General features: G+C 44.4%; 55 protein-coding genes (2 of these 55 running past the window's edge). 14 read left to right on the forward strand and 41 right to left on the reverse strand.

Features of this window, described 5'->3' with window-relative positions:
* The 10 genes from metH to EHO57_RS09055 all read right to left on the reverse strand — a co-directional run.
* Positions 1-411: the 5' portion of a methionine synthase gene (metH, locus tag EHO57_RS09010; RefSeq protein WP_135646474.1), read on the reverse strand. The gene continues 3,327 nt to the left of window position 1, outside the view; 411 of the gene's 3,738 nt are visible here — the first part of the coding sequence; it begins with the start codon at positions 409-411; its stop codon lies off the left edge, out of view.
* Complete coding sequence (locus tag EHO57_RS09015) at positions 408-707, reverse strand: indolepyruvate ferredoxin oxidoreductase subunit alpha (protein WP_135646475.1); 300 nt, start codon at positions 705-707, stop codon at positions 408-410. Before EHO57_RS09015 ends, metH begins: the two co-directional genes overlap by 4 nt.
* Positions 708-734: 27 nt before the next feature.
* Positions 735-2,048, reverse strand: coding sequence for an adenosylhomocysteinase (gene ahcY, locus EHO57_RS09020; RefSeq protein WP_135646476.1), 1,314 nt, complete (start codon positions 2,046-2,048; stop codon positions 735-737).
* Entirely contained in the window at positions 2,048-3,100 is a 1,053-nt protein-coding gene (locus EHO57_RS09025; RefSeq protein WP_135646477.1) for an ArsR/SmtB family transcription factor, read from the reverse strand. The genes ahcY and EHO57_RS09025 overlap by 1 nt, the downstream gene beginning before the upstream one ends.
* Before the next feature lie 94 nt (positions 3,101-3,194).
* Positions 3,195-3,728, reverse strand: a complete 534-nt coding sequence (locus EHO57_RS09030; protein ID WP_135646478.1) for a DUF1564 family protein — start codon at positions 3,726-3,728, stop codon at positions 3,195-3,197.
* A 90-nt stretch (positions 3,729-3,818) separates the two neighbouring features.
* Positions 3,819-4,553: a FecR family protein gene (locus EHO57_RS09035; protein ID WP_135646479.1), complete on the reverse strand. Its 735-nt coding sequence runs from the start codon at positions 4,551-4,553 to the stop codon at positions 3,819-3,821.
* Positions 4,554-4,636: 83 nt separating this feature from the next.
* Entirely contained in the window at positions 4,637-5,716 is a 1,080-nt protein-coding gene (locus EHO57_RS09040) for a DNA-methyltransferase (RefSeq protein WP_135646480.1), read from the reverse strand.
* Positions 5,717-5,843: 127 nt separating this feature from the next.
* Positions 5,844-6,404, reverse strand: a complete 561-nt coding sequence (locus EHO57_RS09045) for a HAMP domain-containing protein (protein ID WP_135646481.1) — start codon at positions 6,402-6,404, stop codon at positions 5,844-5,846.
* Between the two features lie 65 nt (positions 6,405-6,469).
* Positions 6,470-7,498: a FecR domain-containing protein gene (locus EHO57_RS09050; protein WP_135646482.1), complete on the reverse strand. Its 1,029-nt coding sequence runs from the start codon at positions 7,496-7,498 to the stop codon at positions 6,470-6,472.
* A gap of 28 nt (positions 7,499-7,526) precedes the next feature.
* Complete coding sequence (locus tag EHO57_RS09055; RefSeq protein ID WP_135646483.1) at positions 7,527-8,048, reverse strand: RNA polymerase sigma factor; 522 nt, start codon at positions 8,046-8,048, stop codon at positions 7,527-7,529.
* Positions 8,049-8,435: 387 nt separating this feature from the next.
* Between EHO57_RS09055 and EHO57_RS18930 the strand changes: the two genes are divergently transcribed.
* Positions 8,436-8,756, forward strand: a complete 321-nt coding sequence (locus EHO57_RS18930; protein WP_246050620.1) for a hypothetical protein — start codon at positions 8,436-8,438, stop codon at positions 8,754-8,756.
* A 38-nt stretch (positions 8,757-8,794) separates the two neighbouring features.
* Here the strand turns inward: EHO57_RS18930 and EHO57_RS09065 are convergent, their stop codons facing one another.
* The 4 genes from EHO57_RS09065 to EHO57_RS09080 form a co-directional block, all read right to left on the reverse strand.
* Positions 8,795-9,073, reverse strand: a complete 279-nt coding sequence (locus EHO57_RS09065; RefSeq protein ID WP_135646484.1) for a TIGR04454 family lipoprotein — start codon at positions 9,071-9,073, stop codon at positions 8,795-8,797.
* A gap of 83 nt (positions 9,074-9,156) precedes the next feature.
* Positions 9,157-11,058: a glycoside hydrolase family 5 protein gene (locus EHO57_RS09070; protein ID WP_135646485.1), complete on the reverse strand. Its 1,902-nt coding sequence runs from the start codon at positions 11,056-11,058 to the stop codon at positions 9,157-9,159.
* 4 nt (positions 11,059-11,062) lie between these two features.
* Positions 11,063-11,950, reverse strand: coding sequence for a patatin-like phospholipase family protein (locus EHO57_RS09075; protein WP_135646486.1), 888 nt, complete (start codon positions 11,948-11,950; stop codon positions 11,063-11,065).
* A gap of 488 nt (positions 11,951-12,438) precedes the next feature.
* Entirely contained in the window at positions 12,439-13,659 is a 1,221-nt protein-coding gene (locus tag EHO57_RS09080) for an MFS transporter (protein ID WP_135646487.1), read from the reverse strand.
* Between the two features lie 307 nt (positions 13,660-13,966).
* Here EHO57_RS09080 and EHO57_RS09085 point away from each other — a divergent pair, with 307 nt between their 5' ends.
* Positions 13,967-15,082 carry a GGDEF domain-containing protein gene (locus tag EHO57_RS09085; RefSeq protein ID WP_135646488.1) on the forward strand — a complete coding sequence of 372 codons (1,116 nt, stop codon included), beginning with the start codon at positions 13,967-13,969 and terminating at the stop codon, positions 15,080-15,082.
* On the opposite strand, the gene EHO57_RS09090 is transcribed toward EHO57_RS09085, so the two are convergent.
* The gene (locus tag EHO57_RS09090; RefSeq protein ID WP_135646716.1) at positions 15,047-16,465 is read right to left on the reverse strand and encodes a high affinity choline transporter 1; all 1,419 of its coding nucleotides are present in this window, start codon (positions 16,463-16,465) and stop codon (positions 15,047-15,049) included. The two genes, EHO57_RS09085 and EHO57_RS09090, sit on opposite strands and share 36 nt — an antisense overlap.
* A gap of 84 nt (positions 16,466-16,549) precedes the next feature.
* On the opposite strand from EHO57_RS09090, the gene EHO57_RS09095 reads away from it, so the two are divergent.
* Positions 16,550-17,305: an enoyl-CoA hydratase/isomerase family protein gene (locus tag EHO57_RS09095; RefSeq protein ID WP_135646489.1), complete on the forward strand. Its 756-nt coding sequence runs from the start codon at positions 16,550-16,552 to the stop codon at positions 17,303-17,305.
* Positions 17,306-17,331: 26 nt separating this feature from the next.
* Here EHO57_RS09095 and EHO57_RS09100 read toward each other — a convergent pair whose 3' ends face one another.
* The 3 genes from EHO57_RS09100 to EHO57_RS09110 form a co-directional block, all read right to left on the reverse strand.
* The gene (locus EHO57_RS09100) at positions 17,332-18,234 is read right to left on the reverse strand and encodes a haloalkane dehalogenase (protein ID WP_135646490.1); all 903 of its coding nucleotides are present in this window, start codon (positions 18,232-18,234) and stop codon (positions 17,332-17,334) included.
* Positions 18,235-18,355: 121 nt separating this feature from the next.
* Complete coding sequence (locus EHO57_RS09105; RefSeq protein WP_135646491.1) at positions 18,356-19,036, reverse strand: class I SAM-dependent methyltransferase; 681 nt, start codon at positions 19,034-19,036, stop codon at positions 18,356-18,358.
* Positions 19,033-20,364, reverse strand: a complete 1,332-nt coding sequence (locus EHO57_RS09110; protein ID WP_135646492.1) for a hypothetical protein — start codon at positions 20,362-20,364, stop codon at positions 19,033-19,035. The genes EHO57_RS09105 and EHO57_RS09110 overlap by 4 nt, the downstream gene beginning before the upstream one ends.
* 111 nt (positions 20,365-20,475) lie before the next feature.
* Between EHO57_RS09110 and EHO57_RS09115 the strand changes: the two genes are divergently transcribed.
* The 5 genes from EHO57_RS09115 to EHO57_RS09135 all read left to right on the forward strand — a co-directional run bounded on the left by EHO57_RS09115 (position 20,476) and on the right by EHO57_RS09135 (position 28,147).
* Positions 20,476-22,488 (forward strand): protein meaA, encoded by a 2,013-nt coding sequence (locus EHO57_RS09115; protein ID WP_135646493.1) that lies wholly within the window; start codon positions 20,476-20,478, stop codon positions 22,486-22,488.
* Between the two features lie 3 nt (positions 22,489-22,491).
* On the forward strand, positions 22,492-23,445 hold the full coding sequence (locus EHO57_RS09120; protein WP_135646494.1) for a P-loop NTPase family protein: 954 nt from the start codon (positions 22,492-22,494) through the stop codon (positions 23,443-23,445).
* Between the two features lie 387 nt (positions 23,446-23,832).
* Complete coding sequence (locus tag EHO57_RS09125; protein WP_167882307.1) at positions 23,833-25,728, forward strand: dolichyl-phosphate-mannose--protein mannosyltransferase; 1,896 nt, start codon at positions 23,833-23,835, stop codon at positions 25,726-25,728.
* Between the two features lie 136 nt (positions 25,729-25,864).
* Positions 25,865-27,109 (forward strand): ankyrin repeat domain-containing protein, encoded by a 1,245-nt coding sequence (locus tag EHO57_RS09130; protein ID WP_246050621.1) that lies wholly within the window; start codon positions 25,865-25,867, stop codon positions 27,107-27,109.
* A gap of 231 nt (positions 27,110-27,340) precedes the next feature.
* Entirely contained in the window at positions 27,341-28,147 is an 807-nt protein-coding gene (locus EHO57_RS09135; protein WP_135646496.1) for an acyl-CoA desaturase, read from the forward strand.
* 55 nt (positions 28,148-28,202) lie between these two features.
* Here EHO57_RS09135 and EHO57_RS09140 read toward each other — a convergent pair whose 3' ends face one another.
* Positions 28,203-28,682 (reverse strand): hypothetical protein, encoded by a 480-nt coding sequence (locus EHO57_RS09140; RefSeq protein ID WP_135646497.1) that lies wholly within the window; start codon positions 28,680-28,682, stop codon positions 28,203-28,205.
* 405 nt (positions 28,683-29,087) lie between these two features.
* Here EHO57_RS09140 and EHO57_RS09145 point away from each other — a divergent pair, with 405 nt between their 5' ends.
* Genes EHO57_RS09145 through EHO57_RS09155 form a run of 3 tightly spaced genes read left to right on the forward strand, consistent with a single transcriptional unit; the run spans position 29,088 to position 32,759 of the window.
* The gene (locus EHO57_RS09145) at positions 29,088-31,469 is read left to right on the forward strand and encodes a SpoIIE family protein phosphatase (protein WP_135646498.1); all 2,382 of its coding nucleotides are present in this window, start codon (positions 29,088-29,090) and stop codon (positions 31,467-31,469) included.
* Between the two features lie 47 nt (positions 31,470-31,516).
* Complete coding sequence (locus EHO57_RS09150; RefSeq protein ID WP_135646499.1) at positions 31,517-32,419, forward strand: diacylglycerol kinase catalytic domain-containing protein; 903 nt, start codon at positions 31,517-31,519, stop codon at positions 32,417-32,419.
* Positions 32,412-32,759: an STAS domain-containing protein gene (locus EHO57_RS09155; protein ID WP_135646500.1), complete on the forward strand. Its 348-nt coding sequence runs from the start codon at positions 32,412-32,414 to the stop codon at positions 32,757-32,759. Before EHO57_RS09150 ends, EHO57_RS09155 begins: the two co-directional genes overlap by 8 nt.
* On the opposite strand, the gene EHO57_RS09160 is transcribed toward EHO57_RS09155, so the two are convergent.
* Positions 32,756-34,417, reverse strand: a complete 1,662-nt coding sequence (locus tag EHO57_RS09160; protein ID WP_135646501.1) for a PhoX family protein — start codon at positions 34,415-34,417, stop codon at positions 32,756-32,758. The genes EHO57_RS09155 and EHO57_RS09160 overlap by 4 nt on opposite strands.
* A gap of 112 nt (positions 34,418-34,529) precedes the next feature.
* Here EHO57_RS09160 and EHO57_RS09165 point away from each other — a divergent pair, with 112 nt between their 5' ends.
* A complete protein-coding gene (locus EHO57_RS09165) occupies positions 34,530-35,024 on the forward strand; it encodes a hypothetical protein (RefSeq protein ID WP_135646502.1) in 495 nt (164 codons plus the stop codon).
* Here the strand turns inward: EHO57_RS09165 and EHO57_RS09170 are convergent.
* The 17 genes from EHO57_RS09170 to EHO57_RS09250 all read right to left on the reverse strand — a co-directional run bounded on the left by EHO57_RS09170 (position 35,005) and on the right by EHO57_RS09250 (position 52,122).
* Positions 35,005-35,529, reverse strand: a complete 525-nt coding sequence (locus tag EHO57_RS09170; RefSeq protein WP_135646503.1) for a hypothetical protein — start codon at positions 35,527-35,529, stop codon at positions 35,005-35,007. The genes EHO57_RS09165 and EHO57_RS09170 overlap by 20 nt on opposite strands.
* A 56-nt stretch (positions 35,530-35,585) precedes the next feature.
* Positions 35,586-37,415, reverse strand: a complete 1,830-nt coding sequence (htpG, locus tag EHO57_RS09175) for a molecular chaperone HtpG (protein WP_135646504.1) — start codon at positions 37,413-37,415, stop codon at positions 35,586-35,588.
* On the reverse strand, positions 37,412-39,016 hold the full coding sequence (locus EHO57_RS09180) for a BatD family protein (RefSeq protein WP_135646505.1): 1,605 nt from the start codon (positions 39,014-39,016) through the stop codon (positions 37,412-37,414). Before EHO57_RS09180 ends, htpG begins: the two co-directional genes overlap by 4 nt.
* Positions 39,013-40,725: a VWA domain-containing protein BatB gene (gene batB / locus EHO57_RS09185; protein ID WP_135646506.1), complete on the reverse strand. Its 1,713-nt coding sequence runs from the start codon at positions 40,723-40,725 to the stop codon at positions 39,013-39,015. Before batB ends, EHO57_RS09180 begins: the two co-directional genes overlap by 4 nt.
* The gene (gene batA, locus EHO57_RS09190; protein WP_135646507.1) at positions 40,722-41,666 is read right to left on the reverse strand and encodes a VWA domain-containing protein BatA; all 945 of its coding nucleotides are present in this window, start codon (positions 41,664-41,666) and stop codon (positions 40,722-40,724) included. The genes batB and batA overlap by 4 nt, the downstream gene beginning before the upstream one ends.
* Positions 41,663-42,571: an LB_053 family protein gene (locus EHO57_RS09195; RefSeq protein WP_246050622.1), complete on the reverse strand. Its 909-nt coding sequence runs from the start codon at positions 42,569-42,571 to the stop codon at positions 41,663-41,665. The genes batA and EHO57_RS09195 overlap by 4 nt, the downstream gene beginning before the upstream one ends.
* A gap of 53 nt (positions 42,572-42,624) precedes the next feature.
* Entirely contained in the window at positions 42,625-43,449 is an 825-nt protein-coding gene (locus EHO57_RS09200; protein ID WP_135646508.1) for a DUF58 domain-containing protein, read from the reverse strand.
* A 17-nt stretch (positions 43,450-43,466) separates the two neighbouring features.
* A complete protein-coding gene (locus EHO57_RS09205; protein ID WP_135646509.1) occupies positions 43,467-44,477 on the reverse strand; it encodes an AAA family ATPase in 1,011 nt (336 codons plus the stop codon).
* An 18-nt stretch (positions 44,478-44,495) separates the two neighbouring features.
* Positions 44,496-45,110 (reverse strand): LIC20036 family protein, encoded by a 615-nt coding sequence (locus EHO57_RS09210; protein ID WP_167882308.1) that lies wholly within the window; start codon positions 45,108-45,110, stop codon positions 44,496-44,498.
* Positions 45,111-45,177: 67 nt separating this feature from the next.
* Positions 45,178-46,470, reverse strand: coding sequence for an LIC20035 family adhesin (locus EHO57_RS09215; RefSeq protein ID WP_135646511.1), 1,293 nt, complete (start codon positions 46,468-46,470; stop codon positions 45,178-45,180).
* A 99-nt stretch (positions 46,471-46,569) separates the two neighbouring features.
* Positions 46,570-47,658, reverse strand: a complete 1,089-nt coding sequence (locus EHO57_RS09220; RefSeq protein WP_135646512.1) for a DUF1574 domain-containing protein — start codon at positions 47,656-47,658, stop codon at positions 46,570-46,572.
* Between the two features lie 47 nt (positions 47,659-47,705).
* Entirely contained in the window at positions 47,706-48,071 is a 366-nt protein-coding gene (locus EHO57_RS09225) for a PLU-1-like domain protein (RefSeq protein ID WP_135646719.1), read from the reverse strand.
* Between the two features lie 179 nt (positions 48,072-48,250).
* Positions 48,251-48,673 (reverse strand): SRPBCC family protein, encoded by a 423-nt coding sequence (locus EHO57_RS09230; protein ID WP_135646513.1) that lies wholly within the window; start codon positions 48,671-48,673, stop codon positions 48,251-48,253.
* A 15-nt stretch (positions 48,674-48,688) separates the two neighbouring features.
* Complete coding sequence (locus EHO57_RS09235) at positions 48,689-49,501, reverse strand: SDR family NAD(P)-dependent oxidoreductase (RefSeq protein ID WP_135646514.1); 813 nt, start codon at positions 49,499-49,501, stop codon at positions 48,689-48,691.
* 48 nt (positions 49,502-49,549) lie between these two features.
* Entirely contained in the window at positions 49,550-50,836 is a 1,287-nt protein-coding gene (locus EHO57_RS09240; RefSeq protein WP_135646515.1) for an NAD(P)/FAD-dependent oxidoreductase, read from the reverse strand.
* A complete protein-coding gene (locus tag EHO57_RS09245) occupies positions 50,829-51,344 on the reverse strand; it encodes a low molecular weight protein-tyrosine-phosphatase (protein WP_135646516.1) in 516 nt (171 codons plus the stop codon). The genes EHO57_RS09240 and EHO57_RS09245 overlap by 8 nt, the downstream gene beginning before the upstream one ends.
* 13 nt (positions 51,345-51,357) lie before the next feature.
* Positions 51,358-52,122 carry an SDR family NAD(P)-dependent oxidoreductase gene (locus EHO57_RS09250; protein WP_135646517.1) on the reverse strand — a complete coding sequence of 255 codons (765 nt, stop codon included), beginning with the start codon at positions 52,120-52,122 and terminating at the stop codon, positions 51,358-51,360.
* Positions 52,123-52,261: 139 nt separating this feature from the next.
* Between EHO57_RS09250 and EHO57_RS09255 the strand changes: the two genes are divergently transcribed.
* Positions 52,262-53,284, forward strand: coding sequence for a GGDEF domain-containing protein (locus EHO57_RS09255; RefSeq protein ID WP_135646518.1), 1,023 nt, complete (start codon positions 52,262-52,264; stop codon positions 53,282-53,284).
* 17 nt (positions 53,285-53,301) lie between these two features.
* On the opposite strand, the gene EHO57_RS09260 is transcribed toward EHO57_RS09255, so the two are convergent.
* From EHO57_RS09260 to EHO57_RS09275, 4 genes are all read right to left on the reverse strand, one after another.
* Complete coding sequence (locus EHO57_RS09260; protein WP_135646519.1) at positions 53,302-53,694, reverse strand: Crp/Fnr family transcriptional regulator; 393 nt, start codon at positions 53,692-53,694, stop codon at positions 53,302-53,304.
* A 430-nt stretch (positions 53,695-54,124) separates the two neighbouring features.
* Positions 54,125-54,730 (reverse strand): NADPH-dependent FMN reductase, encoded by a 606-nt coding sequence (locus EHO57_RS09265; RefSeq protein WP_135646520.1) that lies wholly within the window; start codon positions 54,728-54,730, stop codon positions 54,125-54,127.
* Between the two features lie 120 nt (positions 54,731-54,850).
* Positions 54,851-55,552 carry a ParB/RepB/Spo0J family partition protein gene (locus EHO57_RS09270; protein WP_135646521.1) on the reverse strand — a complete coding sequence of 234 codons (702 nt, stop codon included), beginning with the start codon at positions 55,550-55,552 and terminating at the stop codon, positions 54,851-54,853.
* A complete protein-coding gene (locus tag EHO57_RS09275) occupies positions 55,536-56,462 on the reverse strand; it encodes a ParA family protein (protein ID WP_135646522.1) in 927 nt (308 codons plus the stop codon). The genes EHO57_RS09270 and EHO57_RS09275 overlap by 17 nt, the downstream gene beginning before the upstream one ends.
* A gap of 194 nt (positions 56,463-56,656) precedes the next feature.
* Here EHO57_RS09275 and EHO57_RS09280 point away from each other — a divergent pair, with 194 nt between their 5' ends.
* Positions 56,657-57,671, forward strand: the 5' portion of a protein-coding gene (locus tag EHO57_RS09280) for a putative porin (protein WP_135646523.1). Its footprint extends 104 nt past the window's final position; only the first 1,015 of its 1,119 coding nucleotides appear in the window; it begins with the start codon at positions 56,657-56,659; the stop codon falls past the right edge of the window.

Consider the following 57,671-nt stretch of genomic DNA (forward strand, 5'->3'; position numbering starts at 1 on the left):
GAGAAACAGAGGTTGATCCGGGTTCTTCTTCGCAAACTTCTCCATTGCAGAGCGAGCCACTCGAACTGCTTTGCGATTCAGCTCGTCCACGTAAGCCTGGGCATGATAATCCGCTTGAGAAATACTATTTGAACTAAATGTATTTGTTTCTAGGATATTTGCCCCGGCTTCTAAAAATTTAAGATGGATCTCTTCGATCACTTCCGGTTTAGTAATTACTAATAGATCATTATTCCCCTTTAACGCAGAAGGATGATCTTTCAGTCTTTCATCCCTGAAATCGGCTTCGGTCAAACCGTACTGTTGGATCATGGTACCCATCGCTCCATCCAGTACTAATATTCTCTCTTCTAATAACTTAAGAAGCTCTTGAGACTTGGGATTCGTATATGCGGGAAATCTATTTTTCATAATTCTCTAATATTACATTGTCTATCTAGTAGAGGAGTCTTCAAATCGCGAATGATCGGCAACTTCTTAGATTCTGTTGCGTTGATACCGATCCATTCTTTCCATATTACTGGAACTTCATCCTCGGGAAAAATCGCGTTCACGGGACATTCTCTCAAACAATCGTTGCAATGAATGCATATATCCGGATCGATCAAGAGGTAATCCTCCCCTTCCCGAAACGCTTCGACCGGACAAGCCGCGGCACAATAAGTAATCTTACATCCTATACAAGGAGGAGTTACTACATATGCCACGGCCAAATACCTTACTTCAAACGCAGATCAGTAGCGATAGTGCTCTGGTTTGAATGGACCATCAATTGGAACTCCGATATACTCGGCTTGCTTCGCGTTCAACGTTGTTAAACGAACCCCCAGTTGCTCCAAATGCAAGGCCGCAACCTTCTCATCCAGTTTCTTAGGCAGTCTGTAAACGCCGATCTCGTACTTGTTGTTCCAAAGTTCTATCTGAGCCAGAACTTGGTTCGTGAAGGAGCAAGACATTACGAAAGAAGGGTGACCAGTTGCACAACCGAGGTTTACAAGACGACCTTCTGCAAGAACGATAATAGATCTTCCGTTCGCAAAAGTATATTTGTCGACCTGAGGCTTGATCTCTTTCTTAACCACACCGGATTCTGAATTCAATCTAGACATCTGGATCTCAGTGTCAAAATGTCCGATATTACAAAGTATGGATCCGTCTTTCATCGCTTTCATGTGTTCAAGAGTAATGATGTCGTCGTTTCCAGTCGAAGTTACTACAAGATCAACGAACTCGATCACATCTTCTACTCTTAGAACTTGGTATCCTTCCATAACGGCCTGGAGAGCGCAGATCGGATCGATTTCAGTAACGATCACGCGAGCGCCAAAATTTCTTAGGGAAGCTGCTGAACCCTTACCCACATCTCCATAACCACAAACTAAAGCAACTTTCCCCGCCAACATAACGTCAGTTGCACGTTTAATACCATCAGCCAAAGACTCACGGCATCCATAAAGGTTGTCGAATTTGGATTTAGTAACGGAGTCGTTTACATTGATTGCCGGAATTTTCAATCCGCCCTTCTTCAAAAGCTTTTCGAGCCCCTTTACACCTGTAGTAGTTTCTTCAGAAACACCTTTAATTTCGGTCAGAAGTTGCGGGAACTTCTCATGAACATACATAGTAAGGTCCCCGCCGTCGTCCAGGATCATGTTCGGGCCCTTTCCATCTTCAAAGAAAAGAGTTTGCTCTACACACCACCAGTATTCTTCTTCAGTTTCGCCTTTCCAAGCAAATACAGGCACGCCGGTTTTTGCAATAGCCGCCGCTGCGTGGTCTTGTGTGGAGAAGATATTACAAGAAGACCAGCGAACCTCAGCTCCTAACTCGGTAAGTGTCTCAATCAACACAGCAGTTTGGATCGTCATGTGCAAGGAACCAGCAATACGAGCTCCTTTAAGAGGCTGTTTGCCCTTATATTCTTTGCGCAAAGCCATCAAACCCGGCATTTCTTTCTCAGCAAGAATGATCTCTTCGCGGCCCCAATCTGCGAGAGAGATATCCTTAACTTTATATTTTAAACCTTTTTCTTGTACTGTAGCGGACATTAAAGTCCTCCTCTTTTCTTAGCTTTAATAATTAATACTTTGAAGTATTTCTGTGACTCAACTTCCTCGATGGATTGAACTTGAAAGCCAGTATGCTCTAACCAATCTGTCAAAAGCTCAGGTTCGAAGCCTAACCATAAATCCGCGAAATTGTCCCGCATGATCTCTTGATTATGTTTTTTTAAATCAACGATAATGAATGTTCCATTCTCTTTTAAAACGGAATGAACTTCTCTCATGGCCTTCGCAGGATTAGAAAGGTGGTGAAGGACCATCGAAGATACGACAGAGTCTGCTTGATTTGCTAATTCGACAGGGAGAGATTCAATTTCAGATTCTAAGAAATGAACCTGCGAATTGTTCAAAAATAAGTTCTTAGCTTCCTTGATCATCTTCGCTGAAGAATCAATTCCAAGAACCTCTTGGCTTTTCGTTAATAAATAAGGAATCAGTCCACCCGGTCCACAACCAAGGTCGAAGATCCTACGAGAATGTTCCGGCAAAAGCCCTAGGATCTTATTCCTATATAAAACCGGATCCAAAACATCGCTTTGAATCGTTTCCCAGTTTTGTGCAACGTCATCAAAGTACTTAGCTGTCTTAAGGTCTCGCTGCTTTAAAATTCCCTTTGTCTTTGCTAAGTCTTGTTCAGAATAAGGAAGGCTACTTTCAAATTTCAGTAATAGTGCATGCAAATGAGCAGAAAAGTCGTCAGTCTTTCCAAGTTCCTTTGGTCGGTAATAGACCCAAGACCCTTCTCTTTGTGAAACGAGAAAGCCCGCATCAGTAAGGATCTTTAAGTGCCTAGAAATACGAGACTGCCCCATGTAGAGAACTTCAGTCACTTCCTGAACATTTAGAGGTGCAATAGACAAGATACGAAGAATTCGAACTCTAGTTTCATCCGATAAAGCCTTTATTGCGAGAAGTATCTCCTTATCGTTGCCCGAATACTTTAAAGGGGCGAGCCCATCAGGAGTCCCAGCCTTCCCAGTAAATGGTTCGTAAGCTGCAACTGACTCCCGGCCCATAGAGACATCTCGAATACTCATATCGATTCTTTCAGCATATCAAGATATCTTGATTTCTTCAAGCAAAATATTTAAGAATCTGCGTTTCATTATGTCTTCTGCTGACAAAATTCAGCTAAATCCAATGGGTAGACCCTCTGGGCAGGTAAAACCGGGTCGGACACTGAAATGAAAATAGCCTTATTTCTTGCGCCTCCAAATCTAAAACCCTGGAAACGTGCAAAACTTCAATTGCTGGAGGCTTTCGCCCATTCCAGAAATCGCTCAAAAACTTTTTCATGAATTTACAAGAATCCCAAAAGATCATCAAGGCAATGAGCAGATTTATTGAGACACCATGACCAATCGCGATACTCTTTAATTCCTGATAGTGTGCTTCAATCGGGCGATAGCTATGCCGAATTAGGTTCAGACCCTTTTCTTGAAACGTAGTTCGCAATGAACTTTTTCCTAAGTAGTCTTGTGCTCGAAGAAGATGGGAATATCTTCCTCGGAGAATTCCTAAATAATATTGAAAGTTATTCTTATAAACCGAAGGAATTTGTTCCCATAATTCTAACGGGATCAATGCGGTGGATGGATAGGAATGTTTAAGGATTTTATCCTTCTTTTCAACTTTATCTTTTTGAAAAACAACTGATAGGCTCATACCAAGTATCAGCTCCAGTTACTTCAAAGTGATCGCAAAAAAATGAGATAGTGTGGTTTTGTCGTAGATACTACAAAACTTTCGAAGAAATCAATCTGTCGTTTTAGTATGATGCAATAGTTCTTGATTTTGCAATTTTTGATCTCTTAATAACTTATAATTATCTTCGCTGATTCTTTTAAATCCATCGAGAATTTTCATTTTCTCTCGCATGAATTCCTCTAAAGGTTGCTTCAAAAGCCCTTGAGGAGATAGCACGGCTTCTTCATTCGCTTTTACTGGAAAACTTTGCCCGTTGTCTGTAGTAACTCCGACCTCCCCTTCTTTCACAAAAATGCCATTTGGAATATCAGAGTCTTCATGTTCAGGATTATCTTTTTTCTGATCGTCCGTTTCCTCACTTAAAGCGAATTGTGTACCACGAACACCTGCATTATAGGAAGGAGAAGAAACAGCAAAATCTTCCTTCTTCCCGCTTTTATCTACTCTAGCGAAAATCTTTCCCGAAACGAGGGCGACTTTCGATTTATTCTCCTTTCCATCCGAACTCAGTTCTGCCAAGCGAACTTTCGTGTAGGGAGATATGCGAACGACTACGGAAGGCCCAATCTGTAGATCAACCTTTCCTTCTTTTGTTTCTATTTCATCCTGCTTTTTTAGAACAACGTTCTTTTTAAGGCTTACTTTTTTGCCATCTTGAAGCCCGGAAGCTTCTCCAACCACAAATAGAACGATAGCAACCTCATCTGCCGCGAATAAGGAATGAAGATTCACACCGAAGGATAACAGAAATATTGATATTGCGAGAATTTTTCGGAGGTTCATCAATAAGCGCCTATTGTATTTCTTTTCTTACTTTGCTTAAAATTGTTTCAGGAAATATAATATTGACAACAACTAAAATTTCACTATTTTACCGGAATTTCTGCATCGAACGGAAAATAAGTCGTTTGAACAGAAGAGTCTTCGTTTTCGTATACTTCTTTCACTAACTCGAAACTCAATTGCTTCTCCTGCGACGTGACCACTGGGAAATTGAAATACTTATTTGTATGAGTTAATTTCTTTCCGTTTGCTTCTCGTTCAGCGGCGAACTCTAAGTGACTTTGGACTCGATTTTGTAGTAACTTCGACGAAACTCCGCCCGCACTCAACAGCTTCTTCCTAGCAATCGATAAAATCCCAGGATCTAAATCAAACCCCACGCTATTCCGAGAACTCAATAGAGCGGCTAAAGAAGTAGTCCCAGTGCCCAAAAACGGATCTAAAACGGTATCCCCTTTGATAGAAAACATATTCACAAGGCGATAGGCGAACTCTAATGGGAAAGCGGCAGTTCTCTCGCGCGAAGCTCCTACATCCTTAAAAATCTGCCTTTCTCCTTTCAATTCCCAGATATCGGAAAACCACTTATTTCTTTCTTCCCAGAAGAAGGCGCTATTTCGTCGTATCTCCACTTCTTCTTTCGAGTATTTTCTTAAAGAACCTCTTCGAAAAACGAGAATGTACTCATGCTCGTAAGTAACATAAGCACCAACTGGAAACATCCCCGAGCCCATGAACTTAGTGGGGGAATTAGTTTGTTTTCTCCAAAGGATATCCGGTAAAGAAGTGAAGCCCAGATTCCGGCATACTTGTAGAATTCGAGAGTGATTTGAGAAAAGGGAGAATTCTCCTCCGATACTTCTTGTCGCATCCCCTATATTGACTAAAAGGATCCCCCCGGGTCTTAAGACACGATAGCATTCCTTCCAGACCAGATCCAATTGGACGTGCATACTCTCAAAAGCATCGTTGCCTAAATTTTTAGTTAGGAATTTCTTAGTGTTCTTATCCCAACTTTTAAAGAGATCGTCCCACATCTCTACCATTGGATAAGGGGGAGATGTTAAAACAAGATCCACACTCTCGCTGGATAGCGCTTTCATTCTCCTGGAATCGGAATGGTGTAGATAATGTTTCGTATTCGGAACCAATACAGTTTTCATATTGGTTCCGATTTCAGGAGAAGGTGATCCAAAAGAGAAAGATCAGAGTATAATTGGATATTTTTCAAATTTAGAATATTATAATAAATCTTGTATCAAATAAGCAAAGAAGAGAGATCCTTCTGGCCTATTTGTGGTGATGGATCTTCTTATCTATTAGTTCGTTTAATAAGTCGGCGAGATCCTGAAATTCGTCCCCACTTCGGATCCGTATCTTATCCACTTCCTTGCCGTCCAATAGCAAGCGTAGGTTTTTCTTTATATTATAGATCGGCCCTGCCATTTTATGAGAATACACTAAGACAAAGGCAGCCGATAAGAACAGATATAGAGTGGAGAAAAGAATGATCCCACGAAACTGGATCGTAAAAAGATCCAAGCCATGGTCGTAATCCGGAAGAGCATATTCCTTCTCAACGTACTTTTCCTTCTCTTCTCCGTTAACGACCTCGAAGCCCTTTTGATAGAACTTTACGGTATCCTCGCGAAGTCGAAACACAACGCCTTTATCGTATTTCGTAGAATGGATCCAGAATAGGAAACCAAGGGTAAGCAGAAGTCCGAAGATAAACAATAAAGAAAAGTTTAAGAAGAATCTTAGCTGAAAATCCTTATCGATCAGATAGTTTGCGAGATGCCTTTTGTATCTGGGAATTTTTGTAGGTGGGTTTACGGTTTCTTCAGACATATAGAGATGAACCTTCTTAGGTAGAATTTCTCGAAAATTCCCCACATGTCAAAAATATTTCTTTTTTATCGAAGTTGAATCACCTCATTCACGGAATCCCTCGGTATCTTTATTTCGTTTTTGAGGGTTTGCAAATACATAAAACTTTCGTCCATATCGACAATCACCCCTTCAAGCGATTCCCCATTCGAAAGCACGACTCTTTCCAATCTTTGGTATTCCTTAAAGAGATCTTCTTTATCGGAAAAAGACCTCTCCGTGTTTCTCGGGATCTCATCTACCTTGAGTTCGGTGAACTTCAGATTTAGGCCTCGTTGTTCCGCGGAAGATAGAAAAGAACGATGAAATCCTTTCGGTTCAAGACGGATCTTTTGCCCTGGTTCTAAGACCTGTTCTCCTCTATCCGACTCGTTGGTATTGATGGCAGCCACCCTTCCCTCGAGGACCGAAACTATAGTCCCTTCTGCCTTATTCTCGCGAACTTCGAATTTGGTCCCTCTCACTTCCACTAACCCGGAAGATGTATAGATGCGGAAGTCTTCCTTCTTCAAATTTTTATGCAAATGAACGAGTACGGTCCCCGTTTTCAATCGGAAGGATTGCTTGGAATCTCTCAGGATCTCGAGCTCGGTAGCTTCTTCCAATACCATTCCTTCTCCCTTTGAAACCGTAAGGAAAAGTTTGGAACCCGCTTCTGTCTTCAAAGTCTGGCCTCGACCTACAGATTCTCCCTCGTTCAACGCCAGTTGTTTTTCGGAATCCGAAGAGGAAAGGTAACCCTTTCCGACGATCTTAGACACGGAGATGGTAAACTGATCTGCAGCGGGAGAAGATTTAGGATTTTGTAATAAGAAGACGCCAAAAGCGCCTAGCAAAATTGCAGCTGCAGCAGAAAGCGCGTAGATCAAAGGGCGTTTAAACGGAAGAACCTTGGAAGATTGCGCTTTTTCATATATCTGTTCGAAGGAAACCTCAGAAGAAGGCTTCACCCAGGATTTCGAAAGTAGTTTCGATAAAGCATCGATAGAAGAACTATATTCGTTCTTCTCCCCTTCGATCGCTTTCCTGATTTTCTCCTCGAAATTCTCTTCCATCTTCCCTTAAGCCTTCTATTTATCCAAATTACATCGGTAAGATTTGCTTGCTCTTCGCGATCTCCAGCAACTTGGCAGTTGCCTTGACCACAAGCCTAGATGCAGTAGCAACGGAGATATCCATCACTTCCGCAATATCCGATAACGTGTAATTTTCTATATTCTTTAATACTAAAGCGTATCTTTCTCCTTCTTCCAAATCGCCCAGACATTCCATCAATCTGGTCTCTAAGTCGGAGAGCTCGGTCTTTCGAACGAAACTCTGTCCTTCTTCTTTATAATGCCCCATATCATCCGAGCCGGATTCCTTCACGGTAGAGAACTTCTTGGCGTGATTAATGGATCGATTTCTCGCGATGGTATATAATAGTTTAAGGGATTGTTCCTTGTTCAGGTCAGAGTCCGAATACTTCTTAAAAAAATTAAGAAACGTATCCTGCATTAGGTCAGAGGCAACTTCTTGATTTCCAGTGTATTTGTACAGGAAGTCAAAGATTCTCCCGCTGGATTCCCTATATAGGGTTTCCATAAAGTCTTTTCGGGATGCCATTGCACAAATATTTCAGCTGGAAACGCGAATTCAAGTAAATTCCGACGGTCAATGTAACTCTACCCTTCTCTATTTTCTCCTTTGGGCTTTGATTGAAGTAACAAATCTAAACTGGCTTTTTTACATTCAGAGGAAATTTTCGAGCAAATAATTCTTCTCGCTATCCTAACTCCGCTCTGTCTCTGACCGAGAAGAATAGCAAGGTGATCGGAGATTTCTCCCTTCAAGCCAGGCCCCGCCTCTGGGAAGTGACAGGATCGGGAAAGTCAAGCGGGAAGAAGAGCGGGAGGTTTTGTAGTATCTTCGACAACCATTCCCTTAATACGACATAATTCTACTCCAGACTGGCCCCTGATTTTCCGATCTTAGGAAAAGGCCCAATCCTAAATGAGATTTACTACGCTTTTGTTCGCTTTACTTCTAAGCTTCGGCATACTGGGATCTCATGGGAATCTATCTTCTTCTCCTGAAAGCGCTTTCCCAGGAGAAAGCCCGAGCGTAAAGCCACTGCTCAGGATTTTACCCGCATTTAGAGAAGAAGAATGTGATTGGGCAATCCGCTGGGATATCTGCCTGAAATGCATTCGGAGAGATTACCGTTACGCTCAGAAGATTCATTTCTTCCCGAGCGGACAGTATCGGGAACATGGTTGCTATACGGAAGAAAAGGGTTTCTTTTTGATTACGAATGAAAAGGGAGAAGAGTAGAAAGAGCCAAGTGGATCACCAGGCTCTTTCTTAGGAGATTACTTTTTGCAGGTTTGAAGAGCTACGATTGTCTTAGCAGATCTTAAACAAGTAAGATCGTACTTTCCGGTCATACATTCTTTCAATAACTGAGTGGAAATTTGAGCTTGCATAGCTTGGAATTTTGCAGCTTGATCCGGAGTTTGAGCGGCAGAAAGATTCTTAAGAAGATCACCTACTACCGGTTCGCATTCCGCTTGGCTGACTTTTGCTCCTCCGCAAGAAATAATACCTGCAAGAAGAAAGATAGCAAGGATTGAAAAAAGCGTTTTTTTCATGCAACACCTCTACGAATATTTATTATATGTCGCGAAAGTTCAACGACGAACGCCATTTTAGCGACCACGGTTCTATAGAAAAGTTATTTTTTTACCGGGAATATGGTTATGCCATAATAAGATACAGACTTCTCACCCTTAAAGGTCAAAATCCTCTTCTTAACATCGTACTTCCAAGTTCCTGCATTCACTAATACATCGAAGCCCTTTCCATAATGAACTTCCGGAAGAAAGATCTCCACGATCGGGATTTCGTCTCCTTCTTTGCGGAAGGAATACTTGAACATAGACTTCTCCATATCAAAGCTGATCGCTTCCGGATCCCCTTTGGTCCGTATCGGATATGGACGAGAGAAGGCCTTTACTGCCCTTCCCCCATCCTCGTCTATGCTCTTAGGAGTATCTATGGAATAGAGAGAAAGATCTTCCTCATTCCATCTATCTCCTAAGCTATTGGTATTGTCTGGAGTATAGTTCCATAACGTATAATGCACGAAGTTCTTTTCGATCGCAGATATGATCCTATGAAGCGACGCTTCTAAATGAGAATAGTTCTTAGTCCGAAAAGCCAGTCGCCCATTCATATCCATAGGGATCCCGGTCTCTCCGATAACAGTGGGACAATTTCCCATTTTCTTAATGGAAAGGTCCTTGATCATCTTGATCGTATCTTCATACGCTCTGGCTACGTTATTTCTTCCGAATACAGGCACTTGCTTGAAGATATGTACCCCAAACCAAGGAATATAACGTTTAAACATGAGAACGGAAACATCATACCAATGAGTCGCGTTTATAACAGATCCTTCGCCTGTTTTCGGTTTTTCCTCCCAATCTATGTCTAAGCTTCCCGGATCGGATTCTATGAAGATGGAGAACTTTTTCTGTACGGATTGGATCTTAGTTTTGAATTTCTTGATAAAAGGTTGCATGAATTCTGAATAGAATTCCACCTCTCTTCCTCTGTACTGCCTGAAATATTTCGGTTTTAGGAGCATTGGTGCACCATTCGGATCATAGTCCCAAACACCGTGCTGTCTCCATATACAGGTTTTCCCTTCCTGCCAAAGAGGAATTCCGTTTGGATTCAGTTTAGTCCTTCCGAAATGGACACCCGTAAATCCGAGCATGTACGCGTTATGTGCGTTTACTGTCCTTCCCTCAGAAAGGAACATTTCTTGGAAAGGAGATGTCGAGATGATCTTTCCGAAACCGAGCCCGGAAAATTCCCCTATATTTTTCTTACCGATCCATCCTGGAGAAGGCTCGTTCAAGGAATCGAAACCTAGGACATTCTTATATTTCGAGACCTTCTTCGCTACCCTACACATGGCTTCTATATAATGATCTTGTAAAAAGATTTCCGCATTCTTTCCACGGATATTCAACTTCGGAGCGAAGGTCCTTCCCCCGAAGAAAAGAGTAAACATAGTGGCGCAAGCATACTTCTGATAATTAAGAGGCCAGGACATTCTTCGGTAATTTCTACCTTGGAAATGATGCACGATCGCCGTGTCGGATTCTTTGATCTTCTCTATGTCCATTCCGACTTCTTCTAAGGTCCAGCCGGGAGCCCCATCACCGCCGGTGAAACGAGACCAAACATCTTGGTGAGGATCCATGAATACGTAGAAGCCTTTCTTCTCCGCAAGCGCAATCATCCTTTCCACATAATCCAAGTAGGCCAGATCATACTTGCCGGGTCCTTGGTGTTCAATCGCTTCCCAAGTGACTAAGAAACGAAGAAAATTAAATCCCCATTTTCGTAAGCGATCCAAATGTTCCGACGCTTCTTTTTCTTCGAGAGGTCTTCCGATAAAGGATACTTTTCTATGGTCGTGAAAGCTCAAAGACTGATCGAAATGCGTGGTTCCGTCGGGCTTATAGGGAAGCTTTGCGCTCCCGGAAAGATTCACTCCTCTTAGCTGAAGAATATATCCTTCAGAATCTACGAAATTCCCGTCTTTGATCTTTACTTCCAACATTAGATTAATCTTCTCCGAATTGAACCTTTGCGTCTTCGTATCCCCGGCTGATCAGATAATCCGCTTGGACTTGAGAAAAATTTAATATACTTCCGAAGCCTAAAGAGGTTCTTGGGCCTATGACTCGGATCTTATAGTCCGCCTTCTCCGGTTCGGAAAAGGAAAGAAGGGACAGGGATTTACTAAAGCCTCTCTTCTTCTCTTTCTTCTTCTTTTGATATTGCAAATTGGCCATGATGGTTTGGAAGGAACCGATCAAAGAAAGCTCAAAGACCCTTTCGAGACCTTCTCTTCTACTTCTCGGTAAACCCATGTTCACTCCGCCAACGGGAGAAAGCAGAACGACCACGATCTCCTTGGCCCCTCTTTCCACTGCAGGAAGAATCGGAACGTTAGCCATCACTCCTCCGTCCCAATGAGGTTTTCCATCCACATACTGCCATGGAAAGATCAAAGGAATGGCGGAAGAAGCCATGACATGTTCTATATCTATATCCTTATTCCCGAAGAAAACCAACTCGGCGGTCAGTATGTTTACCGCAGTGATGATCACTTCCATTGGATTCTTTCTTAGTTTTCGAAAATCAAGTTGGGAATAGAGCAGATATTTTAAAGGTGTTGTATCGGCTAAGGGAGAAAACCGGCGAAAGATAAGGTCCAGAAAGTCGTTCCAAATGGAATACTTCATTACCTTTTGGATCTCTATGGATTTCCATAGTTCGGTGATGGCGGCTGCGTTCATTCCGCATCCGAGTGCGCTGGCTGTAATAGCTCCTACAGAGGTCCCGCAGACTACGTCGGGTTTGAAGCCGATCTCTTCTAAATACTTTAATACGCCGGCGTGATAGGCCCCTCTGGCTCCCCCACCCGATAAGATTAAAGCTCTCTTCATTCCGATCTAAATCCCTGCCCGGCCAGTCTTCGGCCTTGCTGGTAAATTTCAAGACGTAATATTCGTTTGGAAGGGTTGGGTTTGTCGAAGATACTACAAATCGGAGAGGTGAGTTACCTTCGAGATTATGCGGGAAGGAAATCTTGTAGTAACTTCGACGAAAAAGGAATATTCCTAACTTGTGATATTCAGGAATTAAAACCTTCTGAGTGTCTGCGTCCAGCAAAGCTGAATGCCCGAAAGTGACCAATTTTCAGAACTCAGAAAGGCCAGTGGTCTGATGGTATTGCAATAGGTCCGAAAGGCCCTTTTGCAGGGGTCTGGGCTATTGCTCAGCCACCTCACAGGTCATTTTCTTGCTGCAACTGTCGCTACTCAACTAAACCACCTCCTTTTACGTGTGGCCAGACGATATTCTGTCGCATTAAAAAGTCAAGAAATGTCCTAATTTTTTTAGAATTTCAAAATGACTTTTGCATCTCGGTGGTTCAGGAAACGACTTTCACCTTTCTGGAAAGATAAAGAGCAAGAAGATTAAAGCCAACCGCCAGATATCCTACAATATCAAATCTTTCGAAAGTTCCGTCAGGCAACTGAACGAGTACGGCCCCGGCTAACAAAGCCCCCAGCCCTGTTGCAACGCTCTGCAAACTGGAATTTACGGACATAAAACTTCCGCGGATCTCCGGCTTGATAGAAGAAGTCATCAATGCCATCGCAGGGATCACCCGACCGGAAACTAAGATCATAAAGAAGGTAGTCACAACCAAGGCCAAAGGAACCGGAAAACCCTTAGGAAGATGGGTGATCGAAAGAATTGGCAAAATAGCCAGAAGCACCAGGAACATAAAGATCCTGTGTTTTCCGAATCTGTCGGATAAATAGCCAACCAGCCAAGACGAAGCGAACGTACAAATCCCTCCGATCTCATAAATGCTGCTCACGTCATGTTTGGAGAAGCCCATATTCCTCTCCATGTACACCGCTATCGAAGTTACGACAGTAAATCCCCCCAAGATCACAGCCATGAAGAAGACCAAGGCCCTGATATGATCCATATCAGCGAGGACCTTCCCTAATTGGCTGAAGTCTGCAAGAGGGGTCTTTTCCATTTTAGAGGGAATGCTAGGCAGATACAGTAAAGCGAAGACCAGAATAGGAATTCCGACTGCAACAATGAATCCAAAAGTGTAATTCCAACCAAAATGGATCGCGATCCGGATACCGGAAGGAACTCCTAGCACAGAAGCGGCAGAAAAGGCACCCATAACGCCACCCATCGCCTTCCCTCTCTTCTCAACCGGGAACACATCTCCGATGATAGAAAGGATCACTCCGCTTACCATTCCCCCGAAAATACCGGCAACGACACGAGCGAACAAAAGAAAGGTATAGGTTTGAGCAATCGCGCAAAGAGCTGTTCCTACCAAGAAACCGGTATATAAGAAGATGGCGGCGGACTTACGATTAAAACGATCGATGAAGTTCGCTCCAAGTAATGCTGCGACAGCGGCGGCAAATGAATAGGATGACAAAATGAACGAAAACATCGTGGTATCGATTTGAAACTGCTTCAAGAAGTAATCTTGCAGTGGGAACATGATCATGAAGTCCATGATGTTGGTGAATTGTATGCTTGCTAAGAGAAAGATTAAGAATATTTCGTGATGTACTATTTTGGGGCGAGTTGCTGTTGCTACCAATTCCATGCTTACCAGGTTTTTTTAGGTAAGCCACAAAGGGAGACTTTTTTCATTTCTTTACATTTCAATCGAGTAAATTTATTTCCTAATCAACTCTGCTTATAAGAAAAGACCGAAGTTCAGTTTAGAACCGGGTCGTATGTCTTATATCTTTCGATCATATCCGAAGAATATTGGTTTGGCGGACGAAGGAAGGCCTATCTTTCTTTCGATTCCAAGTAAATAAATTTCTAATTTTCAAACTTTAAAGAAAGAGCTTACGAAACGTGTCTTGTATAAACAGAGATCTTCCTTCGTCTATCTGAGTATCCGCATGGAACTTAGAAAATATATAACGAAAGATTTTTTATATTCGAAATCGAGCGAGATCCGCAAACTCAGATCCTTCGATAACGATAAATCCGTCCGGATCCTAAGCGTTTTCACCCTTTTGATCTCGACCATTCTATTTTCTCAAAACGTATTCTTGCCGGACGTTCAGATCGATCACGCTCTCCAACTCATGTATGGAATGTGTTTCGGAACTTCCGCATTCTTCTCCGGATTTATGCTAGCCATCTTAGCCCTTAAGGATCTAAAGGGGAAGGCTCTTTCTCATGTTGCCACTTTGTCTTATGTAACGGTTCTCACTTTGACCACTACATCCACCACGCTTGTGGATTTTTCTCATATCACCGACTACTCCGCGTATTGTTTCGGTCTTCTCATGCTTCCGCTTTTCATCCGAACTAGTTTCTTTGTGTATATCTTTATTGTTTTACTTAACTTCTCCTGGTTTGTTCTCGGATTCATCTTTGTTTTGGGAAATGAGTTCAGCCTATCCGTTGCAACTCCGATCATCGCTTTTTCTATCGCAAGCTTAGGCGCCGCAATCAGCGTAGAAAGCGCTCGTCTAAAAGGAAATCTATTACAACTCCAACTAGAGGAATCGAATCGGAACTTAAAGGAACTTTCCCATAAAGACGCTCTTACAGGCTTATTCAATCGAAGACATTTAATGGAATCCTTGCATACGCTTCTCTCTGCCTCCAAAAGATACGATTTCCCTCTATCTGTTCTTATTCTAGATTTGGATCATTTCAAAAGGGCGAACGATTCCTTAGGCCACCAAGTAGGAGATAAGCTACTCGCAAACATAGGAAGACTCTTAGCCAGCTTAGTTCGTGATTGCGATGTTGCGGCTCGCTATGGAGGAGAAGAATTTTGCGTAGTCCTCTCCAACACGAATCGAGAAGGGGCCAGATTTGTTGCGGAAAGGATACGCTCTAGAATAGAAAATGAAAGCTTCGATGATATTCCATGGACGGTCACTGCAAGCATCGGTGTTGCGACTCGGGAGAAGGATGAGAGCGCAGAAGATTTCTTAAAAGCCGCAGACTTAAAATTGTACGAATCAAAGGCCAGCGGAAGAAACAGGGTTTCCGCTTAACCCTTCTTCCAAATAAGAAAAGAAGAAGAATCTTCCCAAATATTGTCCCAAAAAACTAACTCCTAACGCTGGTATGGTAGCAGGAAGCCATTCCGGTCCGAAGGATCTCATCAACAACCAAACAATCATTCCTGAGAACATCGCATACACGGCACCGCTCGCATTCGCCTTCTTCCAAAACAAGGCGGCCACCAACGGTACAAAAAGGGAAACAAGACTAATAGAAGAAGAATCTGCAACTAGCTGATAAATATTCGTTTCGCTCAACGCCATTCCGGTGGAAACGATCGTTACCGTTAGCACGGAGATCCTCATCACTCTCAAAAGTAATTTTTCAGAAGGATCCTTTAGGGTAGGACGAATTAGATTCTCCCCTAAAACGGACGCAGGAGCCAGGATAGCCCCCGAAGCGGTGCTTAAGATCGCGGATAACAATGCGCCGAAGAACAGGATCTGAATTAGTAAAGTAGAATGTACCAATACTACGTTCGGTAGGATCATTTGATTGTCTCCGGCTGCAATCTCGGGATAGACCCTTCTCGCAAAATAACCCGCAAGTAGAGGCAGAAAAGCTACTGTGAGATACATCCCTCCCCCTAGAAAAGAAGAATACACGGCAACCTTTTCCGATTTAGAAGACATGACTCTCTGAAAAATATCCTGTTGGGGAATAGATCCTAATCCGATCGTCATCCATGCGGCAATATAGGCCAGAATAGCCTCCGTTTTCATAGGAGGAAAGAAAGAGAAGAATCCGGGCTTCGCAGTCGCGATCACCGTTTGAAATCCCCCCGCCTTTTCTTGCAAGTCCCATACAAGCACAGCCAAACCGATCACGATCAAAATGGTCTGCATGAAATCGGTAATGGAAATCGCCCACATTCCACCTATATAAGTATATATTAATACTACGATGGACGCGAGAAGGATACCTACATAGATATCGAAACCAAAGAGAGTTTGGATCACGATCCCCATTGCAACCAGCTGAGCAGCGATCCATCCGAAATAAGAGGGGATCATAAAGAGTGCGGAGAGGAATTCCACTTTACGGCCGAATCTGTTCTTATATAAATCCCCGAAGGTAAGTATATTCATTCGATACAAGGGCCTTGCGAAGAAGATCCCGACCAAGAACAAACAGAGCGCGGCACCGAAAGGATCTTCGATCACTGCGAGTATTCCCCCGTCCACAAACTTGGAAGAAGCGCCCATTAAGGTTTCCGAACCGAACCAAGTGGCAAATAATGCGGAAGATGCTAGGAGTAAAGGGAGTCTCCTTCCCGCCAAGACGTAATCTTGCGAGCTTTTAACGAACCTAGAAGCTATCGCCCCGATCAGAATAGTAAGACATATATATAAGATTACGAATAAACCTAGCAAATCCAAATCCGATCCGAAAATTTCCGAATATGCGATCCTGAAAGTGGAAGAAAGGAATGCAAGCTTTATTAAAATTTGGCTCTTATGAGCTTTCAACATCTTCTCTTGGACAATAAAAACGGCTTGCTCGTCGTAACCTTGAACCGGCCTGAAATGAACAACGCTTTGAATATCAAGATCAGGGACGAACTCGAATCGATCTTTTCCGATTCTAAGAATGATCCTTCTGTAAAAGGGATCTTACTCACTGCGAACGGTAAGAACTTCTGTAGCGGTTATGATCTGCAGGAAGTGATAGATACCAAATTAGATTCCTTTCGTCATCGTATTTTAGAATATCATTATGAACTATATTCTTATCCCAAGCCTGTGATCAGTGTCTTGAAAGGTTTTTGTTCCGCGGGCGGTTTCGATCTCGCTCTCTGTGGGGATTATATCATTGCGGAGAAGAAGACATTTCTGTTCAGACCGGAAATCCGTTTCGGCGGCCCTCCCCTACTTACTACTCTCGCTAGAAAAATAGGGCCTACAAAAGCGCTTTCTCTTACCTTATTAGGAGACCCGATACGAGTGCAAGACGCAGTCTCCTTAGGGATTATCGACGAATTATATACTGGCGAAGATATAGTGCAGCACGGGCTGAAGGTCCTAGAGAAAATGACTCGCTGGAATACGGATCTGATCCGAGCCGAGAAAGAGATCTCTAATAATTTCTTTCTAGGAAATCTTTATGAAAATCTAAAAAAAGAATTCGATATATTTGCAAAATTCCTGGAAAATCCGAATTTCCTTTCTATTATTTCGGAATATTCGAAATCCATAAACCAAAAGTCGGAATAAAAATAGGATCCGATACTGTTCCTACTTCAAGGAGGATTGCTCTGGATGAATTGAGACAACAGATCCGCTAAAAGCTCTCCCTTCTCTTCTTGTAAGAAATGACCTGCACCTTCGATAATCGTGTGCTTTTGTCCTTTCGCTCCTGGGATCACTCTTCTAAAGAAAATATCTCCTCCCTTTGTGATTGGATCAGAGTCACTAAACATTGTGATAAAAGGTTTCTTCCAATTCTTATAGAAGAGCCAAGCCTGCCTGTTCCTCTCCGATTCTGGATTGTCAGGAGAGATAGGGACCAAAGTTGGGAATTTACGAGCAGCGACCTTGTATGACTCATCCGGAAAAGGAGAATCATATGCTTTCATCACTTCTGCACTCAACTTTGTTACACATCCATTCTGGATGATCTTTCCGATCGGAAGCTTACTTACCTCTTGAGAGAACTTTAGCCATTTGAAAAAATCTTCCTTAGGAGGAACATCCCCCGTAGGCAAGAAGGTATTAGAAGCGCAAACTCTGCTGAAGCGATCATCCAGATCCGCAACTGCTCTAAGGCCGAGCAGACCTCCCCAGTCTTGACAGAACAAAGTAATATGCTTTAGATCTAGAGAGATTATGAACTGCTTCAGCCAGTTGATATGATTCTCATATGTAAGGATATTCGCATCCGTGGGTTTATCAGATTTTCCGAAACCGATCAGATCCGGAGCAACAACCCTATAACCTTTCTTTGCGAGTGGAGGGATCATCTTTCTATATAAGTAAGACCAACTCGGCTCTCCATGCAAAAGGAGCACGATCTCCTTGGCATCTTTGCTACCTTCGTCCACGTAATGCATTTTGAATTCTCCTACGCGCACGTAATTCGGAGAAAAAGGATAATCTGGCAGGTTCGCGAAAGATTCTGAGGGAGTTTCTAAATAAGTTTGCATATCAAATCAACCTAACTCGTAAATTAAGATCGTTCCGGATTTAAAGAGCAATATCTTGCCTTCTTTTCAATCCTTGTCAAACTTCTTCGGAAGGTTATATGATAGAAAGATGGTAAATAGCTTAGTCTTCTACGAATAACTCGTCGCAGAATTGAGAATCCTTTACGATCCTACTTTCCAGAAGGTTGAACGCGACCCTTCTAAAATAAGGTCGGATCAATTTTTCATAATATTTCTTGGATCTTTGGTATGCATACGGATCTACGAAGTAGATCTCTTTCTTCATTCTATCGTAATCGTTCTTTGTTGGAACGGTGAAATACAGATAATTCACTTGCCTGTACAGTTTTTCAAAGACCTTAGGAAGGTGCTTATCTTCTATATATTGTACTACTGAATTACAAATTCCAAGATCGAAGGGAGGAAAATGAAAATGCTTCATCTCCAAGTCTTGTATAGTGGAATGCAGAAATGAAAGATTGTATCCTCGGATCCATTTTTGCTTCGCGATGGAATCTATCATCTCTTCGGAAGGATCCACCGCAAAGATGCGATTTGGTTGAAATACTTTTACGAATTCTTTTAATAGCAGCCCTTTCCCGAATCCGAAGTCCGCGATGCTCCTGGGTTGAAGTTGCATCAGATCAAAAAGAGACTTTATATATTTTGCATGTTCTTTGGCATTAAAGGATGCATCCACATCCTTCCCGCTGCCATAGATCTCATCCCAATAAGAAACCTCGAAAGGAAGCCCATTCGCTCCGTAGGCAATATAATCCGAGTCTTCTTGCTTTTTCCTCATGCCTCAGGGGCCCTAGAAGGTATCAGTAAGGAGACCAAGAAGGCCTTGAGTCCGTCATATCCTTTCTGGTCTTGGATAGAAGTCTTGGCTTCTAGAGCACGGGTCTTCAGGGTCTTTAGGTCCGGATCCGTTTGGATCCTCTTCCATAATTGTTCGCTCACTAAGATCCGCTCGGAAGACAAGAATAAGAATGGAGTATTCTTTGTTTTCACTTCTCTCTGCAGTAGCTTACGATCCACCGCCCAGATCTCCGAGAGCAAAATATAATCCTTGTCCCGCATCTCTTGCGAAGAATTAAAGGAGGTCTTCTGTTTGGTCGTGAAGTAAAGATAAGATGCGATCTCAGGAGAAACATAGATCCTCTCATCCGGATTGATGACCAATCTTCCCCGCAGGGAAGCGATATCCTTGGCGAGAGAGTTCAATTTCGCCTTATCCAATCCTACTAAAGGACGGATCGTAAAATAACCGGAAGTCGCGATCAAAAAGAAGATCGCAATGGACGCAGGAAGAGAGTTCAACTCCTTCTCCGAGCGAAGCAAGAAAACCCCCAAGAATACGATCAGCACGATGGAGCCAAATCCAAGTAAGTAGGCCAAAATCGTTCTCCCCATGAAAGAGAAGGAATGATGTCCGTAAAAATCAAGATTTCCTAATATGATCACGAGCAGCACGAATGCGGAGAGATACCCGAATAGGAATAATTTCGGCAGATTCCTTCTCTTGAAGAAGACGGATTGCTGTTTCTTCTTCTCCCGGATCCCTACAGTGCCTGCCTTGATCACGAAAATGGTAAAGCCAACCAAAAAGAAAGTAAAGTGAGAGAAAAGACCTAACAAAGTGCAAGAGACTAAAACTAGAAGATCTAAGACCGTTTCCATCCTAAAGGAAAGGAATAAGAGAAGAAGGAAGGTCAAACTCACCAATTCGCCTAACATATGCAGCGGAACCGCATACGCAAGAGGATTGATCGCAGCAATATAACAGAGAAGATAATGATTTAACTTCCATGTTTCCTTCTCCATTAGATAAGCACAGAGATGAATGGCTAGACTTAAAAAGAATGCGCCAAAGGTAACGTACGCGGTAATATAATTTAAACCCAAAACGGATTTCCAAGCGTACAAAAGCAAATAGGACAAGGGCTCTTGCAAGGAGAAGAAGTTCCCATCCTCGGAAAGAGAGCGAAGTTCCGCTAAAACTCGAAAACTTTCTCCGTTGGAAGGGTCCCCATGCCAGGAGTAAAAGAGAGTCAATAATCCGGTTAGAAACAGCACCGAGAGTAAAATGAGCGCGGGGTTTGCTTTTCTGTTTCTTTCCAAGTCCATTGCGGCGGGATTTTCTCTCCTTCGGATTTCGGAAGCAACGTTAAAAATTTAGGTGAAATTATACCAACACATTTTGAACTAAACTAAGAGTCATATTCCGAGGACAAGAAGATGGATAAAAAAGACCATATCCTGTATGATAAGTCTGGAAACCCGAGCAAAGAACCCGCTTGGATCTTCAGAACCTACGCAGGTCACACCAACGCCAAGGAGTCCAACGAACTCTTTCGTAAAAACCTGGCAAAAGGCCAAACAGGCTTATCCATCGCTTTCGACCTACCTACTCAGTGCGGATACAGCTCCGACCACGCGATCGCAAGACCGGAGATCGGAAAAGTAGGAGTTCCTATCAATACTCTCGAAGACTTCCGGATCCTATTTGACCAGATCCCGATCGAGGAGATGAACACCTCGATGACCATCAATGGCACTTCTATGTGGCTTCTTTCCCTGTATGTGGCCTTGGCCGAAGAAAGAGGAGAAGACGTCTCCAAGCTGCAGGGCACGACCCAAAACGACATAATCAAAGAATACTTGGCGAGAGGGACCTATATCTTCCCGCCGGAACATTCTATCCGGATCATCGTGGACATGTACGAATACTGTCTGAAGAGAATTCCAAAGTGGAACCCATCCAATATTTGCTCGTACCACTTGCAAGAAGCAGGAGCGACTCCTGTGCAGGAGCTTGCTTTCGCGCTAGCAACCGGGATGGCCATTCTAGACGCAGTTAAAGACAGGAATTGCTTCACTCACGACGAATTCGAGCAGTGTGTTGGTAGGATCTCCTTCTTCGTAAACGCAGGAATTCGTTTCATCGAGGAAATGTGCAAGATGCGTGCCTTCTCCGATATGTGGGAAGAGATCACAAAAGGAATTTATGAGGTCAAAAGCGAGAAGTACCGACGTTTCCGTTACGGCGTGCAAGTAAACTCTCTTGGTTTGACCGAAGAGCAACCGGAGAACAACGCTTGGAGGATCCTGATCGAGGCTCTGGGCGTTACTCTGAGCCGGGACGCAAGATGCCGTGCCCTCCAACTTCCTGCTTGGAACGAGGCACTTTCCCTTCCTCGCCCTTGGGACCAACAGTGGTCTCTCCGTTTGCAGCAAGTTCTCGCGTATGAAACCGATCTTCTAGAATATCCGGACCTTTTCGAAGGCTCCAAAGTAGTAGAGAGCAAAGTCAGAGATCTGATCGACAATGCGAACAAAGAGATCGCAAAGATCAAGGAAATGGGCGGAGCGATCAAGGCGATCGAGAACGGATACATGAAGGCTCAGCTTGTGAAATCCCAAGCGGAGAGATTGGCTAAGATCAATAACGACGAACTCATTATCGTGGGCAAGAATAAGTGGAAGGAAGGAATTCCCTCTCCTCTTACAAACGATCCTGACGGTGGTATCTTTAAAGTAGATCCTAAATCTGCAGAACAAACTTTGAAAGTTCTCGCGGACGTTAAAGCAAAGAGAGATTCTAAGAAAGTAGAAGAGACGCTCGCTCGTTTGGAAGACGATGCTCGAAACGGAAAGAACTTAATGTTTGCTTCCGTAGAATGCGCTAAAGCCCTTGTGACTACCGGAGAATGGTCGGACACTCTGCGCAAAGTATTCGGAGAATATCGTCCTTCTACAGGTGTGGAAGGTCAAAAACTGAATCTGGAATCGGAAAAGGTAGTCGGCGTCCGCGCCAAAGTGGAGAAGTTCCTAAAAAGCACAGGTGCCAGACCTAAGATCGTAGTCGGTAAACCTGGGTTAGACGGCCATTCTAACGGAGCAGAGATGATCGCAGTTTCCGCAAAGCATGCCGGATTCGACGTGATCTATTCCGGAATTCGCTTAACCCCAGAAGAGATCGTTCAATCAGCGGTAGAAGAGAACGCAAACGTGATCGGAGTTTCCATCCTTTCCGGCTCTCATGTAGAACTCGCAGAGCAGATCTTCGCAGAACTGAAACATTATAAGGCGGATATTCCGGTGGTTTTCGGAGGAATTATTCCTCAACCTGACTTCGATAAGCTTCACAAGATAGGCGTGAAGGCGATCTTTACTCCTAAAGATTACGATTTGATGGATGTGATGGATCGGATCATCGATATCGTTTCCCAGGTTCCAGCCTCAGTCTAAGGCATGACCGTTCGGTTTGCGGCAAACGAACTCAAAGAACTGATCTCCGAAGCGGCCCAGGGGGAGAAATACCCTCTGGCGAAACTGATCAGCGAATTAGAAAGACCGGATTCATTCGAATTTCGTAAAGTTTTATTCAAAGAGTTAGAAAGCTCGGGTTTTAATGGAGATAGATCTGTTACTATCGGATTTACCGGAACTCCCGGAGCAGGAAAATCCTCTCTCTTAGGTGAGATCTCTACCAATTTTCTACAAACAGCCCCAGACAAAAAAATGGCGGTGGTTGCCATCGATCCTTCCAGTCATGTCAGTGGAGGTTCTCTATTAGGAGATAGAACGAGACTCTCTCTACCAGTAAGGGAAAAGAGGATCTTTTTCAGATCCCAACCTAGTCAATTAGAGCTAGGCGGCCTAAATCCATACACATATCATGTAATACGGCTACTTCGTTGCTTTTTCGATCTGATCTTCGTGGAAACGGTAGGGATCGGCCAAAACGAGATCGAAGTTTCCAAACTGGCGGATCTTTCCTTTTTAGTGATGGTCCCTTTGGGCGGAGATCAGATCCAGTTCATGAAAAGCGGGATCATGGAAGTCCCGGACGCATTTATATTAAATAAATGTGATGAAGAAAATCTCGCCAGAGCAAGTTATCACACTCTTTCTACCACTCTTGAGTTCTTAAGAGATATAGTCCCTGGAGGAAGCATCCCTCCTATTTTCCTAACGAGCGTAAAGACAAAGAAAGGGATCCGAGAATTATTGGATTTCATTTTGGCCCAAAAGCCCGCAAAGCACCGAAAGTCGGAACTTCTTCTTCAATTGGCCAAATGGGTCAAATCCGAATTTGGGAATTTCGGCCTTTCCGTTCTAAAGGAGATGAACCTCTCGGAAAAACAAACTTTTGAGGATTGGGAACTCTTTGTATTGAAAGAAATTCAAAAAAAATTTAAATAGTCCGAAATGCTTACAAGCAATCTTTCCATATCATTTTTTCGTATATTATTTCTGATTGGGATCGCTCTTCTTTCTTCATCCATTACAAATCAAGTTGTCTCGAATTGGGAAAAGCCTCTTTCCTGGATCGGTTTCTTTCTCGGATCTGCATTATGTATTTCGTATATTTTAAAATCTCATTTCGAACGAAAGATAGATCTCGTCTTTGCCTTTAAAATCATAATCTCTGGATTAACGGGAACCTATATTGCTATATACATGCTTCCGCCAGTGATAAATGCGGATCTAGTTTCTTCTTATAAGAAAGTTTATTTGTCGTCCTTGATACTTTTTTCTCTCTTTATCGGTTATCGGCAGACTACGAGTTGGAAGAATCTCTGGAAATCGATGGCTAAAGCGAGCGCCCGCCATAGCTTCTTCTTAATTTTCTTACCATTCTTCGCAATTTCTACGTATACCGATCTTCTTTTTACAGTGGGGGACTCTAATCCGGCAAAATTACTTCCCTTTAGCATCGAGAAAGAAGGAAATCTAGAGTTATCAGAGTTCTTTACTAATTTTGAACAAACTCCCTCGGAAACCTTTAAATCCGATAATAATACCTTAATGACAGCCACTCTATTGCCTTCCGGTAATTACATTAGGCATCCTTTTTTCTTAGTCTATAAAGAAGGTCGAACCTTAAGTGCATTTCCCCTTCTGCCAGGTCTATATAACACTGTAGTATATTTTTCTTTGAGATGCGTTGGAGTTGATATCAAAGTTCCAGACAAAATTGATTTTGCCGCCAACGGATTAAAATATCATACCGAGACCGACTTTTTATATTTAGAAAAGTTCTCTGCTTCCATTCTGTTCGCATTTTCATCGGTATTGTTTTTTAAGTTTGTGAATCGTTTCGTTTCCGCACGCACAGCATTACTGACGACAATATTATATTCCTTCGGGACGACACACTTCTCCCAATCGTCGCAGACACTTTGGCAACATGGATTTGTCGAACTTCTAGTAATTCTTTCTATGACACTTCTTTTCTCAAGGGATACTTCATTCTTGAGAAAATATCTCTCACTCGGGATCGTCCTTGGTACTTTTTATTTCATAAGACCCCCTTCCATATTTCTTGGTTTTGGCTTCGGCATTGCATTTTTATTCGATCTAAAAACTACTTCAGAATCAAAAAGCCGGGTTAGCAAATTTGTTTCCTTTACTACTGGATTTTTACTAATCAATTTACTTTTAGGATCCATTAATTATTTCGAATATGGAAATATTACTGGTGGATATCAGCTAATGACCAAGGCTTACGAAATAATCAGAAAAACCGATTATTTCACAAGTTCATTCGTAGAGGGATGTTTGGGATTACTTTTTAGTCCCGGCTTTGGACTCTTTATCTATTCTCCGTTTATCGCATTCTCCTTCTTTGGCTTTACCTTTTGGAAAAAGAAAATCAGCATTCTGCTTATCCCGATGGGGATTGCGACCCTTGCCTACCTTCCTATATTTTCCAAATATTTCACTTGGTGGGGAGGGAATTCTTACGGGGCAAGATTCTTAACAGATCTGATGCCTTTACTCACCGTATTCATTTTCCCTTTTATCACAAGATCATATAAACAACCTGTTTTCCGAACTTTGTTCTATGTAGTTGCAATCGTATCGATTTGGGCGAATACCTCGGCAGTCTTTTCAGATGGGCCATATAAGAAATGGAGCGCCTGCTACCATCTTCCTACAGAAGCTAAGATTTGGGATTGGAAGAATGTACGTTATACATATCCATTAAAAAGATACTACCCCCTAATAACAGGGCAGATCGACTTTGAACCGCTTTACGAATGCCATGCTGGATCTTTCCGAGGATTTATTAAGGGAAGATATGCATTTCAATTCGATGAAACAAACTTGCTTCCTTTAACGGAGAAAATCAGTCCGGATACTGCTCTGGAATTGAGCTCAGGCAACTATTGTTTAGGAACATTTTTAGGTTCCGAAAAAGAGACCCACAATTCAGGACAATTACAAATAATTATTAGTCAAGGTAAGGACACAATCTTCAATCAAATTGTTGGCCCTGAACCGATAAGTAGCCAATACGAACCTTCCGTATCAGAAGTATATATCCCAAAAACGTCTAAAACTAGAATATCACTATTAAAAACTGGCAAAGGCCCGATTATTTTCGGGGGGATACGACTTAAGAAAGCACCCTGCAAAGAACTACTATTAAAAAGGGAAGAGAGTCGACCCACAACTCTTTTGGAATTCCCGAAAAACTAAGTTTAGATCTTGGATTCAATAAGGAAGATCCAAAGTTATAGCGCATAAGTAATATTTCGGTTTGTCAATATTTAGACGAAGAGATCGCAGTTCCCACAATATAGAATAAATTATTGATTGATTAGAAAGGATTATTTTGTCCAATCATTGGATGAAATCCCCTGCCCGCTTATTCTTCTTAACTACATCTCTCTTATTTTCTTTTGGCTCCGCATTCTCCGAAGAGACCAAGTTCGTTCATCCGACGAATGCCATTGGCGGTACATTCTCCGGGATCAAAAAAAGAGCGGAGCTTCCCTCACCTACTGTTTCCGGCGCCGGCCTAAAAGCGGTGGCAATCGTTGGCGAAGTGGACGGTAGTGACGGCCTCAAAACTAGAGAATATATGAACAATATCAAGGGACTCGTAAAAGTCCTAAAAGACAGAGGGGTTTCTGTTAGCGAGTTCTATCCCCCGAACAATCCTTGGTCGGCGATCAAAGAAGCATCACAAAATGCGAATATAGTTCTCTATGCCGGACATGGGGTTGGGACGAACCTGGACCAACCTCCCTATGACCAAAAATCGGTCGGCGGATTTTATTTAGGGAAGGAATTCGTTTCTAATGAACAAATTTCTTCCGGCCTTAAACCCGCACCCGGAGCGATTGTTCTATTTTTAGGCGCATGTTTTACTGCTGGAAATATGGCCTACGATATGGGTATGATTCGGGACGAAGAGACTACAAAAAGGATCTCTATGTATTCTTCTCCTTTTTTGGAGACAGGGTTCAAAGGCTATTATGCTACTTGGGCGCCTTGGACGGCTCAAACTATCCTAGCATTATTGTTTACTAATAAAACGTACGGAGACATCTATTTCAGCCAAACGAATCCCCAAGAAGTAACTAAGATTGCTCATCCTCGATCTTCGGGATCTTCATTGTACTATCATATTAAGCCGCCTGCTGCCAATCCCATCTATGACTATGCGTTTGCAGGAGATCCTTCAAATGTTTTGAGATCGGAAAACTCGAACACGAATACGGAGACTACAATTTCGGAGGAAGAAAGACTGAAGCAAAACCGTATTCTGATCTCGAGCTTATACGATAAGAATGAGAACAAATCCTTGGAATCCTTAGAAAAGGGTGCAGATCCAAATGCGGACTATCTGGGATGGAAGCCGATCCATCTGGCAATCGTATTCGATCTTCCCAACGTAGTGAAGGAACTCGTTCGCAAAAAGGCTTCTATCAATGCGCAGGCAGAAGGTTATACGCCTCTGTCCATGGCGATCGCTTATGAGCGTAAAGAGATCGCAGAGATCCTGGAAAAAGAAGGGGGGACCAGGAGCAGGGCCGCATTTAAAAAGCCGAATATTCCGACCTTAAAAAAGTAAGATCGGGGTGATTTGCCTTGTCCCCTAAGGCATAGGCATTCTGAAAATTCCTCCGAAATCACGGTTCCTTTTCGTCGGATTCTCTTAGCAAGAGCTCCTAGGCCAGGAAGAAGCGGCTATTTCGAGGGAATTCTTCTTTCTTCTCCCGAAATTTTCTATAGAGGGGAATCTTTTTTGCAACAATTCCCCCTGGAAGAGCTCGAAACCAGTAGAAAGAAAAAGGAGCCCTTCATGGCAATCATTCTTAGTTTTTTTGCGGCACACTGGATCTTAGCCGCTTTCGTTCAGTCTTTTTATCTACATCGTTATTCCGCTCACCAGATGTTCAAGTTGAACCGTTTTTGGGAAAAGTTCTTCTACTTCTTCACTTTCTTCGTGCAAGGATCTTCTTTCCTAAATCCTAGAGCTTACGCAATTCTTCATAGACAACACCATGCTTACAGTGATACGGAAAAGGATCCCCATTCTCCTGTAGCTTCCAAAGGATTCTTTGATATGATGTGGACCACTGCAGTGGTCTATGAGAACATTCTGGATCGCAAAGCCGAAGTTGAGAAGGAATTCAAAGGAAATTATCCTGAGATCCCTTGGTTCGATCGTTTTGCAGACGCTTGGTTCGTTCGTTTATTCTTCGGAACTGGTTACACTCTCTTCTATATGGCTTTCGTTCCTGCGGATGCACATTGGTTATATGCTCTTCTGCCAATCCATTATCTGATGGGACCTGTTCATGGAGCAGTCGTTAACTGGTGTGGTCACATGTATGGATATCGCAACCATGCTAAGAATCCGGATAATTCCAAAAATACTTTACCTGTGGACTTCTTGATCATGGGGGAATTATACCAAAACAATCACCACGCTCACCCGAACTCTCCTAACTTTGCGTTCCGTTGGTTCGAATTGGATCTAACCTACCAAGTGATGAGAATCCTTCATTTCATGGGAATTATCACGATCCAAAGAGCAGTTTGGACGGAAAAAGGTAGAAAAGAAGTTAGAGGAACAGCTCCTTCTCCTCTTGCAGACGTAGCATAATCGATCGAATATTAGTAAATCTGAATGCACTGGAAGCCGGGGAAACCCGGCTTTTTTATTTTTCTCGAAAGCGGTCCAGATCTCCTCTCATCTCTTTATCATATTCTTCTTTCAATAAAGGATAGAACTCTTTCTTTAATTCGATCTTGTCGTTCAATACTAAGGAAAATAGATCTCGGACCAGATCTTCCTGGTCGAAGCCAGTAAAGATCCATTCGATCAATTCCAAGGCAAGATCCAGTCTTCCTTCTTCTTTGATCGTCCTTTGAAGGACTTCGACCACCTTCTTCCAGTCTCCCGCTTCCAAAAAGGACCTGAGCTCGATCGGCATACTTTGGAGTAGGACTTGTTTTTTTGCATTAGGAGTGAATAAGAACTCGGGTCGGTCGGGGGGAAGATGGGAGAGGATCGCCTTCTCCGCTTCTTGTTTGGAGGTGCCAAGCGCCTCGAGTGTGCGGCCCAAGACTTCTCCTAGAACGAAATCTTCGAGAGGATGAAAAGGAAATCCTGGTTTCTGAGCGTCTTGATCATTCATCTAATGTTAGAGTTCCTACAGCGCCACTGGCAGTCAAGCCGCGAGAGATCGACTGAAGTCGAATTTCAAAGCAGTAATGCGACATCCGATTATGGAAGTTCCCACATTTTTGGGAGAGAAAATTCCCTCTTGCCGGATTTCCGAAAATGTGATAGAGCGGATGCGGGCTTCTCCCACTAGGCGACCCACCTCCACCACCCGATGAGGGCGGGGGCCGCCCGCATTTTTCCTCCGACTAACAAACTATTAGGTGGCCCTCTTTTGTAACCGGAATTTCACAAATCCTTAGTACGATTGGGATCTTCTTCCTTTAATTTCTAAGTCTCTTTTCTAATTTGAAAAATAAGAAGCGCCCTCCCCTTTCCGGGGCATCCATAATCCAAATTCATATTCCGGACTGAACTCATGAGTTTTAGACAAAAAATATTCCTGATCCTGGGAGCAAGCCAACTTCTCTTAGTCCTGATCCTGGCCATCACCTTCATCCAAATGATCGACAGAGTGAAAAACGAGCCACAGGACAAGAGAGCTTTAGATCGTTCTCTCGAATTCAGGAAGGAACTTAGGCACAAAGAAGAGGTCATTCGTCTTCTTCTCAAAGAAATAGAAAGAAACCAAAAGACATTATCCATCTTAGAGAACGGTCTACACAATCGCGGCATCCTACAGGCCAATACCGATTATATAAAAAGCATCATGTCCCAGTATGGTCTCTCTATCTTTGAGATCCATGATAAGACCGGCCACGTATTCTTCCGCTTTCATAGACCTGCGGATTACGGAGACGATAAGTCAGGTCAGAAGATTGTCCAAGAAGCTCTGCAAGGAAGGATCGCTTCCACTTTGGAGATCGGACATAGCGGCTTAGGTCTCAGGGTTACCGCTCCTCTTCGAAGCGGAGGACTCATGATGGTAGGCCAGGTGGTCGATGATAAATTCATTCAAACCATCACAGGTTCCGAGGATATACATCTTGCGATCTTCGAAAAAGGAAAGTTGATCTCTTTTTCCGATCCTACGATTTCCAAATATCTTGGAGATCGCAAACCGGAGGACCTAAACGGGATCTCCCGATTCACATTCGAAGGAAAGCATTTTTATCTTACCCAAGTCCCATACGAAAACCAAGGCTTGAGCAATCTGAAACTAGACTTCCTACTCATGATCGACGAGACCGAACTCTACGAGTCGACTCGAAATCTTTGGTTGTATTGCGGCTTGATCGCACTCGCAGTCTTCGGAGGGATCCTGTTCGCTTCCTATAGATTCTCAAGGGACATCATCAATGCGGTGAAAGCCCTGAACTTCGCCATGAAGAATCCTGCCGAAGATGAATCCAAGATCGTGGATCTGAATCGCTCTGACGAGTTAGGCGAAATGGCGGAAGTATTCGTACAAATGAAAAAAGACCTTCTCGATCATCAAATGTTCTTGGAGAAGAAGGTAGAAGAAAAGACAAAGGAGTTACAAGAAACTCTAACAGATCTTCGCGCATTGAAAGAGAAGCAAGACGGGGATTATTATCTTACCTCCCTTCTTCTTCGCCCTCTTGCGACCCTGCACTATGACAGCGAGATTACTAAGATCCGTGGTATCCTAAAACAGAAGAAGACATTCGTTTTCAGAAAGAAAGAGGCCGATATCGGAGGAGACTTGGTCTCCATCAGCGAGATCGTTCTCTATGGGAAGAAGTATCTGGCCATCATGAACTCAGACGCGATGGGAAAGTCCATCCAAGGAGCAGGAGGGGCTCTCGTAATGGGAACCGTCTTCAAGGCCATCGTATCCCGTACTCAGATCTCTCGCACCAACCAGAAAAAGACTCCGGAAAAATGGCTGAAGGATTGCTATACAGAGTTACAAAATGTGTTCGTGACCTTCGACGGGACCATGCTTGTTTCCGCAATGCTCTGTCTATTGGATGAGGAAACAGGCGCTCTATATTCCATCAATGCCGAACACCCGAACATGGTTCTCTACAGAGACAAGAAGGCTTCTTTCGTGGATCCTGATTTCCCTTTAAGAAAGTTAGGATTTACCGAAAATACTTCCGAGCCCTTGGTCCGAGTGGACAAATTAGAAGCCGGAGATCAGATCTTTATCGGTTCGGACGGAAGGGACGATATTATCATTCAGGATCCGAATTCTCCCGAGCCTGCAATGAACGAGGATGAGAATCTATTCCTTAGATTCGTAGAACTCTCCGGTGGAAATCTGGAAGACTTGGAAAGACTTCTCTACAATGCGGGAGAAGTCTCCGACGACTTGAGTCTATTAAGTATCTCTTATAAAGAAGTGGAAACAGCCCCTCCTTCTTCCAAGACAGTACCCGAAGAGTACAATCGCCTTCTTCAGATCGGGATCAAAGAATACAAAAAGGGAAATACGGAGAAAACCAAGGATGCATTCGTTCAAGCGTTAGCCATCGACAATTCAGATCCAGCTCTCTACAAACAATTGGCTCGGATCAGCATCAACGCGAAGGAATTCGATCAGGGTGCCAAGTATTCGGAAGCCTATCTTGCAAAGATCCCGTTCGATAACGAGTATATCTTCTATCTTTCCTATTGCTTGCGTAAGACCAAAGAGTACTGGAAATCCCTGGAATTCGCAGAGAAGCTTAGATCCAGAGAACCGGAGAATATTAGAAATCTCAAACATTTGGTCGCACTCTATCGTTTGACGGGCCAAAGAATGAAATTTAAGAATACAATGGTAGTCCTAAAAGCACTTTTGTCTTCTACGGATCCGGAAACAAATAATAGCTCCGAGCCTGTTTTGGTCTGATTTTTTTCGTTTTCTAGGAGGGCATATTCCGTCCAAATAGGTAATCCATGCCCTCGGAAAAGCGAAAAAACCCCGAATCCGTTTTGGTAGTCATCAAACGGACTAAATACGAATTAGATCTGGAAGCCTACTCTTCCGAAGAAGAATTAAAGAGGATCGCGCATATCCAAAACGATTCATTCTCTCGGGTCTATAATTCCCATCAACGCCAACTGCAAAGTAGAGAAGAATTAAAACGCATCTTTCCTAAAGGAGTTTTCATTTTTAGGGAAGAGCTAGACAATTTGGACATTTCTAATTTCGATCTGGTAATCGCTCTTGGTGGAGACAATCATTTCACCTACGTCGCTCACCATGCGCTGGATAATCTGGTCCTAGGTTGCAATTCCGATCCCGAAACTTCCGTGGGCGCCCTTCTCTCTTTTCATATGGGAGATATTGCGGAGGCAGTTTCTAAGAATTGGGAAAACACCAATTTGGAAGAATGGCCTCGCATTAACGTAAAGATAGAATATCCGGACGGTCAGGCGATAGAGACGTTTCAAGGGATCAGCGAGATCTCCATACGCAATAATAGTCCCGATCTTACGAGCCGGTTCCTGATCTTCCATGAGAACGAGTCGGAAGAGCAGAAATGCTCGGGGCTTCTTGTTTATACCGGAGCGGGTTCTACCGGTTGGGTTATGTCTTGCGAAAATAAGGACGTAAGCTTTGACAAGCAAGCGCCCTATTTCAAAGTGTATTGTAGAGAGCTGCGTAAGAAGGAAAACCAGAAATATAAGCTGGATCATTTCACGGTGCGCAACTCTTTCCGTCTAATATCCGAAATGCGAGGAGGGATCTCTATCGATTCCTTAGCGGAACGCATTTACGATTTCCCTCCTGGGGCAAAGGCGGATTTTTCGGTCTCTCCGGAACGATTACGGGTGGTAGTAAAAAAACATGGATAGTTTGAAGATACTCGAACAGGAAGCCGGATCCGAAATCAAAGTCTATCTGATTTCCGGTCGTTTGGATGAATCGACTTTTCCTCACTTCAAGGAGAAGGTTCTAGAAGTAGCACACGCCTCCAATACCGTATTGAATCTTTCCGATCTCAAATATGTTTCCAGTTCCGGAATACGAGCTATCTTCGAATTAAAGAATCGCCTCTCTCAAGAAGGAAAGAAATTGCTTCTGACCGAAGCCGGAGAGAAGGTAATACAGATCTTCAATCTATTAGGACTTTGGAAACCGTTCTCTCACTTCGAAAAAGAAGAAGACGCAATCGCCGCCTGCCTTAAGAATTAATCCTCTCTTCGGATCACTACGACTCCCGGTCTCGGGATCTCTCCCTTTTTCTTGCTCGGCCAAGAGCTAGTAGGACGAGCATAATCCTTTGTATCTTCTCCCGGATGTTGAACGGATAAAAATAAGAACTCTTCATCCGGTGTAAACCAAGGCCCTGTTAACTCGGAACCGATCGGTGCGGAGGCAAATTGGAATACCTTACCTTCTTCTTTTCCGCTTGTGGGAAGAAAGAACATCCCATTATTCCCGAATTTCTTAAAGATGGATTTTCCTAAGAGCTTTGTGGTCATATCGGTCACCATCCAGAGCCCTCCTGCCGAATCAAAAGCCAAATTATCCGGAGAAGAGAATCCGCTCTTTCCTCCTCCCGCAGCGAATACCTCGAAGTCGAATCTCTCCGATTCCGGATTAGAACCTTCTTCAAAGATCCGAACGATCTGTCCGTAAAAGTTCCCGTGAGAATCGTTATTGGTGAAGGATACGAATATGCTTCCGTCTAACGGATGTACTTCGAGATCCTCCGGACGATCCATAGGAGTTCCTCCTACAACTTTCGCAGCTTCTCTGCAACGAACGAGTACTTCTGCCTGGCTGGAAAACAACGACTTGCCTTCTTTATCTTTCGCATTCTTGAGATCGTTATTCTTTTCCAGATCCAAAGGAACCCATATACATTTCTCAAAATTCCCCACATACAGAGTTCCCTTGTCTAAGAGTTCCGAATTGGCCTTTCCTTTTTTTGGATCGTACTTCTCGGCTGATACGAATTTATAAACACATTGGTCCTTGCTATCGTCTCCCATGTACACCACGAGTTTGCCCGACGGTGAGATCGCAAGAGCAGCGTTCTCATGCGCAAATCTTCCGAGAGCGGTATGTTTGATCGGAGTGGAATTCGGATCGAAAGGATCTATCTCTATGATCCACCCGTATTCTCGGATATCTTCCAGTTTGCAATCGCTTACGACCATATCGAAATTCTCTTCGCAAGAAAGAGCGGTACTCCAAAGAGTCCCTCCTCCGGAGCAATTGGCAAAGGTACCGTAAGCCCTGGTCTTCCCTCCCATCGCTTCGGAACCGGCTGCAGGACCTTTCAATTGGAATCCTGTCCGACCTGTGATCCTACGTCCGTATTTGGAATCTGGGTCCAAGACCCAGGTCCCTTTCGACTTACGTAGCTCGATAATAGAACCACCTAGAGCATATAAATACTTTTCTATCTGTTCAGGAGTTCGATTGTTCGGCGACTTGACCTGATAGTCGTAACCGTTTACGTAATATTCTAATTCGTTTAGGTATTCATGATTGGTCCAAAGCAAGGCCGAGTTCGGATCTTTCGGAAAGGGGAAGAAGCAATTGAAATCGGCAGCGAATCCGAATGTATCTCCCTTTGTATTGATCCGATCTCCGTACGCCGCGATCAGATCGTAGCGGAATCCTTGGGGAAGGATCAGATCGTCTTCCGTACTGGGACTCACCGGTTTAAAGCTCGCGCCCGGGATCTTTCTGGAATGCTCGGAAGAAGTAGGAGATAATAATTGTCTTTTATGAGAACGACTCGATTTCGTTTCGGAAAGAAGATCTATGCTGCGAACTGCGGTTAGAGCGAGCATTCCCTTCCCTATATACTTTAAAAAATCCGATCGAGATACCTTCATATCCTCATTCTCCTCTCCCCGATCCTTTACACCATTCGTTTTTTCTTCCCATTGAAAAAGGAAACTTGGTTGTAATATTAGAGGATGAAAAAGAGCATTAGAACTGCTTCGAATGAAACCGAACTCTACCCCGTTCTATAAGATCCTCTTCGTCATGGGCTGGGTTTCTTTTGCTTTCTTTCTCCCCTTATTCGGTTTGGTGTACTGGGAAAACCGCAGTTTAGAATCGATCTACCAAGAACTTTCTCTTCCTGGAGACAAGGAGTTCGGAGTCTTGGTCGAAGATACAAAGCTGAACAAGTTAGGTAGGATCGTTCACGTATACACATATCTGGTCCCGGACGAGCACGGCAAGAAGCATGAGGTCACAGAAGAAGTGGATCAACTCACCAACAGAAGAATGAGAGTGGGAGACACCGTCCAAGTCCGCACTCGCACCTGGAAAAAGCTAGGCAAACCGATGATCTTAGGAAGGATTGTGGGCAACACCGCACCCTCGCCTAACTTCAGCTTCATGGAAGAACTGTTTTTGTTCGGGATCGCTTTCTCATTGGGAACGATCGCCTTGAGTTTTTATTTCAGCACATTCAAGGCTGAGGTAGAGTAGAAGTAAATGGGTTTTCTTTTTTGAAGATAAGCTGTACTTGATACGGCTCTTGGATATATCTTGCAGGATTCATTTCATAGGAAATAAAGCAGTAATACTTATCATAAACGATTACAAACATGTAATCCTTGAATTTCAGATGACCTAGCTGCTTTCGGATCCCTCGCATCCAGATCGAATCTTCGAAAACTCTTTCGTAACGAACAGAGCTGGCATTCACCTTCTTCAATTCTTCCGGATTCATTTTCTCTGCGTCTCTTTTTCTTAATTCCAGTTTCAGAGAACGGATCAGATTGTATTCCAGCTTCTCCTTCTCCAATGTATCCGTATTGGGAAGTGTCTTGAAATAGTACTCGTAGTATTCCTTATCCAGGGATTGGCCATCTTTATGGACCTCTCCCCCGTCATCCGGCAATGGTTTGCCTTTTTGGACGTCTTGCGCCCAGGCTGCCGGAGACAGAAACATAAGCGTGGATATAAGGGTCAGGAAAATCGGTGTCCGCATACCGGTACCAATAAAGATATCGGTACGATCCCCGATTTCCCTCCCTTTTTTTCGGGTCAATCCGAAGAAAGCTGCTCTAACAGATCCCTCTGTCTACGAACCATATCGCTGAGTTCCTCTTCGCTTAGAAGCTTGGCTCCTAACAAGGCTAAGTCGTATACCGACCTCGCCAATTTTTCGGCCTTCTCAGGATGCAAACCCTTGGATAGGGAAAGTATGTTCTTTACCAATTTGGATTTGCGATTGATCAGAAGAGTATGGCTCTTCAGGATTTCGGAAGATTTCTGACCGTAAAACTGACCCATCTCTGCGATCCTTCTTAAATGTTCCGGAAGAAGGATCACGGAAGGAATATCTTCCGCCTTCAAGGCTTCGGTCTTGATCTCGACCCCTTCCCTTCCTACTGCCTTGGAGAAGATCTCTTTTAGACGATCCTCGGCCGTCTTGTTCTCAGTATCGGCAAGATCAGGAGAAGCATCCTTATCGAGTACCTGGTCCGCAAGCTCGGAGTCCACTCTTTGGAACTTCCAGTCGGGATTCTTTCCCTCTAGGAACTGCAAGAAGTGGCTGTCTATCCTAGAATCCACAAGAACTGCCTCCAGTCCTTGGGATTTCAAAAGATCCATATATACCGAAGAAAGCTCCGCTTCTCCCGCATAATAGATCTTGCCGGAGTTCCTTTCCTTATTCCTCTCTACATAATCCTCTAACTTCGTTAGATCTCCGTTAGACGATCTGAAAAAAATGAGATCTTTTGCGGATTCGTAGAACTTCTCGTCCGTCATGAGCCCGTATTTCACAAATAGAGCGATCTCATCCCAATTCTTTCGGAACTCGTCCGGATCTCTTTTGAACTCTTCCTGCAATTTGTCGGAGACTTTCTTAACAATATGAGAAGAGATCTTCTTTACCAAGGGATCGTTCTGCAAATAAGAACGGGATACGTTCAATGGGAGATCCGGGATATCCAAGGTCCCTTGCAATACTGTCAGAAATTGAGGAACCAACTCCTTTGCCTCGTCGGAAACGAATACATGATTGCAATAGAGTTTGATCCCCATCCGATTCGCATCTAACTCATGCTTTAATTTAGGAAAATATAATATCCCCTGGAGCTTAAAAGGATAGTCCACATTTAAATGAACATGAAAGAGAGGATCTTCTGCAAACGGGAATAGATACTTATAAAACTCGCCGTACTGTTCTTTTTTAACGGCAGAAGGTTGCTCGCTCCAAAGAGGAGTCTGCTTATTCGCCTTTTCCTCTTTCACATAGATCGGGACAGGAAGGAAATCGCAATACTTACGGACTAACTCTTTTAGTTTCCATGCATCCAGGAATTCTCCCGAATCTCCGTCTAGGAATAGAGTGATCTTAGTCCCTCTTTCCGTCTTAGTTCCGGGTTTAAGAGTAAATTCCGTACCAGACTCGCTTTCCCAAATCACTGCTTGGCTGCCCTTTCTATACGACTTGGTCTCTATTTGCACTTTAGAAGAAACCATGAAGCAAGAATAGAACCCTAAACCGAAATGACCTATGATCTCCGGTTTGTCCCCTTCTCCCTGGTAATTCTTAACGAACTCTTCCGCACCGGAGAAAGCGATCTGATTGATGTATCTATTCACTTCCTCCTCGTTCATACCTATCCCGTTGTCCTGGATGGTGAGAGTCCTCTCGTTTTGATCGAAATCCAGATCTATCCTGTAGTCCGTTCCTCCCTCGAATTCCTCGCTGAGGGAGATCTTCTTAAGTTTCGCAATCGCGTCGCAAGCGTTCGACACCAATTCCCTTAAGAATATATCTTTTTCAGAATATAACCATTTTTTAATAATTGGGAAAATATTCTCCGTCTCTACGGAGATCCTTCCTTTTACTTCTTCGCTCATACGGATTCTTCTTCCTTTATATTCACCAATAATTTGTGTGCGATCCCGAGAAGAGAGGCACGAGAGTCCGGATCCATACTTCGGTACGTTTCGTCCAAAGGAACTGACTCGGATTTGCAGGAAGCTAGTACGATCCCCTCTTCTTCAGAGAGGCCTTTGCTCATCGCTGCATGTTTCAAAACAAAACCTCTTTTGGAACCGATCCAGAGGTCAAGCCGTTTCAGGCTTCGAGTGATCTCATATCTTCTTCTGAATACTAACGCTATATATAAGGTCCCAGCCAAACCCGAAATTCCTAAGAGAGAAATCCCCCAAAAGGAGATCCCATATCCTCTTTCTACTCCTCCTTCCGAAGTTTTGATCTTAGGGCGAGGAGGTCCTACCGTTAAGCTTGGAAAGCTGATCGTCACCTCCGAGTATCTACGTAAGTTCGGATTGAAATACGAAAATTGGAGATCCTTCGGTTTCCAGGTTCCTTCCTTCTTAGGAAGAACGGAATAGGAATACGAATGATTCAGATAAAAGCCGTATTCTCCCGGCCCCAATTCCTTGAACTCTCTCTGGGGACGGAGCTGAAGAAAAGTGATCTCCGGATAGCAATCGGGAGAAGGGCAAGAGGAGCGCAACGGATCCTTGACAGAAGAAAGATTTCCCTTCCCTTTCAGCACCACCTTGAATTGGAACGGTTCATCCGTATGGATATTCTTCGGAAATCCTTCTAAAGAAATCTCGAAATCCCCGACGGCTCCCGCAAACGTCTTAGGAGAAGGCTGAGGAAGATCCTGCACGGTTATCTTGCTCCCTATAGTCTTGGTGCTTCTCATGTGAAAATAAGACTGCAATTGTCCTTCTAGATGAAAGGAAGTGGAGCCCAGGGAATATTCCCCCTTCTTTAAAGGAGTGAGTATAAAGATCTCCTTATTGTACGGAGAAGTCTCATATTCTATCCCCTCGTATACAACGGTATTCGGAATAGTAAGACTGATCCCCGAAAGCACCTCGCTCCTAAAGTAAGGGAACTCAATAGAACTAGAAGGATCCCTATCGAAATAGGGACGTATTGCATTTCTATAATATAGCGCAAAGAAGCCCAGAATAGGTTGTCCTACCCAAACCTCTTTCTTATCCAACTGAAAGACAACTTTTAGATCTCCATCCGCAGGTCCTGCGTTATCTTCCGTCGTGAAGAACCGATTCCAGAAGGATCCGGGATTTCGAGCCGCTGCACTTCTCGCACCGAATTCTACAGTCAGAGAAGAGGTTTCGAATTTCTTCCCGTCTATCTCTATGGTGATCTCGGGCACTGTATATTTTCCGGGAGCGGATGCGATCAATCTGTACTTTAAGAGTTTCTTGCGAAAGGTCTTGAAGTTCACGATCGTAGTACTGTCTTCCATTCCCCAATAGACTGCCTTGATCCCCTTTGCCTGGAATTCCTTATCTATGACCCGAATCTGCGCGGCACCTTCCGTTTCTATGATCGCAAATACAGGATCTCCTAACTCGGCCCTGGATTGGCTCAAATAAAACTTCGGATCCACCGCATAAACGGAGCTAACACTTGCGAATCCGAATATGAAAAGAAGAAGAAACCGTTTCACCAGAAAACCTCTCGATTGCGAGAGCCTGGACTTCTTCTCTTTACGTTATCCAAGTCCATGGATTCCATGATCCGATCCAACTCTTGCTCCGCCTTGGATTTGTTCTTATTCTTAGGATCTTTTCCGGCTTCTGCCTTGGACTTTGATCTTTGCTTAGATCCTTCTTCGTTCTCCCCTGCTCCACCTGTTCCAGGCTGAATAGGATCGTCCATGCCCTGGGATTGGTCTTTGGTTTCGGAACCTTCTCCTCCGTTAGGCGGAAGCTTACGCAACCATTCTAGATTTTTCTTTGCAGGCTCCATACCGGGATATTCCTTTAAGGAACGAAGATAATGTTCAGCAGCCTTTTTCCGATCGCCTAACTTCATATAGGCGTTCCCTAGATTATAATGGGACATGGAACGAACTTTAAAGTCCTTGGATTCCGCTCCCTTCTCGAAATGACGAATTGCTCTGTCCAAATTCCCGGACTTGTATTCCGAATCCCCTCGATTGAAATCCAATCTTGGATCCTCAGGAAAGTATTGCTCCGCTTCTTTGTATTTTTCCAGGGATCCCTTGAAGTCTCCCCCATCGTAGGAGTTCCTTCCTTCCTTGATCCGATTCCCTCCGGGATCCAATTCCACCGCGGACAACCCGGAAGAAGAAAGGACAAGAACGAATAATAATGCAGTCATAAGCTTTGTACGAGACTTACCGAAATATTTCCCAAGAAACTCCAGCACAAAGAAATCGAAGAGCAAAAGCAATACCACAGGCAAAAGGAATTTTTGGACCCCTTCTGCCCTTCTTAGATTATGGATCCTTTGGTTCGTATTCTTCTCCATGGAGCCCACCCATGATTGGACTTCTTTTAGATTAGGACTTTCTGAATCTAAATCCAGAAATTTACCGTCGTTGGTACTAGCCAGGCTTCTTAAAAAGGAAGGATTTGCCTGAGAGATCACGACTCCGGGCGAATTCTCATACGGGGCCAGGGAACCTTCTCGAGTCAGATAGCCGGAAACCCGGGAACCGTCGTCCGTATACGCAATCGCTCCTCCTGTAGGAGTTCCTACAGACCAGACCCATACATCCGCGGGAAAACGGAATAGAGAGGGAGAATCCATATCTTCTCCGTCAGTGGCGAGAACCAGGATCCGATTTCGAAGCACTTGGTTGGAACTTAAGACCTCTTCCGCCTTTTTGAATGCTGCGTTCAGATCCGTACCTCTATCTCCCACGATATCCGCGTCCAGCCCTCTTACATATTCCGCAAAGGCCCGGGCATCCGATGTCATGGGACAATACACGAAAGGAGAAGCGGCAAACACGATCATGCCGAATCGATTTCCAGGAAGCTCAGGTAGCATTCTTAAAATGGCTTCTTTAACACGGGCCAAGCGAGAAGGATTCGTGTCCACTGCTTGCATAGAAAGACTCACATCCACCAAGAAAAGAAGATCTACTCCTTTCAATGTCTCTTCTTCCTTGGACTTGCTTCCTTCCGTTTGCCTGAATCCAGCATAAGAAAGATAGAATACAGTTCCTAAGATCAACACCCTTGTTATAACGAGCCAAAAGGAAGGTACTTGCGCCTCCCTAGGCAAGCCAGGGAACTTTTTCTTCCAGCGATCCCAGAAGAAATAGAATGCCAATTTAAAGAAGGCGTAACATACAAAGATGAGTACCAGAACGGCCCAAAAGGATTCTAAAAACTTTTCGCTCATACATAGTACCTAAAAAGCCAGGTCCGAAAGAACAGATCCAGGCCCAGCAAGGCCAAAGCGTATGCCAAAATGATAAGTGCCTGCGTCTCTCTTACTTCTTCGGGAGGAAGCGCCAATAGATCTTTCTCTAAGGAATCGATTGCGGAAAGCACTTCTCTTAACTGACTTACATCTTCCGCTCTATAAAAGACTCCGCCCGTCTTCTTGGAAAGTTCGTCCAAAATATCGAAGTTCACTTCATAGGATTGGTCTTCCTTTCCGATCCCGATGGAATAGATCTTGATCCCCACTCCTTTAGCGATCTCCGTCGCAGTCACAGGATCGATCCTTCCTGTATTCGAGACTCCGTCCGTGATCAGTACGATCACCTTGGATCTTGCAGGCGATCTTCTTAAGCGATACGAAGAAAGAATGACCGCGTCCCCGATAGCCGTTCCCTGCTCCGGTACTGTTTCTTCTTCTGCCATTCCTAAGATCTCTTCTAGAGTCGCCCTGTCGCTTGTCAAAGGAGATTGCAAGTACGCTCCTCCAGCAAACACTACCAAGCCGATGCGATCGGTTTCTCTTTTTCTAATAAACTCTTTCAGTAATTTCTTGGAGATGCCTAGTCTCGTTTCCGGCAAGAAGTCGCGGCTCTTGGACATGGAGCCGGACACATCCAGGGCCAACATGATATCCACACCCTGGGTTTCGTCCGGCAGGAATCTGTATTTCTTTCCGGGTCCAGCGAGTGCGATCACAAATAAACTCAATACGATAGGTCGTAGCAAAGGGAAATAACGCGAACACCATTCTAAAATGTTTGTTTGTCCGGATGATTTTGCTCCAGGAAGCCGGAGCTTCATGCTAAGTGCAGGATCCTTCTTCCAATAGGAATACAAGGTCAAAACCCAGATCGGGACCAGGAAAAGAAGATAGAACGGAGCTTCCCATTCGTTCATTCTGCAAGAACCTCCTTCCAATAATCCCAGGCCTGCACCGCATCCTCTCTCGAGATACTTGCGTTCTCTCCGGAGTATTGCGACTTACGCAATAGATTCTCCCAAGAACGAGCCTCTTCTCCTTCGATCGGGAAAGAATCGTAGATCTTAGAGAATAACTCTTCTTCGGTGAGATGAGCGAAAGAAGTGTTTAACCTCCTTGCCATATTCTCCCGAATGTATCCGGACAAGGCTCTATAGAATTCCCTGGCATGAATGGGAGAAGAATTAATGAGCTCGTCCAATCCATTTTCATAAATTAGAATTCTATGAAGCCAAGGATCCGTCTGTATGACCGCATCCATAGGACGATGAACCCTTGTTTGATGCAGATACCAGGCATAAAAGATCCCAAGAAGGATCGCAGTCATTCCTGCAAACAAGGCTGCCAATTTCCAACCATACGGCCCTGAGAACTCCAAAGGTGGAAGTATATCCTCCGGCGCCTTGTCCTTTTCACTTAAGGAAGAAAGAACGGTAAGCTCCGCTTCGGAACGATACTCCTTGGAACTCTTATCTTTCCAAACAACGGGAAGAGTGAATTTTCCGGTCGCATAATAGACCACAATAAGCTTGATGCGATCCTTTTCGACATCCACCGAAAGAACTTCCAAAAGAGGAAGGTCCGAAGAATCAGGATCCGCATGGACTCCTTTCAAAGGGAAATCAGGAGATACGATCTCTCCTTCTCGAAACTCTAATACATATTCCGATCTCTGCCCTATACTGACTTGGTTCGGATTCCATGTTTCCTTCCATGCAAACAAAGGTGAAGAAGCGGAGAATAATAATACTATAACAAAGATCTTATAGAAGCTAAGATCCTTAAGGGCATGTACAAACTCAATGACAGATGCGGCTCGCATTCTTCTTGAAATACGAGTTTGCATAGATGAATTGCATGTAGGAGCTCCTACTTTCATCCCAAAGTTCTCCAGTAGTTCAAAAGCTTTGTAGGATCCGTATCCGTTCCTTCCAATTCCAAGTATCTGGATTTAAATAATACCTCTAGGTTCTTTTTGATATCTGTTTGGTTTCCCCTCGAGAAGGCGCCGGTTTCCGGATCCTTCCCCAAAAAATAAGCCAGCATATTTCTTTGCGGGGAATTTTCCAATGCGTCCACGAATCGGATCGCATGCAATGTATGAAATTTTCGTAACCCAGTCAGCTTACGCAAAGAAGTCGAGCCGTGAAAATCGGAGAGTATATAGGAATCCGTATATCTTCGGATCCGGTTCTTTAAGAGCGTGAATGGAAGCTCAGGTGCGGTCTTTCTTTTTTGGTGAGAATACAATCTCACTTTTTCCAAGCAGGGAAGAGCTTCTTCTACCGTTCGCAAGTATCCTGTCTCCCATTCCAATCGATCCGAATAGAGAAGTATCTTTGCGAGATTTCCCTTTCTTACATAGAGAAGAGTGAGTAACGCTAGCACTTGAAATGCGTTCTCTGCCTTGGTCCACTCGGAGCTACTCCAATCCATTGACTCGGAAACATCCAAGAAGAATACTCCTAGCCTCTCCTTGTCTTCGTTGAATTCCCTCACATGCAATTCTCCGAAGCGGGAAGTAACGTTCCAATCGATCAAACGAGTATCGTCCCCGACTGCGTACGGACGCACGTCCTTAAAGTCCACTCCCCTTCCCTTTCTGGAACTGGCAGCGGTCCCTTGTCGATTTCGCAGAGAGAAACCTCTCTCCTTGAAGTCCAAGAGTTGGATCAGATTTTGGTATTCTTTACGAAGCATGAGTCGCTTCCTGAATCTTAAAGCACCTGGGTCGCGTCGGAAACGATCCGGATCACGGATTCTATTCCCACGTCCTCCGAGATTGCTTCAAATGTAAGAAGGATCCTATGTCTTAGGATTTCCGGTAAAACCGCTTTCACATCTTCCGGAGCGACGTAGTCCCTTCCCTCCCAGAGCGCTTTTGCCTTGGATGCCTTAAGCAAACTCAAGCTCGCACGAGGAGAAGCTCCATGTCTCACATAAGGAAGAAGTTCAGGCACGGTCTTTTCTTCAGGGCGAGTATTACGAACCAGCCGTACGATATAGCTTTTTAGTTTAGGCTCCACATGCACACGATCCACCAAACTGGAGATCTTCAGAATATCCTGAGCACTTGCAGTTTTTTGAATGCGTTTTGGAGATGAAGCGAGCTTACCGTGCTGCTCCAAGATGGCGAGCTCTTCGCTCATGTCGGGATATTCTACCAATACCTTCATGAAGAAACGGTCCATCTGAGCCTCTGGTAGAGGATACGTTCCATCCTGATCGATGGGGTTCTCCGTGGCTAAGACCAAGAAAGGCCTCTCCAAAGGAAATGTATGATCCCCAATAGTCACGGTCTTTTCTTCCATGCATTCCAATAAGGCGGACTGCACCTTCGCAGGAGCACGGTTGATCTCGTCCGCGAGAAGAACTCCCGTAAAGATTGGTCCCTTGCGAGTATTGAACTCCCCATTCTTAGGATTGAATACGACCGTCCCGATCAGGTCCGCAGGAAGAAGGTCCGGAGTAAATTGGACTCTCTTGAAATCCAAGGCCAAGGCAGAAGACAAGGATTTTGCAAGAAGCGTCTTTGCAAGACCAGGCATTCCCTCCAAAAGCACATGACCTTGGCAGGCAAGGGAAATAAGCAGGTTCTTGACCACTGTCTCCTGACCGGTGATCTCTCCGGTAAGTTCCTGGCGGATCCGATCCAGAGTGTCTTTCGCAAATTGAATATCAGATTCTGCTAATGGAAGAATCCCCTGCTTGCTCGTAGCCGATTCCATAAAATTCCTTGGTATATATTAACGTTCTGCGATCCAGCGTCCCGAACTATTGCTTCCCTGGTAGGCCCCTTGGATCTTCTTTCCGTCCAGATCTCCCGTGTACGTCTGAGTAAAAGGAGTGCTGCTTCCTATTTCCGAACATTTTGCACCGCTGCAAGAGCGAACGAATCGAATGCTCTTGCCAGTAACCTTGATGCCGGTCAAATACTCATTCGTTCCCTTTCCCCAATTCGTGAAACGAAGGCTCGCGCCAATTCCTCCCGTCTTTCTAGGAAAGATACTGAGCACTCCCTTATGTATGCCTACCTGCAATTTATAAGTTCCCACAAAGGATTTTTCCTGATCGGATAAGGAGACTTGGTTAGAGTTTAGACTCTGCGCATCCTCCAAAAATTCGATCTTCTCCACAGTTTCCAAAGGAATGGAAAAATCAGGATCCCTTAATATTACGTTTTTAGAATCTAACGAGACCAGGGTTCCTTCCGTAAAAGAACCGCTATAGGTTACCTTTGCCTGTCTGTCCACAGAGCCGCATCCCCGCATAAAATATCCCAGGAGAAAGAACAACGGAGCGGCCACAAGGACCCCGAGACTGATTTTTTTAAGATCGTTATTCGTGATGATTTTTTGCAAAATTCGAGGCTTCCTTTAGATCGCTCTCCGAGCCGGCTAGCCCGAAGAGCGTTGATGCTGTTTTAAATTATTTGCAACCCTGCAACTCGCCCATCTTGGCGTTCTCTCTTCCGTTTACGTAGTACTTCTTGCCTTGGGAAGTGGTCCAACAATCGTTCTTAGCGTTAGTCCCAGGCATAACCGGCCCTTGTCCGATCTTCGCTCCGGAATCGTCGTATTCGATCGCAGTGGTCTCGCTCAAGATCTCGAAAGTTTTCTTTCCATTCTTATAATAAGTGAATGGAAGATCCGGCTTGAACTTCGCCTTCAATTCATCCGTCTTATCGTCCATCAAAAGAAGATCGAATAGCAACTTGCCCTTACCGATAAGCTGGCCGTCCTTATCGTACACTTCCGCAGAGCTCATCATCATTTCGTTCATCATGGCGCCTTTGTAAGCGGGATTCCCGTTACTCCAATAGAATTTCCAGTCGCCTTTACGAGTGTGATCTCTTTGGCCTTCTGCGAATACCTTTCCGTTTTTATAATATTCTTTCCAAGCACCGGAACGAAGCGATTTCTTATCGTCCCCGCTTCCCTTAGGAGTATAGCCACCTTCGGAAAGAACACCACCGTTATCATAATAATTCTTCCAGTATCCTACTTTCAGATCGTCCGAATAGGACCCTTCTGAGGAAAGAGTGTTCCCGTCCTTATAGTAATTGGATTCTTTTCCGTTCTTCTTTCCGTCCCTGTAATCCCCGACGGTTTTCTTAGCTCCGTCCTCGTTATAATATTCCTTCCAAGTTCCGGTCTTCTTGTCGTCGGTATAAGTCCCTTCTTCTGTAAGGATCCCCTTATCTGTCTTAGACCAGTATGGACCGTTTTTCTTATCGGCCTTGTACAGGGTGCTCTCCGTTTGGGTGCCATCCTTGGTGAGTTTCTTGTCCTCGCCTTCTTTCACTCCGGCAACATACGGAGTCTCTCTCAGAGTCTCTCCTGTTTCGAATAGGGTTTTCCAGATCCCGTCCCTCTTATCGTCTTTATAAGTTCCCACTCGAACCAGAACGGAGAATTTCTTTTTGTCGGGACCGGTCCCTTCCTTCTCCACATATTCTTTCCATTCGCCATTGCGTTTTAGTTTCTTGATCTGGTCCGGGGTCAAGGCACTGACCTGATCCGGAGTACAAGGTTTGCCGGAACAGTCCAGAGTGACCGGACCTTCCGCTTTGATATTAAAAGTTTCTTTGAACTTTTCGACCCGAAGATTCGGATCTAATATTTGGAACTCTGCATCCTTACCTTTATTTTCTCCTATATTGATAGAAGAGCAACTTGCTAGTAAAGAAATTGAAACCGTCAGGGATAAAATTTTTTTCATACGTCGCCGTCCGAGTAAATCTAACTCAACAAAGCTAAGCCGAACAAGCGTACTCGTCAACCTCCTTTCCCGAAAGAAAGAGGAGAAGAAGGAATGAAATTAGTTTTTGGGGTACCGAATTCTAAGGAACCGTAAGAAAGGACGATAACAGTCCACGGCCATGTGACCGCTGTCCGCAAACGTATTGCAATCGTAGTCCGTCGCTTCGGCCATATCGACGAGAGGAATACCGAACCCGTCGTTGATCGGACGGATCCTTTCCCACCAAGGCGCGGGAATATTCAGATCTTTCAGTATCTTCTCAAGAGGAAGGGAAACTTCCGGTCTCACGACCAAGGTAGGCACTCCGCGAGACTTAACTTCCTCCAGAATATCCTCGTAAAAGGAAAACTGCATTTCGGAAGGAGAATATTTAGGATAGATCCAACCGATGGTCCGAACGGAACTGGCCTCTAATCTACCGTAATCTTTTTCCATGAATCCGCCCGCAGGAGAAAGAGCGTTTCCCTTATCCTTGTGCAGGGAATCGATGGTGAGCTGTTTGATCAGGTCTGCCTGTTCGAATTTCTTATTGGTAAGATGGGCGTACACATTCTCCAAATAAGGCTTATTCTTGCTCACTCCGAAGAAAAAATTCGCAAGATAATAATTCACATTTTCCTTTCCCAAAGTCCAAGCGTGAGAAAGAATAAAACGCAGATCAAAACTATGAGCTAGATTCGATTTTTTGAATGTAGTGCTATTCGCGTTAAACTGGAACGGATCCGCCTCCAGAACTAGATAATCCGGCTTTACGCCGGCCTCAAAGAGTCTCTCCAAAAAATAGAGATAGTATGCCGGAGTCGTAACCGCGGAGGAAAGATTGTACACTTCCCAATCCGGATAAAAGTCCAGGATCTCCTGGTTCTTAAAATAAAGCATCCTGGAAGATCCCATAAGAAGAACTAGCTTCTTATCGGAACGCTGCGGCACATCCTTGCCGAATTTGGAGATCATCTCCTTGAGGAGCTCTTGTTTTACATCGTAATAGATATACGTTAGTTCTACTTTAACGTAGTCTCGGACCTTATCCAAAAAGAAGATCTTATCGAATGCAAAAACGAATAAAAAAAGAAGGACAGGATAAAATAAGAAAGGCTTGGTAAGGAAGTTTAATTTTTCTTCCGGATTAGGCTCGAGATTCGACACGAACTCAAAACTCCCCGGCGGGACCGGGGATGTCAATAGAATATATCTTAGGCGGTAGCGAGAGTTTCTGTGGATCTACGGCGTTTTTGCAGATCTGTCAGCCATTCGTCGGTGCTCTTGCAATAAGAAACAAGACGCTTCACATAGGCTCTGCGTTCTGGATCCAGGATCTCTCTCGCTTCTCTCACGATCTCTTCGACGATCTTGATATGGAAGGAGAAATGACTGGTAAATAGGTTGAAGTATTCTTTGTCGGTAGAGAGCCAATCCTTAGCTTGGACATCTTGCCAAAAGTCTTCCATCTTGGAAATATCGGCGTCGAAATCGGATTCATACGGAGAGTTTAAGATCGCAATCGTGTCTGTGATATCCGTCAGACTCTGGAAGTACGGATCTAGTTCTGGAAATTCCACTATCATTACCACCTTGAAAGAGCAGTCCTCACGAATCTACTCCGCTGAGGAAGGGTGTACCTCTTGCTTCGCGGAGAGACCGCGCGAACCCTGTGGAACAGGGCTCTAAAGCCATCTTTTTTTAGAGACCCGAGAGTTCAAGAGAAAATCTTGGCAGCATTTCAGATCGGTTTCCGAATTTAATTCTTCATCAGATATTGGAGAAGGTGCATGCTTTCTTCGTCCCAACCTTCGGATGCAGCTTCTATCCAAAAATCGAATTTGTCTCCGAGGGGATAACCGGAATTAGTTAGCTTCAGGATCGTGCTTTCTTCTCCATCCTTCTCGAATTCAAGTTTCAATTCTATATCACCTGCGGGATGATCCTGCCATTGGAGGATCAATTCTTGAAAAGGAACGATCTTCTTATAGATCCCGTTGGAAGTTAGTTCACCTTCCGGACCCAAATTCCAAGTCCAAGAGAAATTCCCGCCGATCTTAGGACGACCGGTCACCTTATCCGCGAGCCAATGGATCAGCTCCTCGTTAACCGTCACAGCGCTCCAAACTTTTTCCAAAGGAAACGCATATTTAAATTCCTTAACGATGCTTCTTGTTTCCATAGCCTTGAGCTCCATCTAATGAAAGTCCTTATAGAGTTTTTTGTACAGTACCTTTTCCAAAAAAGACGGAGAAATATTCCGCATCCATTTCAAGAACCAACCGCTCTTGTCCATCACTACCAATCTAGAATTCGGGTCCTCTATCGCTTGGATCATCTTATTTGCCACTTCGAGAGGGGTCTTGCTTTTACCGGAATAATGGGACTCGCTTAATTGATTGCCGTCCCCGTCGATCCCATTCGCTCTCAGGTTGGTCTTGGTATAAGGAGGGCAGAAGATAATAAAGCGTAGTCCCTCTTCAGACAATTCGATCCGAGCGGATTCCATAACCGCATGCAGAGCCGATTTGGAAGAAGAATAAGCGCTTCTTGCGGGGATCCCGTACAACCCACTTACAGTAGAAGTCACCATTACCGATCCCTTATTCTTTTTCAGATAAGGAAGAAGACGAAGGGTCAAAAACACAGGACCAAAGAAATTGATATCGAATGCCTTGCGAAATGCCTCGATCTGTGTCTGATCGAATCTAGAGTGGGCCGTGACTCCCGCATTATTGAATAGAACGTCTATTCCATCAGTAAGCTTGGAGATCTTAGTTGCAGCCTTATTGATCTCCTTCTCCGAAGAAAGATCCACAGAAATATGAGCTAACGTGGCCGCTCTCTTTTCCTTGCCCTTTGCGACCCTTTGGATCAGCTCCGGTTCCGTACGGGAAAGATTGATGATCTTGCAAGGAACCTTGGACAATAGATCGAGAAGAGAGGCTCCGATTCCGGAAGAGCCTCCCGTGATAACGATGGTCTTACCTACCCAGGTATCGGCGCGCATCTAACTAAATCTGATTGGACGCGAGTCCGCTTCAAGCCTTTTCGTAACCTAATTTGTGACAGTTGCGTCCGCTTTCGCCTCCACCTCATCCTGGATGAGACGAGCCTCGGCTCGGAACGCGATATAAGACCAGACCCAGGTGATAAAGATCGAGATCTTATTCTTAAAGCCCACTTGATAGAAGATATGAACGAACAGCCAAGCTAGCCAACCCAAGAGGCCTTTCAGTTTGAAATTGCCGACTTGAGCAACTGCATCCTGTCTGCCTATAGTTGCCATGCTTCCCTTGTCCGTATAACGAAACGGTTTTCTCTTCTTTGATTTCACATCCCCATGGATCAGGGAGGCAACATATCTTCCTTGCTGCATGGCAACGGGAGAAACTCCGGGAAGAGGTCTCTCCAATCCCTTGGAATAACTAGCGATATCTCCGATCACAAAAACTTCGGGATGACCTTCTAAATTGCAATACTCGTCGACGATCACTCTTCCGGCTCTGTCCATAGGGGCTCCCAAAGAAGCTCCGATAGAATTCGCTTGAACTCCTGCAGCCCAAATAATCGTAGCGGAAGGGATCCTTCTTCCTTCTATCTGCACTCCCTCGTCGTCTATTTCGAGGACTTTGGTACCTGTCAGGACCTCCACTCCCCTTTTTTCCAAACGTCTCTTTGCGAACTCGCTTAACTTAGGAGAGAAGGTTGCAAGCAAACGAGGAGAAGCCTCGATCAAAGTGATCTTTGCTAAAGCAGGATCTATGGTATGGAATTCGTTTCTCACGATCTCGTGAGAAAGTTCCGCGATAGAGCCGGCAAGTTCCACGCCTGTGGGACCTCCACCGATGATCACGTAATTCAATAATCTCTTGGTCTCTTCCGGATCTCCTGCCAGCTCCGCTTGCTCGAAAGAAGTCAATATCTTAGTACGAATAGACAATGCATCCCTTAAGGATTTCAGGCCGATAGAATGTTTCCTCCAATGATCGTTCCCGAAATAACTGCTTTTGGCGCCCGCAGCAAGTATTAGATAATCGTAATCTTCTGCATGATTCTGGAAATAGACTTTCTTGGACTGGACATCGATCTTTTCTACTTCTCCCAAATAAACGGTTACATTCTTTTTGTCTCCGATGAGAGAACGAGTTGGGATCGCTATGTCCGCAGGACTTAGGACCGCTGTGGCAACTTGGTATAATAAAGGCTGGAACAAATGATGGTTTTTCTTGTCGATGGCGACGATCTCTAAGTTCTCGTCCTTGGAAAGCTTCTTGATTGCCTGCAATCCACCGAATCCGACACCGATCACTACGATCTTCTTTTTCTCTATAGCCTTAGGCATTCTTTACTCCATTCTTATTCAAAACAAACTCCAGAAATCCTTCCGAAGCGTCCGCTACGATTTGTTGAACCTCTTCAAAATCCTTCATGGTTCCGTAATATGGATCCGGAACATCCGAATCCTTGCCCGGGCCTTTTTGGAACTTTCTGAACAAATGGACTTTTTTTCTTTCTTCGTCGCCGGAAGCCAGGGCGAATAAATCCTTTTGGTTGGATCTGTCCATGGCGAGGATATAATCGAAATTTTCAAAATCGGACTTTTTAAATTGCCTGGCCTTATGCACAAGCTCGATCCCTTTCTTGCGAGCGGTTTGCCTGGCTCTCGGATCTGCGAGTTCTCCTAAATGATAGCGTGACGTGCCACAGGAATCCACTTCGAAGAGATGAAATAGCCCTCTCTTCTGGATCAGATCGATAAACGCTCCTTCGGCAGCCGGAGATCTGCAGATATTTCCCAAGCAGACAAACAAGACCTTACACTTAAGCTGAGAATCGGGAGAATCCACCATGATGGAAAAGAAACTATTTAGCTTCGATTTTCTCCCATAAGAACTCAGGGATCGATCTCATCAGCACACCCACAAGCGCCCAAGGAAACCAAGGCACAGTCGCAGATCTGACGCCGGATTCGATCCTATCGTAAATTTTTTTGGCTCCCTTTTCTACGGAAACAAGAAAAGGACGAGAATCCAACTTTTGATTGATAGGAGTATCTATGAAGCCCGGATGGATCACCGTGACCTTGATCCCGGACTTTCGGACCTCTCCTCTCAGAGCTTCTAAGTAAGTCGAGACCGCCGCCTTGGAAGTGGAGTAACTTGCGGAACCAGGCAGCCCACGGAAGGAGGCCACCGAGGAGATACCTACTATCTGCCCCTTCTTCTGAGATCGGAACACACTTTGTAAAGCGGAGACTCCTGCCATGAGGCCGAGAAGGTTCGTATCGATCACCTTCTTATCTGCTTCAAAACTCTTGGCACCGAAAGAAGAACTGGTGGAGATCCCAGCATTCGCGATAAATAGATCCGCTCCTCCCAGATCCTTTGCCAATTTGGGAAGCACCTTAAAATTGTCTTCGGTCTTGGAGACGTCCAGGCTTGCTGTCAAAACCTTTCCGCCCGCATTAAAGCCCCGGATCTCTTTTGCGATCTCTTCCAAAACTTTTTTACGGCGTGCAGTCAATGCCACATCATGCCCCGCTTTGCCATACAATATGGCCAATTCTCTGCCAATTCCGGAGCTAGCTCCGGTTATAATAACTTTTTTCTTAGAACTCAGGTTGGACATAGAAGTAAACCGCCGAGTGATCCATTAAATTGGTTTACCACAAGGCGGGAAAAGAATTATTTTACCAGTAAAATACATTGTAAAAGAGAAAGACTAAGGGTTCGGCAACCGCTCCGTAACATTTCGATCCGGAAAGAGAATGGATACTTTGGAAGAAGTTTTAAAATCAAAGGAAGAAGAGATCCAAAAACTCAGAGAACTCTTGGAGCTGTACGAGAGAGTCTCCAAGCTAGGCGAAGAAGAGCTACTCGCCGCAGAGCAAACCCTGAACGCGCAGGAAACCACTGCCAATCTAGCCCGAAACGAACTCATAGAGATGAGAGACCGTTTCAAAGGTCTCGGTCAACTCAATTCGGAAAGAAAGACCGCGATCTTAGAGATCGTAAACGATAGACAAGCCCCTCTTCCTAGCCTTGCCACCAAGTTCGAGGAGATGGGCAAGAAGGACGATTATTTCTACTCCGACTTCTTTCGGATCATAGCCAACCTGGACCTGCCCGAATCGGAGGCCAGATCCCTTTGGAAAGAAGTCTATGCCCATGCAGAAGGGATCAGTAAACAGCTCGGCCGAAGCATGAACTTCGTGGTCGCCCTACTAGATTATATTTATTTAAAGAATCGGCTCATAGAGAACCCCAAGATCGTGGATATCTATTCATTCGAAGAGATCATCCTGAATGCCGTCATAGACGAAGGCACCGGGATCTATAATAGACGATATTTCAATCTGGTCCTCAATAAAGAGATCACCCGAAGCAAGAGATACCAACGAAGCTTCTGCTTGTTCCTATTCGATCTGGACAATTTCAAGAAGATCAACGATACCAAAGGACATTCTTTCGGGGACGATATACTGAAACTGGTTGCGGGAACCTTAATGTACGCCTTCCGGACAGAGGATATCAGCTGCAGGGTGGGAGGAGAGGAATTCACGGTCATTCTACCGGAAACTTCCAAGGCAAATGCGAGAGTCGCTATAGAGAGATTCCGTACCTACCTCAGAAATTCCTCTAAGAACGATTTTGGGATAGAGGTCACCGTCTCCGGAGGAGTCGCCGAATACCCCAAAGACGGGGAAGAAAGCAGCCGACTCTACTCGATTTCCGATGCAAGATTGTACGAGGCCAAATCCTTAGGAAAGGACAGGATCGTCTACGAATAGATCTACCTGATCTAATTCTACTCTATCTGGTACTCGATCTCTTTGGTAGTGATCTCGTTTAATTTAGAGATCAGAAGCTCGTTCGTATTTGCCAAACGGTCCGCAAGAATTCTTACCATCTTAGCGGCAAACTCAGGATTCGCGATCAGATATCTCTCCAATTGCTGCTTGGATTCTACAGGGACCATCTCGGTATCCACAATCGCTCTTGCAGTGGCAGTCCTAGGCTTGGCTCGGAACAAGGCCATCTCACCAAAAAAATCGCCTTTCTTCATTAAGGCCAGGCGAGTGGCCGAATTTTTATGAGTAAAAAATATTTCAACAGTGCCGGAGGTGATGATATACATGGAATTATTCAATTCACCTTCTCTGAAAATAATTTGCCCGGCGGGAATATTGATTTTGTTCATGAACTCCTGCTTCCGATTTTCGGCTTTTCGTTTGCGATCGTTTCCATATCGATCGCCTTGTTTATCTGACTTTTTTTCCTATCAAATCCTAACCCATGCGGGCCTCAAAATAAAGGAACTTCAATAGGCAGACAATGGATCCTATTTAATGATCGGGTTTACAAAGTGAATTCTCGAGCCCTTTCCCAAAGAAGGAACTCCCCTGCCCTACTCCAGAATTTTTGAGGAAATTCGGGATTTTGCAGAAGATACCTGAGATTTACAGGCCATCCCTATAAGATCACAAAAACAGAGAGGGACAAAGAAACTCCTGTTGATTATGTCTCATTAAAATCCCGCAAAACTCAAATCCGAAGCTCATCCATCATTGCGGGCGAACCCTAAAGAATATACAGTGAGCCGAGGAGCTTGACGGCCCACAAGAAGCCCTTCAGGACATTCCATTCCGAAAGCGAGCGTCATAAACAACGCCGGACTCTCGGATCTCAGAAAGAGAATTCGCGTACGCAATCAGGATCTTGAGAGCAAACACGCTTCTCTCCCTGATATAAGAATCTTCTTGGGAAACAGGTTCACCTCCGTTGACGAGATGTTCCACCTCTCGGAAGATCAAATGTTCCGGAATATAACAGATCTTGGTGTTCTTATAAGAACTCGCACGAAGCTCATGGATCGGGAATGCGCCACCTCTGGCTGCCGAAACAGAGGCGAGCAATGCAGGCTTATGGCCCAACTGAACGAGTCCCGCATGTAAGAAGAAATTCTTGATCGCAGGGCTTGCCATTCCTCCGTATTCGGGAGTGACCACGACAAAACCTTCTGCACTTTTGAGCTCGGAATCGATAGGTTTCCATACGCCTTGCCAAACTGAATTCGATTCCGTCTGAGTAGAGTCATAGAAAGGAAGAGGATTCTTTCCCAGATCCAATGTCCAGGTTTCTACCGACATCTCTTTTAACTTAGAGGCCAAAAAGGCTCCGACCTTTGCTGACTGGGATTCTTTCTGTTGAGAAGCTACTATGATACCGATCTTCATTCTATTCCTTTGGTATAAACGATTGGCTTCGAGAACGAAAGGAAACTTCTTCTCAAAGCACTTGCTGAGAACAAAATAGAAAAACGGGGGTTTTCTCCAACGAGAAAAAAAGCGAAAGGCTCAGCTCAGGCCGTATTTTTTCTTCAGATTAGAAAGTTCTCTTAGGAAAGAATCCCTGTTCTTAGAACTAAGGGATTTCAGATCCACTATGATCCTCTCGGGCGCCTTGCGGGGTGAAATGATTTCACCCCCTCTGCCTTCCTTCTTCTTCAATAAGGTTTCCAGGTTCTTGACAGAAGGCTCAGCTCCAGTCTTCAGCAATTCCGCAACCGATCTTTGGTCCAGTCTTGCGATCGAGCTCAATTGCTTTACATATCTTTCGGTGTAACCTAAGATCTTTCCGACTTCTTCTGCAGTTTTCTTTCTTTCTTTTCTGAGGAATTGGATAGCGCGTCCCACTTCCCAAGGGTTTAAACTTTTTCTCTTTTCGTTCTCGGCCAGGGCCATTTCGTAGCATCTATCTTCGGAAGCTTCCGTCTCTACCACAGGAACGGATTTCCAGCCAAGGATCCTTGCGGCCTGGAACCTTCTCTCTCCTGCTACGATCTGGAACTTCTTACCTTGCTTACGGACTACGATCGGCTCTATCAACCCTAGTCTTTTCATGGACTCGACCAGATCGCCTACTTCTTCTTTTCCGAAGACTCTTGGTTGGTCCGGATTCGGGAGAATATCCGAAAGCGAGATCTCTTTCTTAGAAGTTTCTTCTCCGCCGAAGGCGGTCAGCAAATCCAGTCCCGCGAAATCAGCTCTTTTTGCCATCGGATCTCCTCATTACTTCCTCGGCGAGAACGGAAAACATCTGCATCGCCTTGGGATCGTATTCTGATAAAAGTTTGCGTTTTGCTTGGGACTGAGGAATTGCCTCTCTCCGATACACAACCGATTCGAAAACAGGGAAATATTTGCGCACAGTTTCCGCGAGACCCGAAAGAGCCCTTGAGTCCTCGTATTGATTCAAGACCGCTCCCAAGAGTCCAAGGGTCGGATTCGCTTTCTTTCGGATCTTCTCGATCGTACCATGAAGGTCCTTCAGCCCTTGCACGCTGAACGCTCTGGTTTGTATGGGGACTAGCACCGAGTCTGCCGCGATCAGAGCATTCTCCAGGATCAATCCGAGAGACGGAGGACAATCTATTATAATATATTCATAAGAGGAGCGCACAGGCAATAGAGCTTCTTTCAGAAGATCAAAATCGTCTCTCTCATACGGAGTAGTAAAGTTCGCTAAATGAATAGAAGAAGGGACCAGATCCAATCCGGGTGCAAGATTCACTATGATCTCGGAGATAGGAAGCTTATCCTCGTTCTTATATCCCAGAGAATGAAAGACGGACTTCTCCGTTTGCCCCACATAAAGCTGAGTGATATTTGCCTGAGCATCCCAGTCCAAGAGAAGCACTTTCTTTCCTGCCTTAGACAATGCTTCTGCCAAGCAAATGGAGACTGTGGTCTTTCCTTCTCCGCCTTTCTGATTGGAAACAGCTATGATCACAGATTCATATGCACTCTTATCCTTCTTGGAGAAGTACTTATCCAATACTTCTGCCTTGTACTTTCCTTTGCCATCCTTTGGCACGGACCAGGCCTCCGCCTTTTCCAAGAATTCCTCCTCGGAACCTAAGGCGTATTCGGAAAGAACCTCTTCTACGTTCAATGATCTCGCTTTCACAAAGCACTCCGGAACTATCCTCTTGTTCCCCTTAAAGTCCCAATTTGTCAAGAAAACCTATGTCTCATTGGCCTCTAAGCGGGAAAAAACCGAATTGAAACGGTAGGGTAGGGGATAATGCTGGGGAGATTGCCTAGCGGAACAGGAATTCCATTAGGGGTGAAATCATCTCACCCCTTCGGCTTCAGGATGAAATGAAAATTCTAATTCGATTCTTGCTCTTATCTATCTTTTTAGTCCATCTGCAAAATATCCAAGCCCAAGACAAGGGCCCCCCTCTCATCCTAAAGACAGAATCCGATCAGAAGAACGAAACTACCCCGTCCTCCGGCGGAAACATTCCCTCCTTCCTGAAGGACTTTCTATCTCGCAGCTCCTTGACCGGGCTATTCGGCCAGAACGGCGGACAGCATATCTTCGAATCAGGGACCAAATATCCGAACCTCTCCGGAGTAAAGGCGGGGTCCAGGATCACCTACGATCGTGAATTCCAATACGGAGGTCTCGAGTTCAAGCACTGGTGGAATGGCTGGGAGATCAGCCTAGGATATAGAAGTAATTTTAAGAACCAAAGGACGGAGCAGGGTAGGGACGAGGACTTCTTCATGGGAAGCGTGACCCAGGAGAGAGGGACAAAGATCGATCTAGGTCATCTTAGCTTTTACGATACACCCTATACTTTCACCGGCACCCAGAATTTCGCGGACGGTCGGGGAAAGCTGAAGATGAAACAGGATCGCATCAGCCTCCAAGCCAGAAAGTATTTCGGCACTTCCGACCCGGACCCTCGTAAGGCTGGTTCGGGAATATTCCTATCCGGCGGAGCCCATTATAGTTTCTTTAAATATTATCTCTACGATGTGACCCAATGGATCGCAACTGTCCCGATAGTCACCTATGGCCCCATCGGGATCGGGCTTAGTTATTCCAATTCCACTTGGGAATTCCCCTTTGGGATCGGCTATAGGTATTCTACCGGGAATTGGATGTTGGAAACAGGTTTTATGGGAAGCGTTTGGTATAGCCACTACAGGGATTACCATTACCAAAGGAACCTCAACTTCATAGGAGACTCTTCCGGATATGGGATAGAGACCCATATTGCAGGAGCATATGTTCTGAACTCTTGGATGTTCTTATTAAAGTTAACCGAATACAGACTGTACGGACAAGGAAGCTTTCAAACTCACGGAGGATTGAATACATCCG

The sequence above is a fragment of the Leptospira langatensis genome (assembly GCF_004770615.1).
GTDB classification, from domain to species: Bacteria; Spirochaetota; Leptospiria; order Leptospirales; family Leptospiraceae; genus Leptospira_B; species Leptospira_B langatensis.

Bases quoted from the DNA above. Each gene is read 5' to 3' on its own strand.
- EHO57_RS09140 (WP_135646497.1), bottom strand. From the start codon at position 28,682: ATGAATGATCAAGACGCTCAGAAACCAGGATTTCCTTTTCATCCTCTC.
- EHO57_RS09145 (WP_135646498.1), top strand. From the start codon at position 29,088: ATGAGTTTTAGACAAAAAATATTCCTGATCCTGGGAGCAAGCCAACTT.
- EHO57_RS09035 (WP_135646479.1), bottom strand. From the start codon at position 4,553: ATGAACCTCCGAAAAATTCTCGCAATATCAATATTTCTGTTATCCTTC.
- EHO57_RS09265 (WP_135646520.1), bottom strand. From the start codon at position 54,730: ATGAAGATCGGTATCATAGTAGCTTCTCAACAGAAAGAATCCCAGTCA.
- EHO57_RS09100 (WP_135646490.1), bottom strand. From the start codon at position 18,234: ATGCAAACTTATTTAGAAACTCCCTCAGAATCTTTCGCGAACCTGCCA.
- EHO57_RS09135 (WP_135646496.1), top strand. From the start codon at position 27,341: ATGGCAATCATTCTTAGTTTTTTTGCGGCACACTGGATCTTAGCCGCT.
- EHO57_RS09110 (WP_135646492.1), bottom strand. From the start codon at position 20,364: ATGGACTTGGAAAGAAACAGAAAAGCAAACCCCGCGCTCATTTTACTC.
- ahcY (WP_135646476.1), bottom strand. From the start codon at position 2,048: ATGTCCGCTACAGTACAAGAAAAAGGTTTAAAATATAAAGTTAAGGAT.
- EHO57_RS09165 (WP_135646502.1), top strand. From the start codon at position 34,530: ATGAAACCGAACTCTACCCCGTTCTATAAGATCCTCTTCGTCATGGGC.
- EHO57_RS09065 (WP_135646484.1), bottom strand. From the start codon at position 9,073: ATGAAAAAAACGCTTTTTTCAATCCTTGCTATCTTTCTTCTTGCAGGT.
- EHO57_RS09080 (WP_135646487.1), bottom strand. From the start codon at position 13,659: ATGGAATTGGTAGCAACAGCAACTCGCCCCAAAATAGTACATCACGAA.
- EHO57_RS09170 (WP_135646503.1), bottom strand. From the start codon at position 35,529: ATGCGGACACCGATTTTCCTGACCCTTATATCCACGCTTATGTTTCTG.
- EHO57_RS09215 (WP_135646511.1), bottom strand. From the start codon at position 46,470: ATGAAAAAAATTTTATCCCTGACGGTTTCAATTTCTTTACTAGCAAGT.
- EHO57_RS09040 (WP_135646480.1), bottom strand. From the start codon at position 5,716: ATGAAAACTGTATTGGTTCCGAATACGAAACATTATCTACACCATTCC.
- EHO57_RS09075 (WP_135646486.1), bottom strand. From the start codon at position 11,950: ATGAAGAGAGCTTTAATCTTATCGGGTGGGGGAGCCAGAGGGGCCTAT.
- EHO57_RS09270 (WP_135646521.1), bottom strand. From the start codon at position 55,552: ATGGCAAAAAGAGCTGATTTCGCGGGACTGGATTTGCTGACCGCCTTC.
- EHO57_RS09050 (WP_135646482.1), bottom strand. From the start codon at position 7,498: ATGGAAGAGAATTTCGAGGAGAAAATCAGGAAAGCGATCGAAGGGGAG.
- EHO57_RS09255 (WP_135646518.1), top strand. From the start codon at position 52,262: ATGGATACTTTGGAAGAAGTTTTAAAATCAAAGGAAGAAGAGATCCAA.
- EHO57_RS09055 (WP_135646483.1), bottom strand. From the start codon at position 8,048: ATGGCATCCCGAAAAGACTTTATGGAAACCCTATATAGGGAATCCAGC.
- EHO57_RS09085 (WP_135646488.1), top strand. From the start codon at position 13,967: ATGGAACTTAGAAAATATATAACGAAAGATTTTTTATATTCGAAATCG.
- EHO57_RS09045 (WP_135646481.1), bottom strand. From the start codon at position 6,404: ATGTCTGAAGAAACCGTAAACCCACCTACAAAAATTCCCAGATACAAA.
- EHO57_RS09250 (WP_135646517.1), bottom strand. From the start codon at position 52,122: ATGTCCAACCTGAGTTCTAAGAAAAAAGTTATTATAACCGGAGCTAGC.
- EHO57_RS09195 (WP_246050622.1), bottom strand. From the start codon at position 42,571: ATGCGAGCCGCATCTGTCATTGAGTTTGTACATGCCCTTAAGGATCTT.
- batA (WP_135646507.1), bottom strand. From the start codon at position 41,666: ATGAACGAATGGGAAGCTCCGTTCTATCTTCTTTTCCTGGTCCCGATC.
- htpG (WP_135646504.1), bottom strand. From the start codon at position 37,415: ATGAGCGAAGAAGTAAAAGGAAGGATCTCCGTAGAGACGGAGAATATT.
- EHO57_RS09025 (WP_135646477.1), bottom strand. From the start codon at position 3,100: ATGAGTATTCGAGATGTCTCTATGGGCCGGGAGTCAGTTGCAGCTTAC.
- EHO57_RS09095 (WP_135646489.1), top strand. From the start codon at position 16,550: ATGAGCTTTCAACATCTTCTCTTGGACAATAAAAACGGCTTGCTCGTC.
- EHO57_RS09120 (WP_135646494.1), top strand. From the start codon at position 22,492: ATGACCGTTCGGTTTGCGGCAAACGAACTCAAAGAACTGATCTCCGAA.
- EHO57_RS09245 (WP_135646516.1), bottom strand. From the start codon at position 51,344: ATGGTGGATTCTCCCGATTCTCAGCTTAAGTGTAAGGTCTTGTTTGTC.
- EHO57_RS09240 (WP_135646515.1), bottom strand. From the start codon at position 50,836: ATGCCTAAGGCTATAGAGAAAAAGAAGATCGTAGTGATCGGTGTCGGA.
- EHO57_RS09125 (WP_167882307.1), top strand. From the start codon at position 23,833: ATGGCTAAAGCGAGCGCCCGCCATAGCTTCTTCTTAATTTTCTTACCA.
- EHO57_RS09205 (WP_135646509.1), bottom strand. From the start codon at position 44,477: ATGGAATCGGCTACGAGCAAGCAGGGGATTCTTCCATTAGCAGAATCT.
- EHO57_RS09230 (WP_135646513.1), bottom strand. From the start codon at position 48,673: ATGGAAACAAGAAGCATCGTTAAGGAATTTAAATATGCGTTTCCTTTG.
- EHO57_RS09030 (WP_135646478.1), bottom strand. From the start codon at position 3,728: ATGAGCCTATCAGTTGTTTTTCAAAAAGATAAAGTTGAAAAGAAGGAT.
- batB (WP_135646506.1), bottom strand. From the start codon at position 40,725: ATGAGCGAAAAGTTTTTAGAATCCTTTTGGGCCGTTCTGGTACTCATC.
- EHO57_RS09070 (WP_135646485.1), bottom strand. From the start codon at position 11,058: ATGTTGGAAGTAAAGATCAAAGACGGGAATTTCGTAGATTCTGAAGGA.
- EHO57_RS09260 (WP_135646519.1), bottom strand. From the start codon at position 53,694: ATGAACAAAATCAATATTCCCGCCGGGCAAATTATTTTCAGAGAAGGT.
- EHO57_RS18930 (WP_246050620.1), top strand. From the start codon at position 8,436: ATGAGATTTACTACGCTTTTGTTCGCTTTACTTCTAAGCTTCGGCATA.
- EHO57_RS09150 (WP_135646499.1), top strand. From the start codon at position 31,517: ATGCCCTCGGAAAAGCGAAAAAACCCCGAATCCGTTTTGGTAGTCATC.
- EHO57_RS09105 (WP_135646491.1), bottom strand. From the start codon at position 19,036: ATGAGGAAAAAGCAAGAAGACTCGGATTATATTGCCTACGGAGCGAAT.
- EHO57_RS09235 (WP_135646514.1), bottom strand. From the start codon at position 49,501: ATGCGCGCCGATACCTGGGTAGGTAAGACCATCGTTATCACGGGAGGC.
- EHO57_RS09155 (WP_135646500.1), top strand. From the start codon at position 32,412: ATGGATAGTTTGAAGATACTCGAACAGGAAGCCGGATCCGAAATCAAA.
- EHO57_RS09160 (WP_135646501.1), bottom strand. From the start codon at position 34,417: ATGAAGGTATCTCGATCGGATTTTTTAAAGTATATAGGGAAGGGAATG.
- EHO57_RS09200 (WP_135646508.1), bottom strand. From the start codon at position 43,449: ATGCTTCGTAAAGAATACCAAAATCTGATCCAACTCTTGGACTTCAAG.
- EHO57_RS09115 (WP_135646493.1), top strand. From the start codon at position 20,476: ATGGATAAAAAAGACCATATCCTGTATGATAAGTCTGGAAACCCGAGC.